The sequence below is a fragment of the Anaeromicropila populeti genome (genome assembly GCF_900112775.1).
Classification (GTDB): domain Bacteria; phylum Bacillota; class Clostridia; order Lachnospirales; family Lachnospiraceae; genus Anaeromicropila_A; species Anaeromicropila_A populeti.
Genome location: NZ_FOYZ01000011.1, coordinates 115,343 through 173,013 on the forward strand (window position 1 = coordinate 115,343; position 57,671 = coordinate 173,013).

General features: G+C 36.9%; 56 protein-coding genes (2 of these 56 running past the window's edge). 53 read left to right on the forward strand and 3 right to left on the reverse strand.

The genetic code is table 11. The annotated features are described in order from the left end of the window. The 41 genes from BM305_RS14190 to BM305_RS14390 all read left to right on the forward strand — a co-directional run. Positions 1-67, forward strand: the final stretch of a protein-coding gene (locus BM305_RS14190; protein ID WP_092562041.1) for an MBL fold metallo-hydrolase. 728 nt of this gene lie to the left of the window's left edge; 67 of the gene's 795 nt are visible here — the last part of the coding sequence; the start codon falls outside the window, past its left edge; it ends in the stop codon at positions 65-67. A 21-nt stretch (positions 68-88) separates the two neighbouring features. Then, entirely contained in the window at positions 89-361 is a 273-nt protein-coding gene (locus BM305_RS14195; RefSeq protein WP_092562044.1) for an ACT domain-containing protein, read from the forward strand. A 33-nt stretch (positions 362-394) separates the two neighbouring features. Beyond that, positions 395-1,750 carry a PFL family protein gene (locus BM305_RS14200; protein WP_092562047.1) on the forward strand — a complete coding sequence of 452 codons (1,356 nt, stop codon included), beginning with the start codon at positions 395-397 and terminating at the stop codon, positions 1,748-1,750. A gap of 143 nt (positions 1,751-1,893) precedes the next feature. Continuing rightward, complete coding sequence (locus BM305_RS14205) at positions 1,894-3,366, forward strand: aminoacyl-histidine dipeptidase (RefSeq protein ID WP_177214739.1); 1,473 nt, start codon at positions 1,894-1,896, stop codon at positions 3,364-3,366. Continuing rightward, entirely contained in the window at positions 3,356-4,375 is a 1,020-nt protein-coding gene (locus BM305_RS14210; RefSeq protein WP_092562053.1) for an LCP family protein, read from the forward strand. Before BM305_RS14205 ends, BM305_RS14210 begins: the two co-directional genes overlap by 11 nt. Positions 4,376-4,539: 164 nt before the next feature. Then, a complete protein-coding gene (locus BM305_RS14215) occupies positions 4,540-5,370 on the forward strand; it encodes a M23 family metallopeptidase (RefSeq protein WP_242940552.1) in 831 nt (276 codons plus the stop codon). A 50-nt stretch (positions 5,371-5,420) separates the two neighbouring features. Continuing rightward, complete coding sequence (locus BM305_RS14220; RefSeq protein WP_092562056.1) at positions 5,421-6,224, forward strand: GTP pyrophosphokinase; 804 nt, start codon at positions 5,421-5,423, stop codon at positions 6,222-6,224. A gap of 29 nt (positions 6,225-6,253) precedes the next feature. Then, positions 6,254-7,618 (forward strand): RsmF rRNA methyltransferase first C-terminal domain-containing protein, encoded by a 1,365-nt coding sequence (locus tag BM305_RS14225; RefSeq protein WP_092562059.1) that lies wholly within the window; start codon positions 6,254-6,256, stop codon positions 7,616-7,618. Then, complete coding sequence (locus tag BM305_RS14230; protein ID WP_092562062.1) at positions 7,618-8,334, forward strand: pseudouridine synthase; 717 nt, start codon at positions 7,618-7,620, stop codon at positions 8,332-8,334. Before BM305_RS14225 ends, BM305_RS14230 begins: the two co-directional genes overlap by 1 nt. 24 nt (positions 8,335-8,358) lie before the next feature. Then, positions 8,359-9,015: an HAD family hydrolase gene (locus BM305_RS14235; protein ID WP_092562065.1), complete on the forward strand. Its 657-nt coding sequence runs from the start codon at positions 8,359-8,361 to the stop codon at positions 9,013-9,015. Positions 9,016-9,025: 10 nt separating this feature from the next. Then, a complete protein-coding gene (locus BM305_RS14240) occupies positions 9,026-10,933 on the forward strand; it encodes a YgiQ family radical SAM protein (RefSeq protein WP_092562068.1) in 1,908 nt (635 codons plus the stop codon). A 14-nt stretch (positions 10,934-10,947) separates the two neighbouring features. Next, complete coding sequence (locus tag BM305_RS14245; RefSeq protein ID WP_092562071.1) at positions 10,948-11,532, forward strand: hypothetical protein; 585 nt, start codon at positions 10,948-10,950, stop codon at positions 11,530-11,532. A 26-nt stretch (positions 11,533-11,558) separates the two neighbouring features. Next, entirely contained in the window at positions 11,559-12,530 is a 972-nt protein-coding gene (locus tag BM305_RS14250; protein ID WP_092562074.1) for an RluA family pseudouridine synthase, read from the forward strand. A gap of 10 nt (positions 12,531-12,540) precedes the next feature. After that, positions 12,541-13,077, forward strand: coding sequence for a Holliday junction resolvase RecU (locus tag BM305_RS14255; protein ID WP_092562077.1), 537 nt, complete (start codon positions 12,541-12,543; stop codon positions 13,075-13,077). 77 nt (positions 13,078-13,154) lie between these two features. After that, complete coding sequence (hisZ, locus tag BM305_RS14260; RefSeq protein WP_092562080.1) at positions 13,155-14,441, forward strand: ATP phosphoribosyltransferase regulatory subunit; 1,287 nt, start codon at positions 13,155-13,157, stop codon at positions 14,439-14,441. A gap of 28 nt (positions 14,442-14,469) precedes the next feature. Further along, positions 14,470-15,120, forward strand: a complete 651-nt coding sequence (hisG, locus tag BM305_RS14265) for an ATP phosphoribosyltransferase (protein ID WP_092562083.1) — start codon at positions 14,470-14,472, stop codon at positions 15,118-15,120. 18 nt (positions 15,121-15,138) lie between these two features. Next, positions 15,139-16,434 (forward strand): histidinol dehydrogenase, encoded by a 1,296-nt coding sequence (hisD, locus tag BM305_RS14270; RefSeq protein ID WP_092562086.1) that lies wholly within the window; start codon positions 15,139-15,141, stop codon positions 16,432-16,434. 18 nt (positions 16,435-16,452) lie between these two features. Then, on the forward strand, positions 16,453-17,040 hold the full coding sequence (hisB, locus tag BM305_RS14275) for an imidazoleglycerol-phosphate dehydratase HisB (protein WP_092562089.1): 588 nt from the start codon (positions 16,453-16,455) through the stop codon (positions 17,038-17,040). A 9-nt stretch (positions 17,041-17,049) separates the two neighbouring features. After that, on the forward strand, positions 17,050-17,781 hold the full coding sequence (locus BM305_RS14280; RefSeq protein WP_092562092.1) for a 1-(5-phosphoribosyl)-5-[(5-phosphoribosylamino)methylideneamino] imidazole-4-carboxamide isomerase: 732 nt from the start codon (positions 17,050-17,052) through the stop codon (positions 17,779-17,781). Beyond that, positions 17,778-19,037, forward strand: coding sequence for a bifunctional phosphoribosyl-AMP cyclohydrolase/phosphoribosyl-ATP diphosphatase HisIE (gene hisIE, locus BM305_RS14285; RefSeq protein WP_092562095.1), 1,260 nt, complete (start codon positions 17,778-17,780; stop codon positions 19,035-19,037). Before BM305_RS14280 ends, hisIE begins: the two co-directional genes overlap by 4 nt. A gap of 294 nt (positions 19,038-19,331) precedes the next feature. Then, positions 19,332-19,508, forward strand: coding sequence for a 30S ribosomal protein S21 (gene rpsU, locus BM305_RS14290; protein ID WP_092562098.1), 177 nt, complete (start codon positions 19,332-19,334; stop codon positions 19,506-19,508). Between the two features lie 174 nt (positions 19,509-19,682). Beyond that, a complete protein-coding gene (locus tag BM305_RS14295) occupies positions 19,683-20,051 on the forward strand; it encodes a YabP/YqfC family sporulation protein (RefSeq protein WP_092562101.1) in 369 nt (122 codons plus the stop codon). Positions 20,052-20,063: 12 nt separating this feature from the next. After that, positions 20,064-21,314, forward strand: a complete 1,251-nt coding sequence (gene yqfD, locus BM305_RS14300; RefSeq protein WP_092562104.1) for a sporulation protein YqfD — start codon at positions 20,064-20,066, stop codon at positions 21,312-21,314. Beyond that, on the forward strand, positions 21,289-22,344 hold the full coding sequence (locus BM305_RS14305; RefSeq protein WP_092562107.1) for a PhoH family protein: 1,056 nt from the start codon (positions 21,289-21,291) through the stop codon (positions 22,342-22,344). The genes yqfD and BM305_RS14305 overlap by 26 nt, the downstream gene beginning before the upstream one ends. Positions 22,345-22,350: 6 nt before the next feature. Further along, positions 22,351-23,439, forward strand: a complete 1,089-nt coding sequence (locus BM305_RS14310; RefSeq protein ID WP_092562110.1) for an HDIG domain-containing metalloprotein — start codon at positions 22,351-22,353, stop codon at positions 23,437-23,439. A 40-nt stretch (positions 23,440-23,479) separates the two neighbouring features. Next, a complete protein-coding gene (ybeY, locus tag BM305_RS14315) occupies positions 23,480-23,986 on the forward strand; it encodes an rRNA maturation RNase YbeY (RefSeq protein WP_092562112.1) in 507 nt (168 codons plus the stop codon). Positions 23,987-23,989: 3 nt separating this feature from the next. Next, positions 23,990-25,105, forward strand: a complete 1,116-nt coding sequence (locus tag BM305_RS14320) for a DUF3048 domain-containing protein (RefSeq protein ID WP_092562115.1) — start codon at positions 23,990-23,992, stop codon at positions 25,103-25,105. Positions 25,106-25,157: 52 nt separating this feature from the next. Beyond that, positions 25,158-26,792, forward strand: a complete 1,635-nt coding sequence (locus tag BM305_RS14325; RefSeq protein WP_092562118.1) for a putative polysaccharide biosynthesis protein — start codon at positions 25,158-25,160, stop codon at positions 26,790-26,792. Positions 26,793-26,865: 73 nt separating this feature from the next. Continuing rightward, complete coding sequence (locus tag BM305_RS14330) at positions 26,866-27,540, forward strand: hypothetical protein (RefSeq protein ID WP_092562121.1); 675 nt, start codon at positions 26,866-26,868, stop codon at positions 27,538-27,540. Positions 27,541-27,746: 206 nt separating this feature from the next. After that, positions 27,747-29,852 (forward strand): glycosyl hydrolase, encoded by a 2,106-nt coding sequence (locus BM305_RS14335; RefSeq protein WP_092562124.1) that lies wholly within the window; start codon positions 27,747-27,749, stop codon positions 29,850-29,852. Positions 29,853-29,983: 131 nt separating this feature from the next. Further along, a complete protein-coding gene (locus tag BM305_RS14340) occupies positions 29,984-31,444 on the forward strand; it encodes a hypothetical protein (RefSeq protein WP_092562127.1) in 1,461 nt (486 codons plus the stop codon). A 181-nt stretch (positions 31,445-31,625) separates the two neighbouring features. Continuing rightward, positions 31,626-33,041, forward strand: coding sequence for an APC family permease (locus BM305_RS14345; protein WP_092562130.1), 1,416 nt, complete (start codon positions 31,626-31,628; stop codon positions 33,039-33,041). Positions 33,042-33,058: 17 nt separating this feature from the next. Next, positions 33,059-34,423, forward strand: a complete 1,365-nt coding sequence (locus BM305_RS14350) for a glutamine synthetase family protein (RefSeq protein WP_092562133.1) — start codon at positions 33,059-33,061, stop codon at positions 34,421-34,423. A 45-nt stretch (positions 34,424-34,468) separates the two neighbouring features. Continuing rightward, complete coding sequence (locus BM305_RS14355; protein WP_092562136.1) at positions 34,469-35,365, forward strand: class II glutamine amidotransferase domain-containing protein; 897 nt, start codon at positions 34,469-34,471, stop codon at positions 35,363-35,365. Next, positions 35,353-36,075: a GltB/FmdC/FwdC-like GXGXG domain-containing protein gene (locus tag BM305_RS14360; RefSeq protein ID WP_092562139.1), complete on the forward strand. Its 723-nt coding sequence runs from the start codon at positions 35,353-35,355 to the stop codon at positions 36,073-36,075. Before BM305_RS14355 ends, BM305_RS14360 begins: the two co-directional genes overlap by 13 nt. 14 nt (positions 36,076-36,089) lie before the next feature. Next, positions 36,090-37,358: an FMN-binding glutamate synthase family protein gene (locus BM305_RS14365; RefSeq protein WP_242940553.1), complete on the forward strand. Its 1,269-nt coding sequence runs from the start codon at positions 36,090-36,092 to the stop codon at positions 37,356-37,358. 21 nt (positions 37,359-37,379) lie between these two features. After that, the gene (locus tag BM305_RS14370) at positions 37,380-37,685 is read left to right on the forward strand and encodes a (2Fe-2S)-binding protein (RefSeq protein WP_092562145.1); all 306 of its coding nucleotides are present in this window, start codon (positions 37,380-37,382) and stop codon (positions 37,683-37,685) included. Between the two features lie 14 nt (positions 37,686-37,699). Beyond that, a complete protein-coding gene (locus BM305_RS14375) occupies positions 37,700-39,286 on the forward strand; it encodes an FAD-dependent oxidoreductase (protein ID WP_092562148.1) in 1,587 nt (528 codons plus the stop codon). A gap of 21 nt (positions 39,287-39,307) precedes the next feature. Then, a complete protein-coding gene (locus tag BM305_RS14380) occupies positions 39,308-39,649 on the forward strand; it encodes a (2Fe-2S)-binding protein (protein ID WP_092562151.1) in 342 nt (113 codons plus the stop codon). After that, positions 39,642-40,766, forward strand: a complete 1,125-nt coding sequence (locus BM305_RS14385) for an NAD(P)/FAD-dependent oxidoreductase (protein ID WP_092562154.1) — start codon at positions 39,642-39,644, stop codon at positions 40,764-40,766. Before BM305_RS14380 ends, BM305_RS14385 begins: the two co-directional genes overlap by 8 nt. A gap of 12 nt (positions 40,767-40,778) precedes the next feature. Beyond that, a complete protein-coding gene (locus tag BM305_RS14390) occupies positions 40,779-41,177 on the forward strand; it encodes a Rid family hydrolase (RefSeq protein ID WP_092562157.1) in 399 nt (132 codons plus the stop codon). On the opposite strand, the gene BM305_RS14395 is transcribed toward BM305_RS14390, so the two are convergent. Next, complete coding sequence (locus BM305_RS14395) at positions 41,174-42,181, reverse strand: alpha/beta hydrolase (RefSeq protein ID WP_092562160.1); 1,008 nt, start codon at positions 42,179-42,181, stop codon at positions 41,174-41,176. The genes BM305_RS14390 and BM305_RS14395 overlap by 4 nt on opposite strands. Positions 42,182-42,262: 81 nt before the next feature. On the opposite strand from BM305_RS14395, the gene BM305_RS14400 reads away from it, so the two are divergent. The 8 genes from BM305_RS14400 (at position 42,263) to BM305_RS14435 (ending at position 50,756) form a co-directional block, all read left to right on the forward strand. Continuing rightward, positions 42,263-43,555: a BaiN/RdsA family NAD(P)/FAD-dependent oxidoreductase gene (locus BM305_RS14400; RefSeq protein WP_242940554.1), complete on the forward strand. Its 1,293-nt coding sequence runs from the start codon at positions 42,263-42,265 to the stop codon at positions 43,553-43,555. A gap of 13 nt (positions 43,556-43,568) precedes the next feature. Continuing rightward, positions 43,569-45,212, forward strand: coding sequence for an NAD(P)/FAD-dependent oxidoreductase (locus BM305_RS14405; RefSeq protein ID WP_092562165.1), 1,644 nt, complete (start codon positions 43,569-43,571; stop codon positions 45,210-45,212). A gap of 26 nt (positions 45,213-45,238) precedes the next feature. Then, complete coding sequence (proB, locus tag BM305_RS14410) at positions 45,239-46,096, forward strand: glutamate 5-kinase (RefSeq protein WP_092562168.1); 858 nt, start codon at positions 45,239-45,241, stop codon at positions 46,094-46,096. Between the two features lie 16 nt (positions 46,097-46,112). Next, positions 46,113-46,334 (forward strand): DUF896 domain-containing protein, encoded by a 222-nt coding sequence (locus BM305_RS14415; protein ID WP_092562171.1) that lies wholly within the window; start codon positions 46,113-46,115, stop codon positions 46,332-46,334. 11 nt (positions 46,335-46,345) lie between these two features. Then, positions 46,346-46,894 (forward strand): 5-formyltetrahydrofolate cyclo-ligase, encoded by a 549-nt coding sequence (locus BM305_RS14420; protein WP_092562174.1) that lies wholly within the window; start codon positions 46,346-46,348, stop codon positions 46,892-46,894. Positions 46,895-46,906: 12 nt separating this feature from the next. Then, positions 46,907-48,151: a glutamate-5-semialdehyde dehydrogenase gene (locus BM305_RS14425; RefSeq protein WP_092562177.1), complete on the forward strand. Its 1,245-nt coding sequence runs from the start codon at positions 46,907-46,909 to the stop codon at positions 48,149-48,151. A gap of 57 nt (positions 48,152-48,208) precedes the next feature. After that, positions 48,209-49,081 (forward strand): M14 family zinc carboxypeptidase, encoded by an 873-nt coding sequence (locus BM305_RS14430; protein WP_092562180.1) that lies wholly within the window; start codon positions 48,209-48,211, stop codon positions 49,079-49,081. Positions 49,082-49,187: 106 nt separating this feature from the next. After that, entirely contained in the window at positions 49,188-50,756 is a 1,569-nt protein-coding gene (locus tag BM305_RS14435) for a glycoside hydrolase family 18 protein (protein ID WP_092562183.1), read from the forward strand. Positions 50,757-50,836: 80 nt separating this feature from the next. Here BM305_RS14435 and BM305_RS14440 read toward each other — a convergent pair whose 3' ends face one another. Together BM305_RS14440 and BM305_RS14445 are read right to left on the reverse strand one after the other, a co-directional pair. Then, positions 50,837-52,291 carry a radical SAM/SPASM domain-containing protein gene (locus BM305_RS14440; protein ID WP_092562186.1) on the reverse strand — a complete coding sequence of 485 codons (1,455 nt, stop codon included), beginning with the start codon at positions 52,289-52,291 and terminating at the stop codon, positions 50,837-50,839. A gap of 24 nt (positions 52,292-52,315) precedes the next feature. Next, a complete protein-coding gene (locus BM305_RS14445; RefSeq protein WP_092562188.1) occupies positions 52,316-52,855 on the reverse strand; it encodes a hypothetical protein in 540 nt (179 codons plus the stop codon). Positions 52,856-53,106: 251 nt separating this feature from the next. Between BM305_RS14445 and miaB the strand changes: the two genes are divergently transcribed. The 4 genes from miaB to BM305_RS14465 form a co-directional block, all read left to right on the forward strand. After that, positions 53,107-54,561 carry a tRNA (N6-isopentenyl adenosine(37)-C2)-methylthiotransferase MiaB gene (gene miaB / locus BM305_RS14450; RefSeq protein WP_092562229.1) on the forward strand — a complete coding sequence of 485 codons (1,455 nt, stop codon included), beginning with the start codon at positions 53,107-53,109 and terminating at the stop codon, positions 54,559-54,561. Then, positions 54,558-55,574, forward strand: coding sequence for a S66 family peptidase (locus BM305_RS14455; protein WP_092562191.1), 1,017 nt, complete (start codon positions 54,558-54,560; stop codon positions 55,572-55,574). Before miaB ends, BM305_RS14455 begins: the two co-directional genes overlap by 4 nt. Positions 55,575-55,733: 159 nt before the next feature. Beyond that, complete coding sequence (locus BM305_RS14460; protein ID WP_092562194.1) at positions 55,734-56,450, forward strand: LytR/AlgR family response regulator transcription factor; 717 nt, start codon at positions 55,734-55,736, stop codon at positions 56,448-56,450. A gap of 290 nt (positions 56,451-56,740) precedes the next feature. Next, on the forward strand, positions 56,741-57,671 hold the 5' portion of the coding sequence (locus BM305_RS14465) for a GHKL domain-containing protein (protein WP_207649496.1). The gene runs 101 nt beyond the window's last position; only the first 931 of its 1,032 coding nucleotides appear in the window; the start codon lies at positions 56,741-56,743; the stop codon falls past the right edge of the window.

The window sequence follows — 57,671 nt, forward strand, 5'->3', positions numbered from 1 at the left end:
ATTTAAAAATAATTTTCTATTAGAGGTGGCAAAAAGAGAAGAACCATCTGTTTTAGTAAGTTTATAATACATTTATGGAGGTACTCATATGAAAAAATCAATTATTACAGTAGTAGGAAAAGACAGCGTGGGAATTATCGCTAAAGTATGTACGTATTTAGCAAACAATAATGTGAACGTTTTAGATATTTCGCAAACAATTGTACAAGGGTATTTTAATATGATGATGATTGCAGATACTAATGAAGCAAAAAAAGATTTTATGATAATTGGAGAAGAGCTGGAGCAGATCGGGGAAGAAATCGGCTGTTCTATAAAGATGCAGCATGAAGATATATTTAATAAGATGCACCGGATTTAATAGCAAAGAACATGGAAAGAAAGGATTGATAAGATGATTAATATACATGAGGTAGTTGAAACGAATTCCATGATCGAGCAGATGAATTTGGATGTCAGAACAATCACACTTGGAATTAGCCTGTTGGATTGTGCAGATGACAATTTAGAACGACTATGTGATAAAATATACCGCAAAATTACCACGGTTGCCAAGGATCTAGTGTCTACGGGAAAAGAGATAGAAAGAGAATACGGCATTCCAATTGTAAATAAAAGAATTTCTATTACGCCAATTTCTTTGGTGGGCGCAGCGGCATGTAAAGAACCGGGTGATTATGTTAAAATAGCAAAAAGCCTGGATCAGGCAGCAAAGGAAGTAGGAGTTAATTTTCTTGGCGGGTTTTCAGCACTTGTTTCCAAAGGAATGACAAAAAGCGATGAATTATTAATTCGAAGTATTCCACAGGCACTAGCTCAGACAGAGAGGGTGTGTAGTTCTGTAAATGTTGGTTCTACAAAAACAGGAATTGATATGGATGCAGTGAAGATTCTAGGTGAAATTATTTTGGAGACTTCTCGCATTACCGATTCACAAGGCTGTGCTAAATTAGTAATATTCTGTAATGCTCCTGATGATAATCCATTTATGGCAGGTGCATTTCATGGAGTGACAGAAGCAGATGCCGTAATTAATGTAGGGGTAAGTGGTCCTGGCGTTGTAAAACGTGCATTAGAAGGCGTGCGTGGCGCAGATTTTGGCACACTCTGCGAAACTGTGAAAAAAACAGCATTTAAGATTACAAGGGTCGGTCAGCTGGTTGCCCAGGAAGCGTCTAAAAGACTTGGAATTCCATTTGGAATCATTGACCTGTCTCTGGCACCAACACCTGCCATAGGAGATAGTATTGCAGAAATATTTGAAGAGATGGGTCTGGAACGTGCCGGTGCCCCTGGAACAACAGCCGCGTTGGCGCTCCTAAATGATCAGGTGAAAAAAGGAGGCGTTATGGCATCTTCCTATGTGGGAGGTTTAAGCGGAGCTTTTATACCAGTCAGTGAGGATCAGGGAATGATTCAGGCAGTACTAGAAGGTGCCTTGTCTTTGGAAAAGCTGGAGGCAATGACCTGTGTCTGCTCAGTGGGACTGGATATGATTGCGATACCAGGTGATACAAAGGCAAGTACGATTTCTGGTATTCTTGCTGATGAAATGGCGATCGGAATGATTAATCAAAAAACAACGGCTGTCCGTATTATTCCTGTGATAGGTAAAAAAGTTGGAGAAATGGTTGAATTTGGCGGTTTGCTCGGATACGCTCCTGTAATGCCTGTAAATCAATTTTCCTGTGAAAACTTTATTAATAGAGGAGGACGCATTCCTGCGCCTATCCATAGCTTTAAAAATTAAATAATTCTCAACAAAGGGGCTGCTTAGGAATAACAGCCTTTTTCTATTTTGCATATAATTTCTGGTTTTCCAGAAAATCGTTGTATAGGTAAATAGAAATTATGTATTGTGATTATACTATTCTTTGAATGGAGGAGTTTATAATGGTTTTGGATCAAATAGATTATAAAAAAGTGTTTTATTTTTTTGAACAAATTAGTAATGTTCCAAGGGGTTCTCAGAATAATAAGGGGATCAGTGATTTTTTGGTCGGATTTGCAAAGGAACATAATCTGGAATATAAACAGGATAAAGAATACAATGTCGTCATTAAAAAACCAGCTTCTAAAGGACAGGAAAACTGTCCGGCAGTTATGTTACAGGCACATATGGATATGGTTTGTGAAAAAAATTATGATACAAAGCATGACTTTACAGAGGAGGGACTGGAGTTAGAGATAGAAGGCGATTATATTTATGCTAACGGAACTACATTAGGCGGCGATGATGGAATTGGAATGGCATATATTTTGACAATTTTGGACAGTCAGGATGTGGTGCATCCAAAATTAGAAGCAGTTTTTACCACAGATGAAGAAATCGGAATGGAAGGTGCTGTTGCACTTGATGTTAGTGATCTAGAAGCAAAGTATATGCTTAATATTGATTCAGATGAGGAGTGGAAAGTAATTGCTGGCTGCGCTGGAGGTATGCGTTCTAACTGTTGTATTCCTATAGAAAAAAAACCAGCGGAAGGAATTAAGGCTCGAATAGCCATAACAGGACTTGTTGGTGGTCATTCTGGTATAGAAATCAATAAAGAACGTGTAAATGGTAATATTTTATTGGGAAGACTTTTATTTCAGCTTCAAAAATTCGTTTCTTTTCAAGTGATATCTATTTGGGGAGGACTAAAGGATAATGCAATTCCAAGAGAGTCATTTGCAGAAATCATGGTTGAACAGGAACAAAAGGTGCAGATTGAGGATGCTGTGAAAATGCTGGCTGAAGTATATGGAAAAGAATATAAGAAAAATGAACCAGATTTAAAAATTACGATTCAGATGGAAGAGAGTTCTAGTGCCTGTGAGATTTTTTCAGAACATAGTTTTCATTTGGTTCTGCAAATGCTTTTATTTACACCAAATGGAGTTCAGGGAATGAGCAGCGATATTGAAGGGCTAGTAGAAAGCTCTTTGAACTTGGGCATTATTGTGACAAAAGAGGACATCGTTTGTTTTTCTTATTCGGTTCGCAGTTCTGTTTCCTTATACAAAAATTATATAGGAGATAAGTTGAAGTTTCTAACTGAAACATTAGGTGGTACGTATTCACAAAAAGGAGAATACCCAGGGTGGGAATATAAAAGTAATTCAAAATTACGAGAAATTTGTATTAAAACCTATCGGGAAATGTTTGCAAAGGAAGTGGGAGTAGAGGTTGTTCATGCAGGACTTGAGTGTGGTGTGATTTTAGAGAAAATGCCTGAGCTTGATATGATATCACTGGGCCCAAATATTTATGACATTCATACTCCAAATGAGAAATTATCCATTTCATCTACTGTCCGAATTTATGACTATGTTATAGCAATATTAAATGAAATCTGCAAGGTGCATATGAGTGATGAAAAATAAAAAAACTATTCTTAAAATTATTTTTGTGGTAAGTGCTGTTGCAGTATGCATTGGGGTTGCAGGTGCAATTTATGCCAATTACCTGCTCAATCGTGTCCAGTATGAGAAAAAAGAGGACACTCCATTGCAAGAAGAATTTTTTGAGCAGGACGATGGAGCAGAAGAACTGGATGAACTGAGTCCAGAGGATGTTGTGTGGGAACAGCAAGATGGCGCAAGACGTCAGGAGGGGGTTTATAACTTTTTACTGGTAGGTGAGGAAGCAATAGGCGCTGGAAAAAGCAGAGGGAGGACAGATTCTATTATGCTGGTCACCTTACATGTTAAGCAGAAGGCAATAAAAATTACTTCTCTGATGAGGGATATTTATGTCCAGATCCCTGGGTACAGTGATAATAAATTAAATGCTGCTTATCATAATGGCGGGATGCCTTTATTAGTAGAAACAATCCAATTAAATTTTCAAGTTGCTGTTGACGGCTATGCTAAAGTAGATTTTGAAAGCTTTGAACAGTTGATTGATCAGTTGGGGGGAGTGGAAATTACATTAACTGAAAAAGAGGCTGCTTATCTTAATAGGACCAATTATATTTCAAACCCAGCCTATCGAAATGTGATAGTAGGAACCCAGATATTAAATGGGAATCAGGCGCTTGGGTATTCACGAATCCGATATGTTTCCACAGAAACGGAAGCAAATGACTTTGGAAGAACTAGCCGTCAGAGAAATGTTCTTATGGCTATCTTTCAAAAATACAAAGAAAAGAGCGCAGTAGAACTGATTGCCTTGCTTCCAGATATCTTATCTCTTGTGACAACAGATAGGACAAAAGCAGATTTAATTGAATACATTTCGCTGATTGTTACGATGCATCCAGATGAATTACAAACGATGAGGGTTCCTATTGATAATGGCTATCAAAATGCAAACATTCGTGGTATGTCAGTATTGATTTTAGAGGATGCAGATAAAAATCGGGATGCATTGCATGATTTTATTTTTGGATAGACAGTAACGGAAAAGCAGTACAATAGAGTGTATTCTTTTATGTGGCAGGATAGTGCCTGTCACATAAAAACCCTTTTTTGTTCATCAGTAATTTTTTTGAAATATGAATATTTTTCATAATTGGGTCATATATATAATATGTTAATACCTAATGGAGTATGTTCATGAAGTTAAAAAGAATAATAGTAAAGACCACATTATTTTTTGGTCTGGTTATATGGACTGTATTAGTGACAGATTGTTTACAGTTTTATGAAAAAGCAGATGATATAGAGCGATTTCGCGTACTACATATGGAAAAAGATGCTTTGGCAGAATACGATACCGCTTATCAATATGGCAGTCCAATATTTATGCAAAAGCTTACAGAAAGAATGTTGTCGGGATCTTTTTGTCTGGCATCAGAAAATGAATCAGTACCCACTTCTTTCTTCTACCAGTATGGACCATGTAAAGCTGTTTATAAAAAATATTTAAATATGTATACAATAATTTTGTCTGATATTAAATATTTTCCTGTGCCAGAAGATATTACAGGGAAAGCGACTACGAATTTTGAGGATTCCTGGCTAGGAGAAAGAACGTATGGAGGAAAAAGACAGCACGAAGGCACCGATATTATGGCAAGCAATAACTTGAGAGGGTATTTCCCAGTAATCAGTATGACAGATGGAGTGGTAGAAAAGAAAGGGTGGCTGGAACAGGGAGGTTACCGGATTGGAATAAGAAGTCCTGCTGGCGCCTATTTTTATTATGCACATTTGTACCGGTATGAGGATGGCATTGATACAGGGGATACGGTAAAAGCCGGGCAGGTAATTGGCTATATGGGTGATAGCGGCTACAGTAAGGTAGAAGGTACAGTTGGTAAGTTTGATGTACACCTTCACTTGGGAATATATATTGATTACCAAGGGGAAGAAATGAGTGTAAATCCCTACTTTCTTTTAAAATATTTTGAGGGGAAAAAGAAAAAATTTTATAACAAATCTTGACCACATATGATATAATGGTTTTGTATGCGTTAAATTGAGGAGAGGTTATTATGGAAATACAATTATGGAGAGAAATATTAGATCCTTACGTATTAGCAGTTGATGAAATGGTTGTAAAGTTTAATCATATTATTAATGAATACCGTAATGCGGGCGGGTATTCTCCAATAGAACAAGTTAACGGAAGAGTAAAAACAATTTCAAGTATTTTAGAAAAAGCTCAGAAAAAAAATATTTCTTTAGAGGATATAGAGGATAAAATCGACGATATTGCTGGAATACGTATTATCTGTCAGTTTGTAGAGGATATTAATAAGGTTGTGGATTTGATTAAGAGCAGAAATGACATGGAAATAAAAAGTGAGAAAGACTATATTAATAACCGGAAAGAAAGCGGTTACCGCAGTTATCATATGATTGTGTTTTATACCATCCAGACCTTGCGGGGACCAAAGACGATTAAGGCAGAAATTCAGATTCGTACCTTAGCAATGAATTTCTGGGCTACAGTGGAGCATTCCCTGCAATACAAGTATAAAGAAAACATGCCGGCGCATATTAGAGAACGATTATTAACGGCTTCAGAAGCAATTATTGTATTAGATCAGGAAATGTCTTCGGTGCGCGGAGAAATTATGGATGCACAGAATTCTTTCCGTATTAAGGCTAATATTGTAGCAGATATACTGACGAATATTCAAAATCTTTATAAGGTTGCGAATAAACGTGAGGTTGTTAAAATACAGACAGAATTCTTTAAAATTTATAAAGAAGGAGACTTGGCCCAGTTAGAGCGGTTCAATAAGGAACTGGATATTATTTCAGAAGGATATCGGGCACAGAGTTTGAAATAGAAAGGAATGTTTGAAAAGGAGAGCAGATTTTGAAGTTACCACAGAGCTATTTAGACAGAATGAATACATTACTTGGGGAGGAATTTGAAGATTATTTAGACAGTTTTTCAAAGCCTTCCTATGCCGGACTTCGTGTCAATACATTAAAAATTACAAAAGAGGATTTTGAAAAGATTAGCCCCTTTGCTTTAGAACCAGTTCCATGGATTCAGAATGGATTTTATTATAACAAAAAAGAACAGCCAGGGAAGCATCCCTTTTATTATGGCGGACTTTATTATATTCAAGAACCTAGTGCTATGACGCCAGCCTCTCTGCTGCCAGTAGAACCTGGTGACAAGGTGCTGGATCTGTGTGCTGCACCAGGTGGTAAAAGTACCGAGTTGGCAGCTAAGCTGCAAGGGCAGGGTGTCCTTATTTCAAATGATATTTCCAGTTCCCGGGCAAAAGCATTGTTGAAAAATATTGAAGTGTTCGGCGTGACAAATGGTGCTGTGCTCAGTGAATCGCCTGAACGGCTGTGTAAAGTGTTTCCTGAATACTTTGATAAAATTTTAATTGATGCTCCTTGCTCAGGAGAGGGAATGTTTCGAAAAGATCCAGCTATCATAAAGAGTTGGGAAAAGCAAGGGCCGGAATTTTTTCACAAGATTCAGCTGTCTATTTTAGATGCAGCTGTAAAAATGCTGAAACCAGGAGGAACTATGCTATATTCCACCTGTACCTTTTCACCTTTAGAAAATGAAGGAAGTATTGAGTATCTTTTGAAAAACTATCCTGATTTTCAGGTAGAAGAAATCCCTTTTCGAGATGGATTTGACAAGGGACGACCTGAATGGATTTTGAGTGAAAGAAAAGAATTAGAGAAGACGGTTCGGCTATGGCCACATAAAATAAAAGGCGAGGGTCATTTTATTGCGATGGTGCGTAAAGATGGCGGACAAGATGTTTCTGTCAAAAGAGAAGTGATTCGCAAGGAAAAGTGTCCAAAGCAATTAGAGGATTTTTTTACACATGTAACGTGGAATATGAGGGACAGGCATTATGAGATATTTGGAGAAAAGGTGTATTTAGTTCCAGATGCTATTCCAGATTTAAAGGGAATGCGGATCTTAAGAAAAGGCCTTTATTTGGGAGAACTGAAAAAAGACCGCTTTGAGCCAGGTCAGTCACTGGCTATGGCGTTAAAAAAGGAAGAGTATGATCAATGTATTAATTTCAGCTGGACGGATATTAATTTAACCAAGTATCTAAAGGGTGAAACCATTGAAATTGAGGATGAGTCTTTGGCAGGCTGGCAGCTTTTATTAGTAGAGGGCTATCCAGTTGGCTGGGGTAAGGCTTCTAAGGGAAGACTGAAAAATAAATATCTGCCAGGCTGGAGGTTGTTTTAATGTCAAATATGAGACTGGATAAATTTCTGAGTGAAATGGGTTTTGGAACCAGGACTGAGGTAAAGCAGTTTATTAAGAAAAAATTTGTTAGTGTGAACGGCGAAATTGCAAGAAAACCAGAAATGAAAATAAATCCTCAGGAGGATCAGGTGTTATTTCAAGATGAAGTGGTAGCATACAAAAAGTTTGAATACATTATGCTGAACAAACCATCTGGGGTAGTGTCGGCAACGGAGGATAAGAGAGACAAAACGGTGATTGATCTGGTTGAGGATGCAGTACGGAAGGATTTATTTCCAGTGGGAAGATTGGATAAGGACACAGAAGGCTTACTACTATTAACAAATGATGGCATACTGGCGCATCAGCTGTTATCTCCGAAGAAGCATGTGAATAAAATATATTTTGCGAAAGTTCAGGGAGAAGTCACGGAAGAAGATGTTCAGCTTTTTGCCAAAGGATTTCAGGTAGAGGACGAATTTTTTGCAATGCCGTCAAAGCTTACGGTTTTAGAAAAGAACATGGTTTCCCAGGTGGAACTTACTATTGTTGAAGGGAAATTTCACCAGGTAAAGAGAATGTTTGCAGCAATTGGTAAAGAGGTTCTTTATTTAAAACGAATTCAAATGGGAAAATTATGCTTAGATGACACGCTTGCCTTAGGGGAATACCGTGAACTGACTCAAGAAGAACTTGATTTATTAAAGGATAAATAGGCATTTTATACAAGGGAGGGCAGCATGTTAAAACAGATAGATGCAGTTATTTTTGATATGGATGGGACATTGATTGATTCCATGTGGATGTGGAAGGATATTGACATTGAATATTTAGGGCGTTATGGAATTAAACTTCCAGGAGATTTGCAAAAAAAGATTGAAGGCATGAGCTTTTCGGAAACAGCAGTTTTTTTCAAAGAACATTTTAACATCCCTGATAGTGTGGACAAGATAAAGGATGACTGGAATCAGATGGCATGGGATAAGTATGAGAATGAAGTTCCTGTAAAAGAGGGAGTTTTTGATTTTCTCAGATATTTAAGAAAACAAAAGATTAAAACGGGTATTGCAACAAGTAATTCACTGGAGCTGACAGAACTGGTTTTAAAGAAAAGAGATTTGTTTTCGTATTTTGATGAAATACATACCTCTTGTGAGGTAGGAAAAGGTAAGCCAGCACCTGATATTTACCTGTTTGTAGCGAAAAAACTTGCTGTAAGACAACAGAACTGTCTTGTTTTTGAAGATGTGGTTCCAGGAATCATAGCAGGTAAAAGTGCTGGAATGAAGGTATGTGCCATATACGATGAATTTTCAAAGGCGGTAGAAGAAGAAAAGAAGAAGCTGTCTGACTATTACATTTCTTCTTTTCATGACTTAAAACAATACTATGAGTAAAGAGGAAATTATGAACTTAGATTTTTTACCAATATCCAGAGACGATATGAAAAAACGTGGATGGGAACAATTGGATTTTGTTTATATTATTGGGGATGCCTATGTGGATCACCCATCGTTTGGGCCTGCCATTATCAGCCGTGTATTAGAAGCACATGGCTATAAGGTAGGAATTATTTCTCAGCCAGACTGGAAGAAGGAGTCCTCCATTCAGATACTGGGAACACCACGACTTGGCTTTTTGGTATGTGGAGGAAACATGGACACCATGGTAAACCATTATAGTGTTTCGAAAAAAAGAAGAAGTCAGGATGCTTATTCTCCTGGAGGGGTCATTGGAAAAAGACCAGATCGGGCTACGATTGTATACTGTAACTTAATCCGTAAGGTATATAAAAAAACACCTGTCATAATTGGTGGAATTGAAGCCAGTCTGAGAAGGCTGGCACATTATGATTACTGGAGTGATAAAGTAAAACGTTCCATTTTACTGGATTCAGGGGCCGATTTGATTTCTTATGGTATGGGAGAACATTCCATAGTAGAGATAGCAGATGCATTACAGGCAGGAATCGATATTTTTGATATTACTTTTGTAAAAGGCACTGTGTACAAGGCGAAAAATCTGGAAACGGTATATGAACCAGTAATGCTGCCATCCTTTGACGAAATTACAGCCAGCAGAGAACAGTATGCAAAAAGCTTTTACCTGCAATATATAAATACGGATCCTTATACAGGAAAATGTTTGGCAGAACCCTATAAAGAGACGGAATATATTATTCAGAATCCACCATCGCCACCCTTGTCCCAGCAGGAAATGGATGATGTTTATGCACTGCCGTATACAAGGGACTATCATCCAGTATATGAGCCGTTGGGAGGAATTCCAGCAATTAGTGAGTTGAAATATAGCCTTACCAGTAATAGAGGATGCTTTGGAGGATGCAGTTTTTGTGCATTAACCTTTCATCAGGGAAGAATTCTGCAAACCAGAAGCCATGAGTCTATTGTTAAGGAAGCAGTACTATTAACAGAGGATAAAGATTTTAAAGGTTACATTAATGATGTGGGTGGTCCTACCGCTAATTTCAGACACCCTTCCTGTGAGAAGCAGCTGTCAAAGGGAGTTTGTACAAACAAACAATGCTTATTTCCTAAGCCATGTAAAAACCTTAAGATTGACCATAAAGATTACTTAACTCTTTTAAGGCGTCTTAGAAACATTCCTAATGTAAAAAAAGTTTTTATCCGTTCTGGAATCCGATTTGATTATTTAATGGCAGATAAAGATGCTGTATTTATGCGGGAGTTATGTGAGCATCATGTGAGCGGACAGCTTCGGGTTGCACCAGAGCATATTAGTGATTCCGTTCTTCAGTTGATGGGAAAGCCTGAAAATGCTGTTTATGAGAGCTTTCGTGAAGCATATAAACGGGTGAATGAGAAGGTGGATAAAAAACAGTTTATAGTACCTTATTTAATGTCCTCCCATCCAGGTTCTACATTAAAGGAAGCAATCGCATTGGCTGAATATATACGGGATTTGGGATATATGCCAGAGCAGGTTCAGGATTTTTATCCTACACCGTCTACCATTTCCACTTGCATGTATTATACAGGACTTGATCCCAGGACGATGCAGAAGGTGTATGTACCAAAGAATCCACACGAAAAGCGGTTACAGCGTGCGTTAATTCAGTACCGAGATCCAAAAAACTACGAATTAGTTGTGGAGGCATTGAGATTAGCTCATCGTACTGACTTAATTGGGTTCGACAAAAAATGTCTGATTCGTCCGAGAAAACTGGAGACTCAGCCTAAAGCGGAAGTAAGGAATTTTTCTGATAAGAATAAGAAAAAGAAGAAAACAATCCGCAGTACGCATGGGAAACCAAAGAAAAAGCAGAATAAGTAAGGAAGTGTTAATAGATGAGCGAAAAAGTATGGAAGAAAAAAGAGAAAGGTGAGCATGGCTTTATTTCCTATCGAAAGAGAAGGTACCTGATAGCAATGGGAAGTTATGTTTTGACAGGATTAGGTATTTTTGTAATAGGACTGCTGACAAATCACATGTCTCCCAAAAATATGGGGAGTGTACTGGCAATGCTTATGTCACTGCCATTTGCAAAAGCAGCAGTAGGCTTTCTAATTCTTGCGCCTTATAAAGATGTTTCAGAGGAGAATTATAAGAAAATAGATGGTCTTTGTAAGCCAGGGGTTATGTTGTACTCGGATTTAGTATTTACTTCTACCGAAAAGGTTATGAATCTGTCCTTTTTGGCAGAAACAGATGGTACTGTGATTGGATTAGTGGGAAAACCAAATCAGAATGTCCAGTATATAGAAGAATACTTAGGAAAAGGCATCCGAAACTGGGGCTATAGCTATTCGTTCCGTTTATACCAGGATGAAGGAGAATTTATTAAGGAAATGGGAAAGTTAGAGCCAAAAGATATACCAGTAGAGGAAAAAAAACAGGTGAAAGACTACTTAATGTCATTAATTGTATGTTAGCAATAAATAGAATTTGAGGAAATAGTATGAGAGAAATTATTGTGGATAAAAATCAGGCAGGACAAAGACTGGATAAGCTTCTTCAAAAATACTTAAATGCAGCGCCCAAGAGTTTTTTGTATAAAATGCTCCGTAAAAAAAATATCACATTGAATGGGAAGAAGGCGGAAGGGTCAGAAAAATTAGTACAGAACGATTCAATCAAGTTCTTTATGGCCGAGGAGACTATTGAAAAATTTCGTCAGGCATCATGTGAAAGAAATATTATTTCTTGTTCCTCAGATTTTGAAATACTATATGAGGATGAGCATGTTCTTTTCATTAATAAAATGGCAGGAGTACTGTCACAAAAGGCACAGGTAGATGATATTTCCCTGACCGAACAGGTAATTGCCTATTTGCTTGGCACAGGGCAGCTGACACAAAAGGATTTGGAATTGTTTCATCCAGGACTTTGTAATCGTTTGGATCGAAACACAAGTGGCATTATTATTGCAGGAAAATCACTGGCTGGCTTGCAGGAAATGGGAGCTATGCTTAAAAAGCGGGATATGGATAAATATTATTTATGCATTGTAAAAGGTAAGGTGACGGAAAGCACTAGTATTGAAGGCTACCTGGTTAAAAATCATAGTCATAACAAGGTTACGGTATCGGTAACACCTGCTGACGGTGCCGATTATATTAAAACCCAGTACACGCCTGTTAAATGTAGTGAATCGTTTACATTACTAAAGGTAAAGCTGATTACAGGACGTTCTCATCAGATTCGTGCACATTTGAAAAGCATTGGACATCCCATTATCGGTGATGGTAAGTATGGTGACGTTCCGACAAATAATATATTAAGAAAGCAATTCAAGTTGAAACATCAGTTATTACATTCTTATGAGGTTCACTTTCCAGAGATACAAGGAACGTTGGAGGGATTGTCTAATCAAACCATTACAGCAGAGGTTCCAGACTATTTTCAGGAATTAATAGAACAATTATTGTAGGAGGGATACTATGCCATCTTGGAATTCCAGAGGCTTAAGAGGTTCCACATTAGAAGAACTGATAAATTTGACCAACACAAAGTACAGAGAAAACAAACTTGCACTGATTCAAAAAGTACCTACACCCATTAAGCCAATTAAAATTGATCAGGAAAACAGACATATTACATTAGCCTATTTTGAACAAAAGAGTACGGTGGATTATATTGGCGTGGTTCAAGGGATACCCATTTGTTTTGACGCAAAGGAGTGCGGGGTTGAAAGCTTTCCCATCCAAAACATACATGAACACCAAATACAATTTATGACTGAGTTTGAAGCACAGAAGGGAATTGCGTTTATTTTAATCTATTTCTCAGGAAAAGATGTATTTTATTATTTACGCTTTAACAAGTTGTTGGAATTTTGGAACCGGGCACAGAACGGAGGAAGGAAAAGTTTTTTGTATCAGGAATTAGATCCCCATTATCAGATATCAGTCAATAATGGGGTTTTCGTGCATTATTTAGAGATGATAAATATGGACTTGCAGGAAAGAGAAGAATAGTATATAATGAGTTAAGATTTTTAATTGGTAGCGAATTATCACGTTACTACTTTATCATACTAAACTGGAGGAAAATAATGAGTTATTTAGTTTCAGAATCAGGATTTAATCATGGTCTTTTACATACTCCTGAAGGAGTCCGTGACATCTACAATGGCGAATGTGAGCAAAAGCTCCGCTTACAAGAAAGTATACACGATATTATAAAATTATACGGTTTTCGTGATATTCAAACACCAACGTTTGAATTTTTTGATATATTTAATAAAGAGAGAGGGACTACTGCATCCAGGGAAATGTACAAATTTTTTGACCGTGAGGGAAATACATTAGTCCTTCGCCCGGATATTACACCATCAATAGCCAGATGTGTGGCAAAATATTATAAAGAGGAAGAACTTCCAATTCGGTTATGCTATCAGGGTAATACTTTTATAAACAATACTAGTTATCAAGGAAAACTAAAGGAAACAACACAGCTTGGTACAGAATTGTTTAATGATGGTTCCTCTGACGCAGATGCAGAAATGATTGCATTGTTGGTAAATTGCCTGAAAAAAGCAGGATTAAAAGAATTTCAGGTGGAAATCGGCCATGCGGATTTCTTTTTAGGACTGTTAGAAGAAGCAGATTTTGATCAGGAAGAGGCAGAGCAGCTAAAGGTTCTTATTGAGAAAAAGAATTTATTTGGTGTGGAAGAATTGGTTTCAAGCAAGAAACTAGATGAAAATTTAAAAGAGCTAATTTTGAAACTACCAGATTTGTTTGGAAATCTGGATAATCTTCTTTACGCAAAAAAAATGATTAAAAATCAGCGTTCCGTACACGCTATTGAGCATTTGGAAAAGCTATATGCTATATTAGAGTTATATGGTTTTAGCGAATACATTACCTTTGATTTAGGAATGCTCAGCAAATACAATTATTATACAGGCATTATTTTCAGAGCATTATCTTATGGTTCTGGTGAAGCTATTGCAACAGGAGGAAGATACGATAACCTAGTAGAACAATTTGGAAAAAAGGCAAAGGCCATTGGTTTCGTAATTCTAATTGATCAGTTAATGACAGCTCTTTCCAGGCAGAAGGTATTAAATAAAGCATCGGCATCCAGTACGTTAATTTTGTATCACAGCCAGTATCGAAAAATGGCAATTGATTTAGCAAATCATTTCCGAGGCAGCGGAATGAAGCTGCTTCTCATGCGTATGTCCAATGAGAAGGAAATGGTGGATTATGTTGACTACTGTAAGAGGCAAAGCATAGGCGGAATATTGCTGATGAAGGATGCAGATACCATTGAAGTAATCGATATTTCCAGTGGCGGAAAAAAAATCACCCAGATTAGTGAGATGCTAAGTTAAGTTTAACTTATGAGGAAGGATAGAGAGTATGAATAGATATTTGACATTTGCCCTGGCAAAAGGAAGAATTGCAAAGAAAACTTTAAGCTACTTAGAAAAAATAGGAATCACCTGCGAGGAAATGAAAGATCCAGATTCCCGTAAATTGATTTTCAAAAATGAAGACTTAAAATTGAAATTCTTTTTAGCAAAAGCAACAGATGTTCCCACCTACGTTGAGTATGGTGCTGCCGATATTGGAGTAGTAGGAAAAGACACTATTTTAGAAGAAGGAAGAAAAATGTATGAGGTACTGGATTTAGGAATGGCAAAATGCAGAATGTGTGTGGCAGGACCGCTGGAAGCTGAAAAGCTTCTGCATAGTGGTGAGCTAATCCGTGTTGCTACTAAATACCCTCATATTGCTAAAGATTATTTTTATAATAAGAAGCATCAGACAGTGGAGATTATAAAACTAAATGGTTCCATTGAACTTGCACCAATTGTTGGATTATCAGAAGTAATTGTGGATATCGTGGAAACAGGTTCTACTCTTAAAGAAAATGGGCTTGTGGTTTTGGAAGAAATCTGCCCTTTGTCTGCCAGAATGGTTGTAAATGAAGTAAGTATGAAAATGGAACATGAACGGATTTCCAGTATTGTCAGAAATCTGAAGATGGTATTGGACGAAGCAAAATAGAATAGGAAGGAGCTTTTTATGAGAATTGTTGAATTAACAAAAGATACAAAGGATAATATTTTGGAAAATCTGCTGAAAAGAAGCCCAAATAATTATGGTGAATATGAGGCTGTTGTCAGTGACATTTTAGCTAATGTCAAGGCAAATAAGGATGCTGCTGTTTTTGAATATACCTTAAAATTCGATAAAGCAGCAATCAATGCGGATAATATTTTAGTTACACAAGATGAAATAGAAGAGGCCTATTCAGTAGTAGAACCTGCTTTAATAGATGTGATCCGCAAGGCACTGGTTAATATAGAGGATTATCATAGAAAGCAAAAACAATACAGCTGGTTTGACAGTACACCTCAGGGAACGATTCTAGGACAGAAGGTTACGCCGTTGGAATGGGTAGGGGTTTATGTTCCAGGTGGAAAAGCAGTATATCCTTCCTCTGTATTGATGAATGTAGTACCAGCTGTGGTTGCAGGAGTGGATCATATTATTATGACAACTCCTCCCAACAAGGAAGGAAAAGTAAATCCAGTTACTTTAGTTGCAGCAAAGGAAGCAGGAGTAAAGGAAATATATAAAGTTGGAGGTGCCCAGGCAATTGCAGCACTTGCATATGGAACAGAAAGTATTCCTAAGGTAGATAAAATTGTGGGACCTGGAAACATATTTGTAGCACTCGCTAAAAAGTCGGTTTATGGTCATGTCAGCATTGATTCCATTGCTGGTCCAAGTGAAATTCTTGTTCTTGCAGATGAAACAGCTAATCCAAGATATGTTGCAGCGGATTTGTTATCTCAGGCAGAGCATGATGAATTGGCATCCTCTATTTTAGTTACCACCAGCAGAGAGCTTGCAGAGAAGGTTTCAGTTGAAGTAGAAAATTTTGTACAGGTGCTTTCCAGAAAAGAAATTATTGAGAAATCATTAAATAATTACGGCTATATTTTAGTTGCAAAGGATATGGAAGAAGCTATTGCTGTTGCCAATGAAATTGCTTCAGAGCATTTAGAGATTATGACCAAGGATCCTTATGCTGTAATGACGAAAATCAGGAATGCAGGTGCCATCTTTTTAGGTGAATACAGCAGTGAACCATTAGGCGATTATTTTGCTGGCCCCAATCATATTTTGCCAACCAATGGAACTGCAAAATTCTTTAGCCCGTTGAGTGTAGATGATTTTATTAAAAAATCAAGTATTATTTCCTATTCAAGAGAAGCACTAGAACCAATTCATAAGGATATTGAACAATTTGCCAAGTCAGAACAGCTGACTGCCCATGCAAATTCAATTGCAGTTAGATTTGAAACTTTATAGTCATGAGAGGGATGCATTATGGAAAGAATATCTAAGATTTTTAGAAAGACAAACGAGACGGACATAACAATGGAATTTACTGTAGATGGTTCAGGCAGAGCTTCCATAGAAACTGGAATAGGATTCTTTGACCATATGTTAAACAGCTTTACAAGACATGGTTTTTTTGACATGAAATTAAAAGCAGAAGGTGATTTATATGTAGATTCCCATCACACGGTAGAGGATGTTGGGATTGTTCTGGGTAATGCCATTAAAGAAGCGGTTGGAGATAAAGCTGGAATGAAACGATATGGTTCATGCATGCTGCCAATGGATGAAGCACTAGTTTTATGTTCCTTGGATTTGTCTGGAAGACCATACTTATCCTACCAGGTTGATTTAACAGTAGAACGGTTGGGAACCATGGATACGGAATTGGTTAAAGAATTTTTTTACGCCGTTTCCTATAGTTCTGGTATGAATCTGCACATAAAAATGCTGGATGGTGTTAATAATCATCATATTGTAGAAGCGGTATTTAAGGCATTCGCAAAAGCATTAGATGAAGCAACAAGGATGGATGAGCGTATCACAGGTGTGTTGTCAACAAAGGGAGCTTTATAGGAGGGTAATATGAAGATTATTCCATCAATTAATATAAAAAATGGTCATTGCGTCAGGTTAGTACCAAGCCAGTATCAATGTTCTGATATTATATCACATTCTCCAAAGAAAGTTGCGAAAATGTGGCAGGAAAAAGGAGCTTCTTTTTTACATGTTGTTGATGTAGACGGTGCATTATCCGGCCATGTTGTAAATGACGAGACGATAAAATCTCTGATTGAAAACCTTTCTATCCCGTTTGAAGTAGGTGGTGGTATCCGCTCCATGAAAGCAATTGAAAGTATCCTGAATCTTGGGGTAAAAAGAGCCGTAATTGGTACAAAGGCTGTTGGAAATCCTACCTTCATACGAGAAGCTATTTCTAATTTTGGAGCTGAAAAAATTGTGGTTTCCATAGATGCCATTAATGGAATGGTAGCAATGGAGGGCTGGGAAAAGGTAAGTAATTACAATGCCGTTGCCATGGCAAAGGAAATGATTGAATTAGGCGTTCGTAATATTGAATACACGGATATTCTTAGGGCAGACTTAAAATTAGGACCTAACGTAGAACATATTCAGGAAATGATAAAAAGTACTGGTTTGGATATTATCGTGGCAGGTGGAATTCACACCTTGAAAGACCTTGAGCAGGTAGTAAACAGCAGGGCTTACGGTGTGATACTGGAAAGTCCGCTTTATGATAACCGGATCGATTTGACTACGGCAATAGAATTGTTCGAAAAAGGAGATAAAAAATGAGTTATACGAAAATGATTCCCTATATAAATGCAGAAAATGAATTAGAGAGTTCGGTTTTAAATCTGGCCCAATGTTATAGCTTAAATGGTGCAGATGAATTATTTATTTACAATTACTCCAAGGATGATGCTACCAGAGAAGAATTTCTAAAAGTCTTAAAGAAAATAAATAAGGTGATTGACATCCCTTTTATAGCTGGATTATACGTAAATCGCTTTGAGGATGTAAAAAAGGCTTTTTACACAGGTGCGTCTCAGGTTGTTGTAAAAAAAGAAATAATTACCAGTTCGGCCGCTATGATAGAAGCTGCGGATCGTTTTGGAAAAGAAAAAATCTGGCTGGAGTTAACGGAACAGGAGTTTGAGCAGTCAAAAGCTGAAATAGCGGCACCATCCTTTTATTGCGGAGGAATTCTATTGAAACATGTAACAGTATCCACACAGCTACATAGTCTGCTGGAGAATTTTCCATGTCCTGTTATTATCAGAGATAGTTTAATACGAAATGATTTGTCTACCCTATGTACTTATCAGAATGTAGTGGGTATATCTACTAATTATTTTGAGCAAAAGGATATTATGAAGGCAAAGCGTGCTTTGAAAAAGGAAGGTGTCGATGTTAATACGTTTGAAAGTGCTGTCTCTTTTGAGGAGTTTAAATTAAATGCAGATGGAATGATTCCAGTTGTTACCCAGGACTATCGGACAAATGAAGTTTTAATGGTTGCATATATGAATAAAGAGGCTTATGAAAAGACAATTGAAACAGGCAAAATGACCTATTGGAGCCGCAGCCGCAATGAACTTTGGTGTAAAGGAGATACATCTGGTCATTTTCAATATGTAAAGGAATTGAAAATTGATTGTGATCGTGATACTATATTAGCAAAGGTACATCAAATAGGTGTTGCCTGCCATACAGGAAACCGAAGCTGCTTTTTTACGGATCTTGTGAAAAAGGAATATGAGGACAATAATCCGTTAACAGTATTACTGGAGGATTATAATATTATTTTAGAACGAAAGAATCATCCAAAGGAAGGCTCCTATACAAATTATTTGTTTGATAAGGGAATTGATAAGATTTTGAAAAAATGTGGTGAAGAGGCAACGGAAATTGTAATTGCTGCAAAAAATCCAGAAGCAGAGGAATTGAAATATGAAATTGCAGATTTCCTTTATCACATGATGGTTCTGATGGTAGAATGTAACCTGGATTGGAATGATATTTTAAAAGAATTAGCAAACAGGAGGTAGTGTTATGTGGTTTTTAACAGCATTTTTAGTGTATCTTGTGAAAGCTGTCTTTTTAGGCACAGTTGCTTTTTTTGGTGTGAAAGCTGGTATTGCATTTCGGAAATCAAAGAATATGAATCAATAAAGTGAGAGTACGTTTGGCTTTTCAAACAAAGAATTTGGCAATTTTCAAAAAAATTACTAAAAACTATTGACGTGTGAAAAAAGTATGGTATAATCTTAATAGTGCTATTCAAATAACCCAAACAGTTGTAAAGCACAATACACAACTGGAGGGAGGTTAGGTGTGAGACTATGTCAAATGTTATCGTAAAAGAAAACGAGACTTTAGATAGTGCTCTACGCAGATTCAAAAGAAACTGTGCTAAAGCAGGTATCCAACAGGAAATTCGTAAAAGAGAACATTATGAGAAGCCAAGCGTAAGACGCAAGAAAAAATCAGAGGCTGCTCGTAAACGTAAATTTCAATAATTATTAATAATATAATTGTGCAGGAATAACCCCTTAGATTTTGATGTTTATCATCAAATTTATGGGGTGTTTTTCATGTGATAGGAAATATCTGTCTTGAACAGAGCATTTAATGGAAAGATTTTCACTTAATGATCATACAATAGTAACAGTATCATATGGTGAGGTCCATTTATGAGACAAAAAGTTAAATCTAGTCATAAGGAATTTAAAAAGAAGAATGCAAAAACATTATATAAACAGTTTTCAAACAAATCAAAGCGGGAGCAGGAGGTTGAGAGAGAATCCTATTTAGAGGTATTATCTCAAAGCTTAAAAATTCCATCGGATGTGCTTGCTTGCGCACCGATTTTAACGGTAACAGGAAACAATCAGCTTTGTTTAGAAAATTATAAGGGGATTATCGAATATACTGGTGAAATTATTCGAATACAGGCTAAAAACTGTCGAATACATATTGAAGGCTGTCATCTTAATATTGATTATTTTACAGATGACGAGATGCGGATTTCTGGTAAAATTATACGAATTGAATATTGTTAAGGAGGATATCAGATGCTCATACGTTTTCTAAAATGGTTTAAGGGATACCTTCTGGTAATGATATATGGATATTCGCCAGAAAGATTTATTAATTTATGCAGAAACCACAATGTATTAATCTGGAATTTAAAGAAAGTAGAAAAAGGCTATCAGTTTCACATTTCTTTAATGGGATACCGGAGTATAAGGCCAATTGCAAGGAAAACAAAAACAAGACCGATGATTATAGAACGTCATGGACTGCCTTTTATTGTTAAAAAATACTTAAAACACAAAGGGTTCTTGATTGGTGCCTGTTTTTTTGTTATTATATTATATACACTATCCTTGTTTATTTGGGATATTAGTTTAGAGGGTAATTACACCTATACGGAAGATGTTATTTTTCAGTATTTAGAAGAAATGGATGTATATCCAGGGAAACAAATAAGTAAAATAAATTGTAAAGAAATAGAAGAATCCATACGAAAGAAATATACGGATATTGGATGGGTTTCGGCAGAAATAAAAGGTACCAGGCTTCGACTGAAAATTGTGGAAACCAACATGCCGGTACCTTATGAAAAGGCTTCTAAACCCTGTCATTTGATTGCTAGTCATGATGGAATTGTTACATCTATTATAACGAGACAAGGAACACCTCTTGTAAAGAAGGGGGATGAAGTGAAAAAAGGAGATATTTTAGTATCTGGTATTGTAGAAATAGTTGGTGATAATGGGATACTAATAAAAAAGGAACCTGTTATTGCAGATGCTGATATTTACATTCAGACAAATTATCAATATAAAAAGAGTATACCGATACACTATCAAAAAAAGGATTATACAGAAAAGAAAAGAGTGATTTATGGTTTTTCTTTATTTCATAAAAAACTTTACTTATATAATCCGTTTAAAAAATTACAAATTGATAAAAAATATGATATAATAACTACGGAAAATAATCTTAATCTTACACATTCTTTTGTACTGCCATTTTCTTTTTTTAAAAAAGAGTATAAAGAGTATCAGGAAGTTCCAAGTGTGTATGAAAAGGAAATACTTATAGAGAAGGCAAATATGTATTATTCCCAGTATCAGGAGAAGCTGGTTGAAAGTGGGGTCAGTGTGATTGAAAACCACGTTAAAATACATATGGATCAGAAGAATTGTATTTCAGCAGGTGAAGTAATTGTTGTAGAGCCTGTTACGGAAACAAAAAGAATACGGGAGACCGAGTGGAGGATTTTAGAAACAGATGAGCATAGTGGAAACGATGATTGATATACCGATGAACCATGAAAAAAATGTTTTTGGGCAATTTGATGCTTATATTAAGTTAATTGAAAGAAATTTAAATGTAACAATTGTTTCTAGGAATGGTGAACTGAAAGTAATTGGAAATCAAGAAAATGTATCAAAGGCAAAAAGTGTTTTTTTACAGCTGATTGAATTGTCTAAACGCGGGAATACAATTACAGAACAAAATGTAACATATGCACTAGCATTATCAGCAGAAAATAAAGAATCTCAGATTGTTGAAATTGACTCAGATTTGATTTGCAATACGATTCAAGGGCGCCCAATTAAACCAAAGACAATGGGTCAAAAGCAATATGTTGACCAGATGAGAAAGAAGATGATTGTATTTGGCGTTGGACCAGCCGGAACAGGTAAGACTTACCTGGCTATGGCAATGGGGATTAACGCATTTAAGAATGACGAAGTCAGTAAAATAATATTAACTCGGCCAGCCATAGAAGCGGGGGAAAAGCTTGGTTTTTTGCCAGGTGATTTACAAAGTAAGGTGGATCCATATCTGCGTCCTCTTTATGATGCACTTTATCAGATTATGGGCCCTGACAGTTATTTGAAAAATGCGGAGAAGGGATTAATTGAAGTTGCACCTCTTGCTTATATGAGGGGAAGAACGTTAGACAATGCCTTTATTATATTAGATGAAGCGCAGAATACTACTCCGGCACAGATGAAAATGTTTTTAACTCGAATTGGTTTTGGCTCAAAGGTTGTAATAACAGGTGATTTAACACAGAAGGATCTTCCGGCTGGAACCAGTTCGGGTCTGGAGCAGGCTTTGAAGGTTCTGGAGAGAGTTGAGGAAATCGGTGTTTCTCACTTGACCAATCAAGATGTGGTGCGCCATCCATTGGTGCAGAAAATTGTTAAGGCGTATGATACGTATGAAGAAAAGCAAGCTGCATGGAATGACAGGCGAAAAAAGATTGAGGATAAAACGGACAAAACAACCTATCCACATATTAAGAAAAAAAGTAAATCGAATAAAAGAGGATAATGTTATATGATACAATTTGGAAAGAAGATAGGTTTTCCGTCATTTGAAGTGTTTGCAGTGCTTTCAGCAATGGTATCCATCCTCATTTTTTGGGGAATGAATTTTATATTCAAAAGTAGTGACGAAATGGTATGGAAGGTAATATTCTGGAACATTTTAATGCTGTTCTTATTTCTTTTTTCTATAGGCTTACAACAGTATGAACGGTTTTTTCAAGGAACATTTTTTACAGTTAATTTAATTTGTTATAGTACTACTTTGCTGCTGATAGTTATGTCAAAAGATTTTTTGATATTTTATTTCTGGATGATTGGTTCTATCATTATTGCATGTTATATTCATCCTTATTTAGCAGCAGCATTTCATTTGCAGCATACAATCACTTATTGTATCATAAATCAATACAATCTGGATCAATTTGTGTTCTATTTTTTATTAGGATTTGTAATGATAGTAGTTGCAGGGTATATGATAAATCTAAAGTATTTTGCTGGTGGTGTAGCGGCTGTCTGGATTGTAAATATTACCCTGTTGTTAATTGCAAGGCGGTTTATAGTGAAATATACGGAAGAAGATATTTTTTCTCTAATCAGTGGGTTCTTTATAATGCTGATTGCATTTTTGATTAAGAAAGATAGTGTGAATGGGCAAGAAGAAGTATCAAACAGGTTAATTTCTGCGTTGGTTCAGCCTGATCATCCGCTGCTTGTGCAATTCAAGAAAAAATCACCTTCTTTGTATGCACATTGCGTGATGGTAGGAGAACTGTCAGAAAAGGCAGCACAGCAGATTGGAGCGGATGGTGCGTTAGCAAAATACGGAGGCTTCTACCATGAAATTGGACGTCTTAAAGGGAACAATTATGCTGTAACAACAAAAGAGTCTGCAATCGTTATGTTGTCAGACAGTATCCTTGCATCTGTTCAGTATTTAAAAGAAAACAACCGATGGGAACCATCTATGGCGCATAAATTAGTTTCAGAAATAATGGAGATGCGCTTTAAAAATGGCACATTGGACAAGTCTATGCTGACACTATTCGACTATAAGGTTTTAAAGGAGTTTTATTCAAAAAATATTTTAGAAGACGTGTGAATTTGTAAAAATTGGTTATGTTTATAAGGAGACCTATAAGATGAATATCAATATTGAGAATGAATATACAGAAGAAATAACATTTCCCTATGAAGAGCTGGTGGAAAAAGTGGTAAATCAGGCTTTGCAGTATGAAGCTTGTCCCTATGAGGTGGAGTTGAATGTTTTATTAACAGATAATGAAGGCATCCACCAGATTAATCTTGAGACAAGAGAGATTGATAAAGAAACAGATGTTTTGTCATTTCCTATGGTGGATTATGAGCAGGCTTCTGACTTTTCATCATTGGAAGAACATGAACTGGAATACTTTAATCCTGAAACAGGAGAATTATTGTTGGGGGATATTGTGGTTTCTATTGATAAGGTATATGAACAGGCCGATTTATATGGACATTCTGAAAAACGAGAATTTTGTTTTTTAATTGCACATAGTATGCTTCATCTATTTGGGTATGATCATATGGGAGACTCAGAACGAATGAAAATGGAGAAAAAGCAGGAAGAAATACTAAAGTTACTTAATATTTTACGGAATGGGGATTAAAAAATGAAAAGTAAAAGAGTGCTTATTACAGTTGGCATTTGTTTTCTATTTTTGCTTATGGGATGTGGTAAGAAAAATGATATACAAAAAAATGCGATTATTCCGCTTGAAACAGCAGCATCTGCGACCATACAAACACCAGTTCCAACAGTGGAACCGGAACAGCCAGATATTGAACAGCCTGTTTTAGATCCAGACATGGAGGGAAAAGCCCAAAGTACTTTAACTGGTCTGTGGGTGGATAAGGAGTTGGTTGCCAAACGGCCATATGCAATTATGATAAACAATATTAAAGCGGCTAATCCACAAAGTGGAATTTCTCAGGCTTCTATTCTTTATGAAGCAGTAGTGGAAGGAGGAATTACCAGACTTATGGGGATTTTTGAAGATTTTGATTCCAAACGAATTGGATCTGTGCGGAGTGCAAGGCATTATTTTTGTAGCTTTGCAGATGAGTATGATGCGATTTTTGTTCATTATGGGCAGACCAAGTATGCCATCTCAAAAATGGAAGAACTGGGAACGGATAATCTGAGTGGACTAGAGGGAGTGGGAACTACTGTGTTTTACAGAGATAATTCTATTCAGGCGCCTCACAATGCCTTTGCAAGTTATGAAGGAATTCTAAAGGGAACAAAAGAAAAAAAATACCGGACAGAGCGTTCTGAGAACACTAATCCATTCACCTTTAATGAAAGTGATATACAGATTGATGGAAAAGATGCAAAAAAGGTATCGTTAGGGTATTCTAATTACACTACTCCTTATTTTACTTATGATGAGCAAGAAAAGGTTTATAAGAGATTTCAATTTGGTGGACCTCATATTGACAAAAGTACAGGAGAACAATTGACATTTAAAAATATTATTATACAATTAGTAAAGGAATGGGATATTGATAAAAACGGTTATCAGACAATGGATATTGAACAAGCATCTGGAAGCGGTTACTATCTCACAAATGGAAAAGTGACAGAGATAACATGGACTAAAAATGAAGATAAAAAAGAAAGAGTCTACTATGATAAGGATGGAAATGAATTGAAGTTAAATGTGGGTAAAACATTTATATCAGTATTTCCCCGTGATCGAAGTAATAAAATTTCTTTTTCACAATAATGGTCACCTTTCGCAGGAATAAGGCTTACAAAACGAAAGATAGGAGTTTATTATGGGTTCATCAAAAAAAGCAAACAATTATTTAGTGCAAGGTACAATCTTGGCCGTTGCTTCTATTCTTGTAAGGTTTATTGGAATAATGTATCGGATACCAATGACGAATATTCTGGGATCAGAGGGGAATGGAATTTATACAGTAGCCTTCAATATTTATAATATTGTACTTATTTTGTCTTCATACAGTCTGCCCTTAGCTGTATCTAAGATGGTAGCTACCCGGAGTGTAAAGAAAGAATACCGGAATGCACACAAGATTTTTCGTTCGGCATTACTGTTTTCTGTAGTAGTTGGCGGACTGGCATGCTCAATCTTATATTTTAGTGCAGATTATCTGGAGGCTGTTTATAAAACTCCTGGTGTTGCCCGGCCATTAAGGGTGCTGGCGCCTACTGTATTTGTTGTTGCGGTATTAGGGGTGTTCAGAGGGCTGTTTCAAGGGAAAAAAACTATGATACCAACAGCCTTTTCTCAAATACTAGAGCAGGTAGTCAACGCATTTGTCAGCGTATATGCGTCGTACGCTTTTATGAAAAGCCACAGTGCATCAGAAGAAATATCAGCCTATGGTGCTGCTGGAGGTACGCTGGGAACATTAATGGGAGCTTTGACAGCATTAGTTTTTGTTCTTTTAGTCTATATTTTATATCGTCCAACTTTAAAAAGACAGAGAAAAAGAGACAAGACAAGCCATTCGGAAAGTACGCTGGAGATATATAAAATTATGATATTTACAATTATTCCCGTTGTACTTAGCCAAACTGTTTATCAAATCAGTGGAACACTGGATGATGTTATCTTTGGAAATGTCATGAGTGCAAAAGGAATTTCCAAATTATTGACTACAGACTTGCGGGGAGTGTATGGTTCCCAGTACAGGGTGCTGATATCGCTGCCAATTGCTATATCTTCCGCTGTTGCGTCCTCCCTGGTTCCAAGCGTGGTATCTGCAATGGAATTACGGGATTATAAAGATGTAAAAGATAAAGTGCGTTCCAGCATAAAATTCAACATGATAGTTGCCTTCCCATCAGCAGCTGGTTTGGCAGTACTGGCACATCCGATTATGCAATTATTATTTCCAAGTCTTCAGAATTATAGTCAGCTTGCAGGAAATTTACTTGTCACAGGATCAACAGCAGTTATTTTTTATGCATTATCTACTACTACAAGTGCTATACTGCAAGGGATTAATAAGATGAGGCTGCCAGTCATACATTCAGCTGTTTCACTGGTAATTCATGTTTTCCTTGTGTTTGCATTACTTCAGTTTACCAATGTAAGAGTATATGCACTAATCGTTGGAAATATTACATTTCCACTAGTTGTCTGCATTTTAAATGGAATTTCCGTTTCCAAGGAATTAAAATATAAACAGGAGATTAAGAAAACGTTTCTTGTGCCCCTCCTGTCTTCCAGCATAATGGGAATCATTGCATTTGGAAGCTATTTGTTTTTTGAACATATTACAGGCAGTAATCTGCTTGGTGTGCTGGTTTCCATCACACTGTCCATAGTATCCTACTTTATCTGCATTTTATTGTTTAAATGTTTTGATAAGGAAGAGCTTCTTGATATGCCATTGGGCCGTACGATTGCGAGAATTGCAGAAAAAATGAAATTGTTATAGAATATATTGTGTATAAAATAAGAAAACTTTGGAAATACTTAAACTGATTTCGTCTAGTACAGGAGGTTCTTTTATGAAAAAGGTTTATATATGTATCTTAAGTTTTCTTGTTTTATGTGCAGCTTTTTCGATCTGTTACTTCTTAAGTTACAGATATGCATTAATAAAATTTAATGAAAATGCAAATGAACGGAATGAGGAATTCATGCAAAATATGGATAGGGAACAGCTCTTAGCAGATTCAAATGTGATATCATCAGAACAACCAGAAGAAGACAGCTTAGAGGTAAATTCAGATAAAAATGAAGTAATTGGGGCGGACGCCCGCTTTGTTGTTCAAAGCTTTGATTTAATTACTTCTTCCTATAGTGAGACAGAGGAGAACATCCCAGCATATTTTATTGGATTAAAGAGGGAAGAGGTTATTTCTTATCTAAACGATTACATGTCAAATGTATCTTTAGATGAATACCAGAAAGGGCTGATCTCCTATGAGCTGATTTCTTTTTCTGATGAAAAGGTGATTGTGAAAAAGACATATAATAGTGCAAACATTGACTTTAAATATTTTTTGCAGGTTTATGCAGACACAATTGTAGTTTACTATTGCGATAAAAAGACTATATTTGAATATACCGATATTTGTGTATCTTCTCTGCCTGAATCAGAGCAGTTAAAGTTGAATTATGGAATTGAAGTTAAGGATGATGAGGAATTATATGGAATGCTTGAGAATTATACGAGTTAAGTTATTTTGTAATATAATTTAACTAATAGTTAAGGAAATGAATAAATTTGAGTGTACAAAATAAACAATTTTATGTTAAAAATTTTGCTAATTAAGACAGTTTTAAAAATGATAAAGATATGTTAGCATAGTATTAACAAAGTGTAGTGATTATATAGTTTTCTGATGATTGGAGGAGAGTAATTGTTTTAGCTAATTTTAAGTAAATGATTAATGGCAATTGGGGTATGAGAGAAGGAGACAGGGTGAAACAAATGAAAAAGCATTTACGAAAAAAGGCAGGGATAGTTGTCCTATTATTAACGGGAATTATTATTATTTCAATTGTATGGATGGGATTTCTTAAATCAGAACCTATGAAGGAGAACCAAGATACACAGGTCGCAGATGTCACAGAGTTAACCAATGTAACTGAGAATGAAAAGATACAGCAATTATGGGATTTTTCTAAGTGCTGTGGGAACTGGTATTACGGAGGTAGTGACTGGGAATACCAATATAGCGGAGGTGAGGCTGCTAGTGTATCCGTAGAACAAGAAATGCTGAAGGTCTCAGTGGACTACAGTGGTGAGAAAGAAAACTCGTGGAGCCAGTTGGCGGTCTGTGAATGGGATTCAGAAGGAATGAACCTAATAGGAGCCAATACGTTACGGCTTGATTTTCTTTTTGATACAGCAAGTATGTCAGGGGGAGGATTTTTAATAAAAGTATACTCTAACCATGCTGAAATAGATGCAAATGCAGCAGTTGATATGGAACATACTGAGACTGTTTCAGGAACACTTAAAAAAGCTAAAGTAGAGGTTACCTTTGATGAAATTACCAATGCAGCAGTGAAAGACTTAAATATTTGTATTGTGGGAAATTTGACCGATTATAAAGGAGATTTATGGTTGGATAATATTACCTTGCTACAGGAAAAAGGGAAGGCTGCAAATGATATTTATGTAAGTTCTACTTTGTCTGTTACAGGCAGTACTGTTCAGGCAGATATTGTGGCAGGTCAGTTGATTACATTTGACGAAACAGGCGAAGATGTGATAATACCCCTTTCTACAAAGGTGGAAATGACTGATAAAGCAGCTACAGATGAGGCAAGGCAGATTTATTCGTACTTACAGGCTGTAGGGAACTCACCAGCAGTAATTTTCGGTCAGCAGGGAAACACCCACCATAAGGCGGGGGCTTCTATGCTGTCATATTCGGATACTTACGATATAACCGGTTCTTATGCTGGCGTAATAGGGATGGATGCTTTATCCTTAGTAGGAAATGAATATAGCGCATCAAGGTATAATCGGGAACTAGCGGCAGCTTTAGATGCAGAACCGTTACCTCAAACAGCAGCTGGAAATGTACAGGCAGCAGCGGCACTGACAAATTATAACATAGAGGCTGGTGCTATTATTACCTTATCTGCTCACATGCCTAATTTTTCTCTTGTAAAGGAAAGCGGAAATTATGATGGAGAACATTCTTATTCCAGATATGATTTTTCTGGTTATACTCCCAATACGGTAACAGGGGATGTAATGAATCAAATATTGCCTGGTGGAAAGTATCATGATGAATTTACGGCTTATTTGGATATGATTGCTGATTATGCGAAACAGGTAAAGGGTACCATCCTATTCCGACCTTTTCACGAGAATACGGGAAGCTGGTTCTGGTGGGGAGCGGATTTTTGCAGCACTGAGGTGTATCAAAATGTATTTCGCTATACCGTAGAGTATTTTCGCGATATAAAGGAGGTACATAACTTCATTTATGTATATGGACCAAGCTGTGAAGCTGCAAGTACAGAAGAGTATGCAGAAAGATATCCAGGAGATGAGTATGTGGATATGGTGGGCTTTGACATGTACAATATAAATCCTTCTAATGATGATACTTGGTTTCGTGATTTTGAAAAGGAGGTTACTATTGTACAGGAATTTGCCAGACAGCATAATAAATTATTTGCTATAACGGAAACGGGAGCTGCAACCAGTTCTCCAGATGCTGGAGATAACCAGACGGCACTGCATCGAAGTGGCAACGAACAGCTGGACTGGTATCAGAACATGATGTCAGTAGCAGCAGCCTCAGACGCTTCTTATTTTTTGGTATGGGCAAATTTTAGTGAAAGGGATGGTTTTTATACACCGTATGTTAAGGCGGTTAATGAGGATGGAAGCTTATACGGTCATGAAATGTTGGATTACTTTATTGACTTTTTTAACTACCCTAACAGTATGTTTGCAGTAAATCAAAAAGCAGCTCTGGTAAAACTGAAAGATATTTCGGTATCAGCAGTTTCAAGCAAATCTTGATACAAGAAGAAACTACTATAATGGCAGTAAATGCTTTATAGTAGTTTTTTCTTGCCAATAAACTGTCTATTATGTTAAGATAGCACCATGATTGTGAGAAATAGACATGAAATTGAAAGGGGGAAATAGGCATGGATAGAACCAAAGTAACACATTTATCAATGGCAATGGAATTATTAAATATAACTGGTAAAGAACTAGCTGCGGAAATTGGTACAGATACGACAACCATCAGCAAATGGAGAAAAGGACAGCGAAAGCTAAATTATCATTCGGAATATCCTGAAAGAATTGCGAAATATATGATATCGGAAAGATTTGAAACTCAATATAATAAGCTTTTAGAGAGGTTAAGTGACAATTTATACAAGTTTGATAAAGACGATTTGGAAGAGGTAACGAAAACGTTAGGAATTTGGCTGACAGATGAAGTGAAAGAGGAAGAATTGGAAAAGGATACGGTTAAGTTGTTCTATGGACTTGAGGGGTGGAGAACTGCGCTGGATGAGTTTCTAAAATGTTTGGAACAGCTGGAAAAGGGTGAAAAAATATATATCGGTGACTTTGGGGATATCAACTGGAATGATATTTCTAAGGAATATGAGGAGTATATTGTAAATAAGTATTTACATATGTTGGAGAAAGGACATTCCTTGGTTATTATTGACAAGATAAACCATGAGTACAAGCCATACATCACTTTGTTAAGATGGATGTCATTATATTTATCACAAAAGGTTGAGGTTAGATATATTGAGGCAGAGCAAGAAGAAGTATTTCAGCAAAGTATTTATGCTGTAGAAAATCAGGTGGCAATGATTGGGACAACAATCCAAGACCAAGAAAAAAAACATCTTGTTTATCTGCAAAAGGATAACAATAGTGTAGATTTTTATTATCAACTGATTCGGAAATATGAGGAAAAATCAAAGAAATTAATTTATACCTCAGAGGTTTCTAATCCTATGGAAATGGTAGAGATTATGAATAAAAACATGCAGTATGGAAAATGCACTTATATGATGAATCAGCTGCCATCATTTCGGAATATGTCACAGGAGCTGTTAGGTGAAATTTTAGAAGAGAACCATGTTGAAAAAGATTTGAAAGATTTATGCCAGAAAGTGAATAGAAAAAGAAAAGAATTTAGGAAAAAGTTTTTTTATCGTCAAATTTATGATTTGGATTCTATTCAAGAAGCGTTAAGAAAAGAATATATAATTGAATATGATTTGAGTCGTATCATTGGAAAGGAAATAAGAATCAGTCAGGAACAGTTTAGAAGACAGTTAGAAGAAATTTCCCAAACCATTTATAGTGAACAATACATTATGGTTTTAGCTTCTTTTAGAAAAATGAATTTAAATTTAAAAGGTGCGTCCATTATTGTACAAGATGACAGCGTAGTAATTGCGTGGAATTCTCAATTCTATGATGCTAGAATTCATAGTACAGAGTTAACCTTTGTAGGTGGATATTTCAATTATTTAAACATGCTGTGGAAAGAGATTCCTCTTATATCAAAAAGTGGAGACTGGACGAAAAAGCAGTTTGACTGGATTTTAGACAAAACAGATGAGTTATCAGGCTAACACACAAAAGCCAATAAAGTGCCAATAAATAAAATAAAAAATAATATTGACATTTTATTGATAAGCTGATATGATTAACGCAACTTAAAACATACAAAAAAACAAAGACGTTATATTGGTGATGATTACCAGTGTGGCGTCTTTTTTTGTACATTGTCAGATGCCTGAAAGGAGAATGCTTATGAATGAAAAAGGAAAGTTAGGTTTGGGAAGTGCAATAGCAGTTTGTGTAGGTTTGATTGTTGCAACGAGTTGTCTGTTGTCACTGGGACAAGGAATAGGTTTATCAGGAAAAGCATTTATAATACCATTATTAATTGTTGTCATATTAAATGCATTCATTGCCATGTCATTTGCAGAATTACATTCCCTGATGCCGAAAGTGGACGGCGGAGTAGGTCAATACACATTAGTTGGACTGGGTCCAGTAGCTTCGATTGTTTCTAATGTATCTGCCTATGTAATAACCATGATATTTGCATCGTCAGTGGAGGCTGCCATGTGTGGAATGGTTTTACATGATTTTTTACCAGATATACCAGTTGCGGTACTATCTGTGCTGATTCTTGCTATATTAACAATTGTTAATTACTTTGGTGTAGATATGTTTTCGAAGATTCAGAATATTGTAGTGGTTCTGCTTATCAGTTCCTTATTCCTTCTGGGAATCATTAGTTTTTTTAAGCTAGGAACAGGAACCGTGATATCAGCAGCAGAACAGACTGCACCTAGTGTTACAGGAATAAATGTCCTGGGGTTGGCAGCAGTAGCATTCTGGCTATTCATCGGTGTTGAATTCGTTATTCCAATAGCAAAGGAATTGAAAAATCCCAAAAGAGACGTATTGCTTTCTATGATTCTTGGACTGGTACTTTTATTTGTGATACAAGCAATGCTAGGATGCGGAATGGCAAATTATGTTAAACTACAAGATTTGGCTTCTAATCCAATGCCTCACATGGTATTTGCAGAAGCCCTACTTGGAAAAGCTGGAAAAGTATGGATGGGTTTTGTAACAATTTTAGCTGGTATTAGTACTCTGAATACAGTTTTGGCAAACACAGCAAGAATTTTAATGGGTATGGCAGAGGAAGCGGTTATGCCAGGGATTTTTAGAAAAGTAAATAAAAAAGAAGTTCCAGTTGTTGGACTTGGTTTAATGGCGGCCGCAGACTTTCTAATGATAGTTACTGGTTTCGTAAATTCAAGCGGATTGACTAATTTAATATTGGCTGCTTCTTGTTTCTGGCTGACTTCTTACATTTTAACCCACATTACTGTTTTGGTATTACGAAAGAGATATCCTGCTGTAAAGCGGAATAAAAAACTGACATTGTTGGGAATACCACAAATTCTTGGCATACTTGGAAATGTATACATGATTTGGAATATTAGCAGCGATATGGAAAGCCGCCTAAAAATATACCAGATATTCGGAGTTTTATTTGTAATTTTAATTGGCTATGCATTTATATGGGTCAAAGTTGTAATGAGAGCAGAACCCTTTAAACCAGTGGAGCTTGAACAAGTTAACAAAAATGCCCTAAAGTTAAACAATGCAAGAAGCGATAGGCAGATAGAAGAAGCTGTTATATAGCGAAGGAGGAAATTACTATGGAAAAGGACAGGTTTACAGGTTTAGAAAAGTTAACTTTGGATGAAATAAAGAAAAAAATGAGGGATCATTCCATTGACATGATTCGTTTAGAGTACACAGACATTTTAGGCATTAATCGTGGCAAACTGATGCCGGCAAGTATGGTTGATGATATTTTTGAAGAAGGAATTGCTTTTGCAGCACCAAGTCTATTAATGGCATTCAATAATGAAATTATACCTTCTAAATATTTTTCTGAAACCAGCGATGATATGAAAGTAATGGGGGATGCATCTACTTTTACTATATTGCCTCATTGTGAACATACGGCACTGGTTCTAGGAGACTTATATTATAAAGACAAACCATTGCGAGTTGCTCCTAGGGAATTTTTAAAGAGAATGATTGAAGAATATCACAAATTAGGGTTTGATCCCATTGCAGCAAGTGAGCTGGAGTTTTATGTATATAACAAATTACCAGATGGGAGTGTAGAGCCATATTCCAATCATCCATGTTCTTGTTATACCGCCAATAAAAGAATTGATCCGAAACGGTTTCTTTATAAATTAACCCAAAGCTTTGAGAAAATAGGATTCAATGTCTTGTATATGAATCATGAATATTATCCAGGGCAATTTGAGTATAACTGGAAGCATTCTAAAATATTAAGAGCTGCGGATGAGGGTGCTTTATTTAAGGCATTAAGTAAGGATATTGCTGAAATGGATGACTTAATGGTTACCTTTATGGCAAAACCAAGGAATGCAGCAGGAGGAAGTGGATGTCATTTTCATATTTCTCTTAATGATTTGAAGAGTGGTGAAAATGTCTGCTTTGATAAAGAAAAGGAGAATGGAATTTCAGATGTAATGAGATATTTTATTGGTGGGTTAATCAAACATGCGAAGGGAATTTCACCATTTTTAGCACCAACTGTGAATTGCTATAAAAGATATCAGCCAGATTCCTTTGCACCAATTTACATTGGCTGGGGATATGATAACAGAACCACGTATATTCGGATTCCAGATGAAAGAGGAAAGGGTACCCGTCTGGAGGTTCGTGCTGGCAGTGCGGCTGCCAACACTTATCTGGCACTAGGCTCGATTCTTGCAGCTGGCTTGGATGGTATTAAAAATCAAATTGAACCACCAGAGGTTGTAACAACTGATTTGTATCATGATGAAAGCAAACAAGATCAAGTACTTCCCAATGCTTTATATAAAGCTATTGACTTTTTGGAAGAAGATCAATGGCTGCAAGAATGTATAGGAGCAGAATTGATTGAAGTATTCTCTAATTTGAAGAGAAGTGAAATAACAGAATATAAGAAATATGTAACTGACTGGGAATGGAATACTTATTCTTATCATAATTAGGTATAGTCAAAAATGATTCGGTCGGTGATACAAGGAGGAGTGCATATGTGCGGAATAGCAGGTATTATAAGTAAAAATAAATCAAATATATCGGGTAAACTTCTGGAAATGTTAAACCTGATTCAGCATAGGGGACCAGATGCCAGTGGAATTGCAGTGTTTTCAAAAGAAGATTCTGTAATGCTCAGGGTATCAATGAAACAGGGGAGCTGCATAGATAAATTAAGAGAAATCATTATGGGGTATGGAAAAATAGCAGAAGAAAAACTGATTTTACCAGGAAATAGTATTCCTATGGCGGAATTCAGTTTAGAATTAGCGCCAGAGAAGGTAGAAGACCTTCATGCTGCTATTAATCTGGCTGATGGATTGGCTGTTCATTCTATTGGAAATAACATAAAGGTTTATAAAGAGGGAGGACGCATTGAAAACTTAGTCAGGAAGCATAGCATTGAAGATACATTTTGTAAACATGGAATAGGACATGTAAGGATGGCAACAGAAAGTGCAGAAGATATTAATGCAGCACATCCATTTGTTTCTCCTTTCTATTCAGGGCTGGCGATAGTTCATAATGGACAGTTTACTAATTATTTTAAAATGCGGCGTTTTCTTGAGTCAAAGGGTGCTAAATTTAAAACAATGAATGATTCAGAAGCGGCAAGTCACTTAATTGCATATGCAATGAGAGAAAATGGAGGAGATTTAGAGAGTGCTCTGCAATATGCAAAGGAGCAGATGGATGGTATCTTCTGCATAATAGCAGCAACAGAAAATCAAATGGGATTTGTAAAAGATAACCTGGGAATTAAGCCTCTCTTAGTAGTAGAAAATGATGACTTTATTCTTTTGGGCTCAGAACAAATTGAGTTTACAGCAATTGCAGAGGATGTTTTTGCAAAAGAAATGGAACCAGGGGAGGTGTGCGTATGGAATATTTAGATTTAGAAAATGTTAAGAGTGAAAAAGTGAACCCTCTTATAAAAGAAAAGTTGAAGCAGCATAAGACGATTACTTTGCAGCATGTCAACTCCATGCATAATATTTGTGCCGGATTATCGGGGGAATGTGAAGTGATTATTGAAGATAGTACCGGACTATATACAGGAAGTTATATGGAAGGACCAAGGATTGTTGTGAAAGGAAATGTTGGCTGGTATGCAGGCGATGACATGATGGCAGGTCAGCTTATTATAGAAAAGAATACAGGCTGCAATGTAGGTGCATACATTTGTGGCGGAGATATTGTGATTTATGGAAATACGGGAAGCCGTGTTGGATATGGTATGAAAGGCGGTAATATTGTAGTAGCAGGTTCAGCTGGAAGATGGGCCGCACAGATGGCAATGGGTGGAAATTTAATTGTGTTGGGCGAGATGGGTTCGGAAATTGGTGAATCCATGTATGCAGGAAAAATTTTTACCAGAGATAAGAATGCAGCTGAGAAAATGGGAAGAAATGTTTTCTATGATGAAATTACAGATGAAGAAGCTAGTCAGTTAACGGCATTATTTGAAACATATGGACTGGAGGCCTGTGCTTCACAATTCCATGTTATACGTCCAGCATTAAGTGGAAGACATAAGTATGTACTATTTCAACCAGAATTAAAACCAGAACTAGCAAAAAAATATCTGAATAGGAAGGGGTGACTGGCATGATGGAAATGGATTCAAATTGGAGTAAAGAAACACTTTCAGAAATTGACTATAAGGCAAGAAATGGGAAGTATAGAATTCGAGGCTGTGCTTCACCAAGAAAACTACCTACATTTGATGATTTAATGATATTGCCTGGACAAATGACAAGGATGCCAATTGATACTTACCGCGAAAAGTGTGAAACGAGAACCGTTTTAGGTGGAAGATATGCCACAAGACCACTTATCATTGAAACGCCTGTAATGATAGCTGGTATGTCTTATGGGGCGTTAAGTAAAGAGGCAAAAATTGCTTTGGCAAAAGCAACACAGAAGGTCGGGACTGTGATTAGTAACGGAGAAGGTGGAATTCTTCCAGAAGAACTAGAAAATTCTTACAGACAGTCTGTGCAGATATTGGCAAGTAGAATGGGGTTTTCCAGAAGAAACCTAGAAGTGGCAGATATGTTGGAAGTTCTTTATGGAATCGGTGCAAAACCAGGACTATCTGGACATCTGATGGGAGAAAAAATCAGTCCAGAAATCGCACAAATCAGACAAATTCCAATCGGCATTGATTTACATTCTCACCCGAGAGCTGGAGACTCTTTTGGAGCAGACGACATGGTTGTAAAAATGCAGCAGTTACGGGAACTGACCAATTGGGAAACTCCTATTTTCTGTAAAATAGCAGCAGCAAGGGTAAAGGAAGATGTTAAAATAGCAGTTAAGCTGGGGTTTGATGGGATTATTCTGGACGGATGTCAGGGAGGTACAGGAGCCGCCCCAGTTATGGCAGCAGACCATTTGGGAATCCCGTCCATGCCTGCATTAGTACAGGCCGTAAAAGCTATGGAAGAAATGGGAGTAAAAGAGGAAATGAGTCTGATTATTTCAGGAGGTATTAAGGACGGGGCTGATTTGGCGAAGGCATTGGCAATCGGAGCAGATGCTGTAGCAATTGGTACTGGGGCAATGGTGGCAATGGGCTGTCGTGTTTGTATGAATTGCCAGTCTGGAAAATGTTCCTTTGGTATTGGAACACAAGATCCTGATTTAAGGAAAAAATTAAATATAGAAGAAGCAGCAGATAAGGTGGCAAATTATATAAAGGCCATAACGGAGGAAGCTGTTTTATTGGCAAAAGCAGCAGGAAAAACCAAATTAAAAAATTTAGAGAGAGAAGATTTACGCTCAGTCACACTGGAAGCCTGTGCAATGACAGGAATACCACTAATGGGAAGTGATTTGGTAATTGGTGAAGGCTTTGGGTTTACTGCAAATAGTGGGATTTAATAAAGAAGTGGAGTGATAATAATGCGCATTGAAGAACATCCAATTTTAGGAGTACCAGAAAAGGGGAAAAAAGTTCTATTTTATTTTGATGGAAAGCCAATGGAAGGATATGAGGGAGAACCAATTGCAGCAGCGCTGCGGGCGGCTGGAGTTTTGGTTCACAGACATACGATGAAACAGGATAAGCCAAGAGGTATTTTTTGTGCAATTGGCCGATGTACGGATTGTGTCATGGTTGTAGATGGAAAACCCAATATAAGAACCTGTGTAACCCCATTAACAGAAGGGATGAAAGTACAAACGCAGTATGGAGTATCTCCAAAATAAAAGAGGTGAAATGCATGAAAAGAATAGAATTAATTGTAATAGGAGCAGGACCAGCTGGATTGAGTGCAGCAATTGAAGCTGCAAAAACAGGGATGGAAGTTGTAGTTTTTGATGAAAATGCAAAACCTGGCGGACAATTGTTTAAGCAAATCCATAAGTTTTTTGGTTCAAAAGAACATAGAGCAAAGGTGAGAGGCTATAAGATTGGGCAGGAACTTTTGGAAGAAGCTAACAAAGCAGGTGTAAATGTTATTCTAAATGCAACGGTAATTGGGATTTTTGAGAATAAGGAAATTACAGTAATGGCAGAGGACAGAATAGTACATTATAAAGCAGATTACCTCATTGTTGCTACAGGAGCATCTGAAAATATGGTACCATTTGAAGGTTGGACATTGCCAGGTGTGATTGGTGCAGGAGCGGCACAAACCCTTATCAATCTACATGGAGTAAAACCAGGCAATAAAATACTTATGTTAGGTTCAGGGAATGTGGGACTTGTAGTAAGCTATCAGCTGTTACAGGCAGGCTGTGAAGTAGTGGCACTGGTAGATGCTGCAAAACGAGTTGGCGGATACGGAGTACATGCAGCCAAGGTTGCACGATGTGGCGTACCGTTTTATCTTTCCCATACCATTGTAAAAGCAGAGGGCGAAGAATGTGTTAATAAAGTTACAATAGCAGAAGTAGATGAGTCCTGGCATACCATTTCAGGTACAGAAAAACAGTTTGAAGTGGATACAATTTGCATGGCTGTTGGTTTATCTCCTATGTCACAGCTTTTAAAGGCTGCTGGCTGTATGATGATTGAGGATAATAAGCGGGGTGGTGTTGTTCCAAAAACAGATTCTTATGGGCAAACTTCCATAAAAGGAATATATGCATCTGGTGATGTTTCGGGAATTGAAGAAGCAAGTTCTGCTATGATAGAAGGGAGAATTTCTGGAATAGCAGCGGCAAAAGACGCGGGCTATTTGTCAGAGACATTATTTCAGGAAAAAGTTAATTCCTATCACAAAGCCATAGACTGTCTGCGTCAGGGGATGTTTGCACCAGAAAACCGTGGACGCACAGATTTAACAAGCACGGAAGAAGGAGTTTTGATATCCCAGTCTCTATTAACAAAAGGGTATGTAGATGAAACGGAAATTTATAGATATCCAGGTGTTAGAACAGGGATAAAGGGGGTACATCCAGTTATTGAATGTACACAGAATATTCCGTGTAATCCCTGTCAGGATGCCTGCCAAAGACATTGTATCAAAATAGGCAATTCGATTACATCGTTACCTGTTGTAGATGAAACAGAAATATGTAGTGGCTGTGGAATGTGTGTGGCATTTTGTTCAGGTCAGGCTATCTTTTTAGTAAACGAAGAATATGACGAAAATTATGCAACGGTAACACTTCCTTATGAATTTCTTCCTCTTCCTAAAAAGGGTGATCAGGGAAAAGCATTTGACAGAAGTGGAACAGAAGTCTGTGATGCAGAAGTAGTAGAGGTACGAAGTGCAAAAGTAATGGATCACACCAATTTAGTAACGATTAAAGTATCAAAAGATATGGCAATGAAAGCGCGTTTTTATAAAGCTATAGTTTAAATTCACAAGGGAGGAAAAAGTATGGCGAAAATAATAGACAGATCCATTTCTATTGGAGAATTCATTCCACAGCCCGATGACGATTTAATTATCTGCCGGTGTGAAGAAGTCACAAAGGGAGAAATCCGAAGAGCGGTACATGACGGAATGTATACAATGACAGAAATTAGACGATATTTGCGAACGGGAATGGGCTTATGCCAGGGACAGACTTGTTCAAAACTAGTTAAAGGAATTGTTGCAAAAGAATTGGGAGTTCCAGCAGACCAGCTAGAGGGAGGAACCTCTAGAGCTCCTGTCAGGCCAGTTGAAATGAAAATTTTGGCCAATGAATCAGAAAAGGAGGTGAGTAAGCATGAATAGTTCAGCAGAAGTTCTGATTATTGGCGGTGGTGTAATCGGGTGTGCTACAGCATATTATCTGGCTAAAAAAGGGATAGAAGTAATTGTGTTGGAAAAAAACCAGATTGGTGAAGGCGGTTCCTCCCGAAATGGTGGTGGAGTCAGGCAGTCAGGACGTGATCCACGAGAACTGCCATTAGCAATGTATGCGGTGGAACACTTATGGCCGATACTTTCAGAAGAACTGGGAATGGATGTGGAATATTATAAAAAGGGAAATCTCAGGCTGGCTAAAACACCTGCACATATAAAGATACTAGAAGGATTAACAAGCAGAGCACAGGCAGTTGGCTTAAAGGTTCAAATGATTGATGGAGAAGAGGTACGTAAAATTAATCCGCATTTGTCTGATGAAGTAATTGGTGCAAGCTGGTGTCCCACGGATGGGCATGCTAATCCCATGCTGACAACACTTGCTTATTATAAAAATGCTCGAAAAGCTGGAGCTCGTTTTATTACAGGAGAAAAAGTGCTGGAATTAAAAAAGGTGAAAGGAAGAATCAGAAAAGTCATCACAGATCATTCTGAATATGAGGCGGAGACGGTTATTTTGGCAGCAGGTTTTGAAAGCCGGAAAATCGCAAATACAATTGGTATTGACATTCCTATGCAACGTGTACTTTTAGAGGCTCTCGTTACAGAAGCACAGCCTAAAATGTTTGAGCAGATGTTAGGAACTGCCGAAGCTGATTTTTATGGACATCAGTCTACCCATGGTTCTTTTGTTTTTGGAGGTTCATCAGGAATGGATGCTTACACATCAGATTATGATCGTCCAGTTACCACATCGTTTACAGCATCTTGTATCTGTCGTGGGATTATGAAATATTTTCCAGAACTTGCAGAGGCTAAAATTGTTCGTACCTGGTCGGGATGGATTGATGAATGTGCTGACAAAGTGCCTGTTATTGATAAAGTAGAGGAAGTGCCAGGGTTAATTGTAGCCTGTGGCTTTACTGGACATGGATTTGGAATCTGTCCCGCAGTTGGTACTGTATTGTCAGAATTAGCTATGGGAGAACAACCGTCTATTGATATCAGTGGATTAAAATATGGACGATTTAAAGCTAAAATATAGGAGGAAATAGAAATGGAATTAGCACGAACAAATTATTCTTCAGGAGCACCATTAGAAGAAAAAGCAGGTTATAGCCGTATGGTAAAAACGGGACCATTTATTTTTGTAGGTGGAACTACCTCCGTGCAAGGAGATGGAAGTGTATACGGAGAAAATGATCCTTATGCCCAAACGAAATATGTTTTAGAAAAGCAGATAAAGTTAATTGAGCAGGCAGGTGCTTCGTTGGAAAATATTATAAAAGTAAAAATATATACAACGAATATGAGTTTTACAGGGGAAATCATAAAGGCATATTCCGAATTATTACATGATATCCGTCCACTTTGCACAGTAATTGGAATTAGTGCCCTAAACCGGCCAGCTCAATTGGTTGAGATTGAACTAGATGCTGTTCTCTTTGCATGCTAAGCATCCGCTTCTATAAATTCAAAAATTGCATTAAGGTAGGCACATAAAAAGTCACTGGTGGATTTGTATAATTCATGTTTGGTATCTTGGGTATTAATAATAGTAACATTTTTAGCCCGTTTCGCAAATTGATAGTATCCTTCAGGATGTACGAAGCTGTCGGCTGCTGCCTTAAAAAGTAAAACAGGAATTTGAATTTTATCAGCATTTTTCTTCAGTTCTTCTGTAGCCTTGTATGCTTCACTTAACCAGTTAAAAGAACTTCCATTTGTTTTTAAAAAATCATTTGCAAGTATTTTGTCAAAATAATACTGGTATCTGACTTCCGAGGTTACAGGAGCATTATGATATTCGTATTCGCCGTTAAATGGTTTATGTGTATATACATAAGAAGCACCCTTTCCTGTCCAGGTATGGAAATCAGCTAAAAAGCGGGCAATCCATTTGGGAAATTTTCCTGAATTGATTTCCATCATAGGAGAGGAAAGAATTGCTTTTTGGAAATAATCGGGATGCTTCTCCAAGAAAAGAGCACCAATTGCACCTCCCATAGAATGAGCATATAGAATAAGTTTTTTGTCAGCCATGTCCTTTTTTACAACAGAATCAAGAAAGCATTTAAAATCTGCCACAAACTGATCAAAGGATGTGATATGAACAAGGGAAATATCCTTAACTAGCCGTTCAGAACGACCATGTCCTCTATGATCCAGGCCGTATACCTGGTAGCCGGCACTTGTAAAATAATAAATCATTTCTTTATATTTCAAAACAGACTCTATAAAACCATGGGAAATTACAATGGTACCAGCTGGATTAGGAACAGAGTACGATTCATAATAAAGCTTTGCACTATCATCTGCAACAAAATAGCCGCTTTTTTTACATTTTTCTAATTCGGGTTCTACCACATGTAACATGGTATTCATATAATTTTCTTCTGGAATGCAGGTAATAGCGCCCTTCTTATTTAAGTCCAGCTGTTTCAGTTCAGGTGTTCTCATTTCATCAGTTCCTTTCCGTTTCTTCTACTTTAAATTGTACATATTTTTATGAAGTATGCAAGAAGTTTATTTTAATACCACTTGCAATATAAGACAGTTATTAGTAAAATAGTTTCAAAACAAGTGATAGAAACAGAATGGAAGAAGTTCATGGATGCAGAGATTATAATAATAGGCGGTGGGGCATCGGGTTTGATGGCTGCCATTGCCGCTGGAAGAAAAGGAAAAAAAGTAATACTGATAGAACAAAAGGATCGGATTGGCAAAAAAATTTTAGCAACTGGAAATGGAAAGTGCAATTTTTCCAATACTTATCAAGATAGCCGGTGCTACCGAAGTGACAATAGTTCCTTTCCAATAAAAGTACTGGAAAGGTTTGGGGTAGACGAAACGGTATCATGGTTTGAAAATTTAGGGATTCTGGTAAAAGAAAGGAATGGATATTTATATCCTAATTCCTTACAGGCTTCTTCTATATTAGATGTTTTACGACTGGAGACTGCACGTTTAGGAATAAAGGTGTATTGTGAGGAAAGAGTGACTAAGATAAAGGAATACAATCAGGGATTCCGCGTTTTTTTGAGAAGGAGAGAGATTACAGGTAAGAAAATAATTCTGGCTGCGGGAGGCAAAGCTTCACCCCAGCATGGCTCTGATGGAAGCGGATATTTACTGGCAGAAAGCTTAGGACACCATATTATTCCAACCGTTCCAGCGCTGACAGGACTAAAGGTAAAAGAAGGCTTTTGTGGAAAAATGGCAGGTGTCCGGACAGAAGCAGCTGTCAGCTTGTTTATTGAGGACAAATTAGTCAGTAAGGATATAGGAGAGCTTCAATTAACGGGTTATGGAATTTCTGGAATCCCAGTTTTTCAGGTAAGCCGTTATGCTGGGAAAGGACTGCTTGAAAAAAAGAAGGTCACTGCCCAGATTGATTTTTTCCCAGACAGAAAAGAAGAAGATATATGGAGAAAGCTGCAACAAAATATAAAAGCTCATCCAGATGATTTTGCTGAGGACATGCTGACCGGGATAATGAATAAGAAAATTTATTTAGTACTTATGAAGGAAGCAGGAATAAAAGCCAATGCTGTGGTAAAATCGGTTCCAACAGATAAATGGAGAAAGCTGTCTGCTTACATGAAAGGGCTGTCCCTTCATATTATAGATTCCAATGGCTTTGAAACGGCACAGGTGACAGCAGGCGGTGTAGATACCAGAGAAATCAATGAACGGACGATGGAATCAAAATTAAAGAAGAATTTATATATGATCGGCGAACTGCTGGATGTAGATGGAATTTGCGGCGGCTACAATTTACAATGGGCATGGTCCACCGGCTTTATTGCGGGAAATCATGCAGGTACTGATTAGAAAGAGGTAACAGATGCTTAAGATTACACAATTAAAAATAGATGTGAAAAAGCTTCCATGGACAAAAGCAGGTGAGAATGGTTTTTGCGATCAGTCAAAGGAAATGAATCTGCTGAAACGAGAAATTGTTAAGATGTTAAGGGTACCAGATGAGGCATTAAAGAAAATCCAAATTTTGAAAAAATCAATTGATGCCAGAAAAAAGGATGACATTAAATATATTTATGCCGTTTCTGTTGAAGTATCACAAGAAGAGGCTGTATTGAAAAAATTAAAAAACCCTAATGTAGTTCCTTATGCTGTAGAGCCATACTCCTTTACTCCTTGTGGAGCAAAAAAACTTGCTCATCCACCTATTATAGTTGGCTCAGGTCCTGCTGGCTTGTTTTGTGGGTTACAGCTTGCCCAGGCGGGATTTCAGCCTATTGTCCTGGAGAGAGGCTATGACGTAGACAAAAGAGTAAAGGCTGTGGAAGATTACTGGAAGACAGGAAAGCTTGACTCAAATTGTAACGTACAGTATGGTGAAGGTGGTGCAGGTACTTTTTCTGACGGAAAGTTAAATACAGCAATAAAAGATCCATCAGGTAAGATTCGTAAGGTTTTACAGACGTTTGTTGAATATGGAGCACCTGAGGAAATTGCTTATTGGAATAAACCCCATATTGGAACAGACCAGCTTAGACAGGTGGTTAAGAATATGAGAAATCAGATTCATAGCCTGGGTGGAAAAGTTTGTTTTAACAGTAAGATGACAGATATTATAATTGAAAATGGCAAAGTGGCAGGTGTTGTAGTAAATGAGAAGGAGAAAATCCCATGTGAAGTTCTTGTTCTTGCTCTTGGGCATAGTGCAAGAGACACATTTCAGACACTGCTTCACAACAAGCTGGAAATTACCCCAAAAGCATTTGCTATTGGCCTGCGGGCAGAACATCCACAAGACATGATCAGCAGGGCGCAGTATGGAGAAAGCTATAAAATTCTTCCACCAGCAGATTATAAGCTGACCCATCAGGCAGCTAATGGAAGAGGAGTGTATTCTTTTTGTATGTGTCCAGGCGGATTTGTTGTAAATTCTTCTTCAGAGGAACAGGCCTTAGTAGTAAATGGAATGAGTAATTACCAAAGGGATGAAACAAATGCCAACAGTGCATTGATTGTTACAGTTACACCAGAGGATTTTACTGATATAAAAACACCTAATTCCGTTCTGGCGGGTGTAGAATTTCAGAGAAAGTGGGAAAAGCTAGCATACGAGCTATGTGGTGGGAAAGTGCCAGTACAGCTGCTAAAGGATTTTCGTGAGAATAGAAAAAGTGATAAAATTGGTGGTATTACACCTAATATAAAAGGAGAATATTCCTTTGGGAATCTGCGTGATTGTCTGCCAGAATATATTTCACAGGCTATTCTGGAAGGCATCGAGGCATTTGACAAAAAAATAAAAGGGTATTATGATGAAGATGTGGTGCTTAGCGGAGTTGAGACCCGTACGTCATCTCCTATCCGCATTGTGCGGAATGACCATTTAGAGAGTAATATAACAGGAATTTATCCGTGCGGAGAAGGAGCAGGCTATGCCGGGGGGATTACATCAGCTGCTATTGATGGAATAAAGGTATATGAAGCAATTGCAAATCAGTATTGTATTTAAATAAAGGGGTCAATGGAGGAAATAATATGGATAGAGCTTACTTAAAGGATAAGAAGAGAGTAGTAGTGAAAATTGGTTCATCTACTATTACTCATGCAAGTACGGGGAATTTAAATCTGCTAAAAATGGAAAAGCTGGTTCGTGTTTTGATTGATTTGCGAAATCAGGGGAAAGAAGTGGTGTTAGTATCTTCAGGTGCAATTGCAGTAGGAAGGACAGCCATGGGATTAAAGGAAAAGCCACGACAGACAGCTTTAAAGCAGGCATGTGCAGCAGTTGGGCAGGCAAAGCTAATGATGGTGTATCAAAAATTATTTGCAGAATATAACCAGGTTCCAGCACAGATTTTGATGACAAAATATACAATGATCAACGATGTTAGCAGGGATAATGCACAAAATACATTTCGTGAATTGTTAAATATGGGAGTAATTCCTATTGTGAATGAAAATGATACAGTATCTACAGATGAATTAGAATTTGGTGACTTTGGTGATAATGATACTCTGTCAGCAATTGTTGCAGCTTTAATTAATGCGGATATGCTGATATTGATGTCGGATATTGACGGACTTTATTCAGATGATCCCCATAATAATCCAGACGCTGTTTATATCGATTATGTGGAAACAATAACAGAGGAACTGGAAGAAATGGGAAAGGGTGCTGTTACCTCAGTAGGAACTGGCGGCATGGCAACCAAAATTGCAGCAGCAAAAATAGCAACCGATTCTGGTGCAGATATGGTAATTGCAAATGGAGAAGATATTAATATAATTAGTTCTATTATGGAAGGGCAAAAAATTGGTACTCTATTTAAGGCACATAAGGATGATAATTTTAAGTTAATGGACTATTTACAGACGAAGCAGTATAAAAAATAAGGAATGAGGAGTAATTATGAACGAGCAGGATATTCATAGAATCAATGAATTGTATCATAAATCACAGAACGAAGGTTTGACACCAGAGGAGAAAATAGAACAGGCACAGCTTAGAAATGCTTATATTCAGGCAATCAGACAGAATATGAGAGGAACCTTGAACAATGTTTCGGTTATGAATCCTGACGGAACAGTAACAGATCTTGCAGATGTGAGTAAGAAAAATCAGAAGTCGTGAGGAATAGATTTATGACGAAAGAAGAAGCAAGAAGGCTGGTCAGAAAAGAGAAGAAGCAGGTTTCTCAGGAAGAAATACAGCAGGGCAGCAAAAGGATTATAGAAAAACTGATGAGTCATAAAGGCTTTTCAGAACTTGAAGCGGTTTATTGCTATGTTTCTTATAATCAGGAAGTGGAGACAAAGGATTTTTTATACACTTGTCTGAAACTAGGGAAGCGTGTATATGTTCCTAAAATAATCAACGGCAATATGGAATTTTGTCATTTAAGAGCAATGGAAGATTTGAAAACAGGATATCAAGGTATTTTCGAGCCAGCAGATACCATTATTTCAAAAGAAACCGAAGTATTTATGGTTTTACCAGGCCTTGCATTTGACACAAGCTATAACCGGGTTGGCTATGGGGGAGGATTTTATGATCGCTTTTTGCAGACCCACGTTTTCAAAGAACTTGTAAAAGTTGCAGTAGCATTTGACTTTCAGATTTTTGAAAAAGTAGAAGCGGATGCTTACGATGAAAAAGTTGATCAAATTATAACACCAACTAAAATGATATAGGAGGATGATTAAATGAATTATTTAATAGAAATTGGTGAAAAGGCTCGTACTGCTGCCACTGCATTAAATAAAATGGGGCAGTCCGATAAAAACAAAGCACTAATGAAAATTGCAGAGATTTTAAAGGAAAATGCAGCAGAGATTTTAAAAGAAAATGAGATTGATATTAAGGCGGCAGAAGAAAACAATGTAAAGGCTTCATTAATTGACCGTTTACGACTGACCAAGGAAAGAATAACAGATATGGCTGATGGCCTGATTCAGATTGCTGGATTAAAGGATCCTGTTGGAGAAGTGGTTTCTATGGAAACCAGACCAAATGGATTACAGATTGGACAAAAAAGAGTTCCACTTGGGGTTATTGGCATTATATATGAATCCCGGCCAAATGTAACGGTGGATGCATTTGGGTTGTGCTTTAAAACAGGAAATGCCGTAATTTTGCGTGGAGGAAGTGACGCAATTTATTCCAATAAAATGATTGTAAAATATATACGAGAAGCATTAGCAGCAGTTTCTGTTCCAGAGGATGCGGTTCAGCTTTTAGAAGATACAAGTCGTGAAACAGCACGGGAATTCATGCGGTTAAATCAATATGTTGATGTTCTTATTCCAAGAGGTGGAGCGGGATTGATTCAGACAGTTGTACAGAACAGCACCATACCAGTAATTGAAACTGGAACAGGAAATTGTCATGTTTTTGTAGATGAAAGTGCAGACTTCCAGATGGCACTGAATATTATTGATAATGCAAAAACACAGCGTATGGGTGTTTGCAATGCCTGTGAATCTCTTGTGATACATTCAAAAATTGCTGAAGACTTCATTCCTTTACTTGCGAAAAGGCTTTTTGCAAAAAATGTAGAAATTCGTTCGGATGAAGTGGGAAAATCCATTTGCAGCGACTTTGTAAGTGCTTCTGAAGAAGACTGGGGAACTGAGTACTTAGATGCTATTTTATCTTTAAAGGTAGTTGATTCAATACAAGAAGCCATTGCACATATTAACAGATATAATACAAAACATTCTGAAACTATTGTAACAAAGGATTATGACAATTCACTGAAGTTTCTCAATGAAATTGATGCGGCAGCTGTTTATGTAAATGCATCTACCAGGTTTACAGATGGATTTGAATTTGGTTTTGGAGCCGAAATCGGAATCAGCACCCAGAAGCTTCATGCAAGAGGTCCAATGGGACTGCTGGCGTTAACTACAACAAAATATATTATTTTTGGAAATGGTCAGATTCGGTAATATTTTATATGAAAAGCATCATACAATTTAGAAATAGAAGGGTATGGTGCTTTTTTTATGGATAATGTAAATTGGGAGCAAATCTTTTTTTATAATGATATCATGGCATACGCCCAATATCTGTCCGTTCATTATTCGGATTATATAAAAATTGATATTGTGGGTAGAAGTCTAGATGGCAGACCGATTATTCTTTTACTGGTAGGACTTGGTGAAGATTCTGTTTTTCTAACAGGAGGTGTGCATGGGAGAGAGTCCTTGAATCCAATGGTACTGCTTAGCATGATGGAATACTATTGTGAGGAAAAGAAAAAAGAACTGGAAAAAATCCGTTTTGTAGTAGTGCCTGTGCTTAATCCGGATGGATACAGCATTGCCCTTCAGGGCTTTGACATCATTGAAAATAGGAAACTCCGTTCTATTATAGAGGCAAAAGGAATTCCGTATTATTTATGGAAATATAATGGAAGGGGAATCGACATTAATCGAAATTTTCCATGCTCATTATGGAGAAAAAAAGATGCGTTGGATATTGCTGCCAGTGAGCCAGAAACTAAGCTTCTAATATCTCTTTTTCAAGAAATTCGGTCCATTGGTTATCTTGATTATCATTCCCGAGGAAAACAAATTTATTATTATCGAAACAGCATGCCAGCAGAATATAATGTACAACAGCTGGAGCTTGCAATGATAATAAAAGATATGACGGGGTACGTCCTAGTTCCTAAAAAGGATGAAATTGATGTGGGAGACTCTGGTGGAAATACAGTACACTATTATGCTGAATTTATATGTAATCCAGCATTTACTATTGAAACTGTGGATGACTGCGCATTTTTCCCATTAAGTGCCCTGTATCAGAGAGAGATTTTTAAGGAGATAAAGATGACTCCATTTGTTTTTCTTCATAGTGCCAGTCACTATCAATGATTCCGCTTATAGTAAGCATATACCAGATTATCCCTCTTTACATGGTGTGATTTTATTGTTAACATAGTATTACAATACTACATTATGATTTATAAGGAGAGGGATAATGACAAAAAAACAGATGCTTTTTGGAAAAAAGAGATTGGTCGCTATTTTCTTTGTTTTGTGTATGCTTTTTACTAATATATTGTCTGCTGATGTTTTTGCAGGAAGAGTGAAGGCTCCTACCGCTCCAACCAATTTGAAAGCGGTATCTGTCAGCAGTACATCTGTTTCATTGACTTGGGGGATTTCCTATTCAAAAACAACGATTAGTACTTATCAGATTTATCAAGATGGTAAAGTAATTGGATCTACCAGTACTAATAGTTATACAGTTTCTAACTTAAAGGCATCTACAACATACCAGTATTATGTTAGGGCAAAGGATAAATTAGGTACACTTTCCAGGGCAAGTAACACGATATCAGTAACCACATCAGGGGCAGCACCAACGGCGACACCAACTGCAATGCCGACGCCGACACCAACTGCAACACCAACGCCGACAGCGACGCCAACACCGACACCAACTGCAACACCAACAGCGACGCCAGCACCAACGCCAACAGCGTCAGCAAAAACCACTAAGATGGTGGGATATTATGCAGCTTGGAGTGCATATTCAAAGTATACACCAGATAAGATTGATGTAAGTAAGCTGACACATATTAACTATGCATTTGCAAATATCTCCAGTGATTTAAAAATCACCTTAGGTTATCCAGATATTGATTTAACCAATATTAGTAAACTCAATGCATTGAAAGAAAGTAATCCTCAGCTAAAAACTTTAATTTCAGTGGGAGGCTGGTCTTGGTCTGGAAGATTTTCAGATGTTGCATTAACGGACGCGTCAAGAACAACATTCGCAGATAGCTGTGTGGCGTTTATTGTTCAGCATGGATTTGACGGAGTTGATATTGACTGGGAATATCCAGTAGGAGGCGGATTATCTACTAATGTAAACAGACCAGAGGACAAAACGAATTTCACATTATTAATGATGAAAATACGTGAAAAGCTGGATGCCAGAGAATTGGTTGATGGAAAAGAATATCTGTTAACGTTGGCAGGTTCCAGTACAACTGGATATTTAAATAATGTGGAAGCCAGTAAGCTAAATCAGATTGTAGATTATGCCAATGTAATGACTTACGACATTCATGGTTTATGGGACAGGTATACAGATTTCAATTCACCACTTTATAACAATGGTGATGTAACACAACAATACAAATGGAGTGTGGATGCTAGTATAAATGCCTGGATAAACGCAGGGTTTTCAGCTAATAAAATCGTAATGGGAGTTCCTTTTTACGGATACGTATATGATGCAGCAGGAACTAATAATAATGGTTTATATCAAACTTATTCGGGTGGACGTTCCATGAGTTATGCCAATATTGTTTCTAACTATTTAAGCAACTCACAATTTATCCGTTACTTTCATGCAGAGTCTAAAGTGCCATGGTTATTTAACGGTTCTACCTTCGTCAGCTACGAAGATGAAGAATCCATGGGTTGGAAAGCACAATATGTGAATACTAAAAACCTGGGAGGAGCGATGGTTTGGGAACTAAGTCAAGATCCAAACGGAGTCTTGTTAACTGCATTATATAATGGAATAGAATAATATTGAAATAGAGTAGAAAAAGGCTTTCTTTAGTATGCACAGCAAAAAACGCTGCACATAAAAGGAAAGCCTTTTTATTCTTATTGTAAAGTGGCTGCAATCTGAGAGGTTTGCATCTCTTTTTGAACGATTTTCAGGTCAGACAAAACATCTTCATCGGAATAGTTCGATAATTGTGCTGCTTTTTCTAAACATGTAATACCTTCCATACTTTTCCCTTGCTTATGCAATGAAATTCCCAAACCTTTCCAGGCATAAACATCATTGGGCTGGATAGAAAGTGCCATACGATTGGACTGTTCACTTAATTCATAATTGGAACACATATATTCCACATATCCCTTTAATTTTAGTCCGTCTAGATGATTAGGAGTCAGCTGTAACAATCTGTCCAGAGTGTAAGCTGTTTCCTGATATGCTTTTAAGGCAAAATAATTATCTGCTTTCTCCCAGAGCAAATCAACATTATCTAGAGCAGAAAGCGTAGTTCGCAGACTTTTTAAATGTAAATGATAGGAGCAATAATCATTCTCAGCATATATACTTTTGTGAATCGTCAGGCGGGTATTGGGACAGCCGCCCAGACATTTATTACCATATATGCATTTGCCACATTCATTACTAAGGTCTTTTTTAGTTAGATTTCTACGCCACAAAAATTTCGTTTCATCCTCCCAGATAGTGCGGAGCGGCCGTTCTCTGATATTTCCTTCTACAAATTCTTTTGCACGAATAGAGGTACAACCAAGGATGTCACCATTATGAAGAATGCCAAAACTCCGAATTCCCGCATTGCAGCCATCCCATAGAGGAAGTTCTGGATTACGGAAAGAAATTTGCCTTGCTTTTAATTCTTTCCGATTATAGTAGCCAATGCAATCCGCAGGGAAAATCTTAATTCTATTCTCTATGGCAGTCTGATAACAGAACTCAATAATATCGTCAACCTGAGCTGGTTCAATCAGCCATTCAGGGCGTTCTGAAAAATTGCCCATAGGAAGACCTATCTGTAACTGCCAGGAATCCAGTCCCATTCGAATTAGTTCTTCCTTTAAGACAGGCAGATTTGCTATATTCTGTTTAGAGATAGTTGTAACGGCTCCCGCAGTAATACCTGCCTGCTTTAATAATTGAAAGGATTTTTCCGCATGTTCATAAGAAGCTTCTCTTCGAATGCTATTATGTATTTCACGAGTTCCATCTATACTAATGGCAACGGTTTTAATTCCAGCTGCTTTTAAATTGTGAACCATTTCTTCGTTCATAAGCCAGCCATTTGTTATGATATTTACAGTTATGCCATGGCTGGACAGACGTTCAACCAGTTGAACCACATCCTTTCTTGTAAGAGGTTCTCCGCCAGAAAGGGTTATCCACTTTAACCCTATGTCAGCACATTGATCAATAAAGGAAAATGCTTCTTCTGTAGTAAGTTCGTCTGGTAATGGTTCTGCACAGGAAGAACCGCAGTGCTTACATCTCATATTACAGCCCATGGTAATTTCCCATACACAAGTTAAAGGTTGAAATTTCATTTTATAATCTCCAGTTTCAATGGTTTATTGTTCTGTAGGATATCCATATTTTAATACAGGATAACCATATTTTACGATAGGTGCTGGATAACCATATGCTAGTATAGTATTGGAGTCTTTATTATCACAGACAGGGTAACCATATTTTAAGTTGCAGGTATCCATTGTTCCTTGGTAAACGTATTCGCAGTTGGCATTCATATTATAGGATGCAGAGTTATCGCTGTATTGTACAAATTCTTTCGCTTCTTCTAAAGAATTATTTACAGCCTCCGCAGGAGTTACCGTGACAAGAACTTTAACTGTGTTTGCACAATTCAATGGATTGGATAAATTCAATAACTCAAAAATAATTTCCAGATTTTCACCAGCTTCTTTTGCTAAGAAAACAAAAATTTGATCAATAGGAGCAATACCTGGCTTTGTAGCAATATCATATTTGTCTGCCAGTACAACACCCTTTGGCAGGGAACTTAAACACCATCCATAGTTTGAAGAGCTAACCATAGACTGTAAGGTTACAACAAAATGTTTCCCTACATTAGCTTGAATTTGTTCACTCATTTTTTTACCTCCATTTTGGTTTTATATTACAAATTTAGTATAAGATAAAATGAGAATAGATTCAATATTTAAGTTGAAAATTTACTAATAAATGTAATTAGTGGATAGATGATTAAAAATATTATAGGAATATGATATTAAACTGGTATGAAATAAATCCATATTGCCATATGTACATAAACATAGTATGATTATTAGGTTGAACTATAACAATATTATGTTAATGGAACAGGAGAATGATTGTGCAGGAAATGAATTTAGAACATATTGATATTAGTGGTAAGCCACCAATAGAAGAAATAGAAAAGCAATACTATTATATGGCGATATTAAAAAAATGGGTGGAGAAAAAAAGTAAAGAACTAGGACGTCCACTTACTTGCTGTACCGTAACCTTCGGTTGTCAAATGAATGCTCGTGACTCTGAAAAAATTGTAGGAATTTTTGAAAAAATCGGTTATCAGATGGTAGAGGATGAACATGCCGATTTTGTTATTTTTAATACATGCACAGTGCGGGAAAATGCTAATTTAAAAGTGTATGGCAGACTTGGATACCTGAAAAAGCTGAAGGAACAAAATCCGCATATGATGATTGCCCTTTGTGGATGTATGATGCAGGAAGATGCAGTGGTGGAAAAAATCAGACAGAGTTATCGCTTTGTTGATATTATTTTTGGAACACATAATATATTTAAGTTGGCAGAACTAATTCATACCCGCTTAGAATCGAAAAGTATGATTATTGATATCTGGAAAGATGCTGTGGAAATTGTAGAAGATCTTCCAAGTGAAAGGAAATATTCGTTTAAGGCTGGCGTCAATATTATGTTTGGCTGTAATAATTTCTGTACTTATTGTATTGTGCCATATGTAAGGGGAAGGGAACGAAGCCGGAATCCAAAAGATATTATAAGGGAAATAGAAGCACTGACAGCCGACGGTGTTGTAGAGATTATGCTTCTTGGACAAAATGTAAATTCATATGGTAAAAACCTGGAGGTACCAATGACCTTTGCCCAGCTGCTTGAGGAGATTGAAAAAGTTGACGGGCTGGAGCGGATTCGTTTTATGACTCCTCACCCAAAGGATTTATCAGATGAATTAATTGAAGTGATGAGTAAATCGAAGAAAATATGTAATCATTTACATCTGCCCGTTCAGTCTGGAAGCAGCCGTATCTTAAAAATGATGAATAGGCATTATACAAAGGAACAGTACCTGGAGCTGGTAGATAAAATAAAGGAGAAGGTTCCTAATATTTCTCTTACAACTGACATTATTGTTGGCTTTCCAGGTGAAACCGAAGAGGATTTTCTGGAGACTATGGATGTGGTAAAAAAAGTCCGTTATGATAGCGCATATACCTTTATTTACTCAAAGAGAACAGGTACACCAGCTGCACAGATGGAGGAACAGGTTGGAGAAGATGTGATTAAAAATCGCTTTGACCGCCTGTTGAAAGAAATTCAGTCTATTTCAGCGGAATTAGTAGGACGAGATGCTGGAACAATACAAAAAGTACTTGTGGAAGAGGTGAATAGTCAAAATCATGCACTGATGACAGGAAGATTATCCAATAACATTTTAGTACATTTTGAAGGAAATAAAGATTTAATTGGTAGAATTGCAGAGGTAAAATTAACGGAGTGTAAAGGGTTTTACTATATGGGAAAATTAGTAGAAGGAAGTGATAGTACGATATGATTTATCCAGAATTTTTAAGTCAAGGAGATACAATCGGTGTAACAGCACCATCTGATGGGAATAAAGAAGGTATGGATTACACAAGAGTTGATTATGCAACAGAGCATCTTATCAGAGAAGGCTTTTGTGTCCAAGAAACCAGTAATGTCCGAACTAGTCAGGCAGGGAGAAGCAGCAGCGGGAAAATAAGAGCAGAGCAATTACACAGTCTTTGGAAAAAAGAAGCCGTAAAGGCTATTATATCTGCCAAGGGTGGAGATTTTTTGATGGAAATGCTGCCATATTTGGATTATGAAAAATTGAGTAAAACTCCAAAGTGGTTTCAGGGGTATTCAGATAATACTGGATTGTGCTTTACCATTACAACAATATGTGATATTGCCACGATTTACGGTAATAATTTCAATGACTTTGCAATGGAGCCATGGCATGAAGCAGTATCGAATAATGTGAATTTATTACGGGGGAATATTGGAGTCCAGAAAAGTTTTTTACAATATGAAGATGGCTGGTACGATAAGGTAACAGGAAAAGAAGGCTATGTTTTAGAGAAAGATGTGACCTGGAAGAGTCTGCATCAGGAATCACCAATTCATATTAAGGGAAGGCTTCTGGGAGGCTGCCTGGATGTGCTTTTAAATCTAGTGGGAACCAAATATGACAGGGTGAAGGAATTTATGAATAGATACAAAGAAGATGGGATTCTCTGGTATTTAGAAAGCTATGATTTAAGTGGTGAGTATCTCCAAAGGGGATTATGGCAGCTAAAAGAGGCGGGATGGTTTGATACAGCAAGAGGATTTGTCTTTGGAAGACCATGTATGTATCGTTCGGATTATGGAACCACATACGAGGAGGCAGTGATGGCTGGTTTAGGGGAGTTGTCTCTTCCTGTTATTTTAGATGCAGATATTGGACATAAGGCTCCACAATTTACTATCATTAACGGTGCGATAGGAAGCTTTCAATATGCAGATGGAAAAGGCAGCTTAATACTTGATTTACATTGTTAAATAATATAGTAAAGTGATATTACATTTTGTGTAATTTATAATATCACTTTACATATTTTATAATATTTTAAGAAAAAACACGATTTTTTTAGTAAATATATTGCATTATAAAGAAAACGTTGTTATAATGGAAAATAATTACATGAAGGAGTCGGTTTTATGATTAGGTTAGCTATTTGTGAAGACGAAAAGATAATTCGCGATTCTTTAAAGGAAACCATCAAAGAATATGCGCAAAAAAATCATTTAGATTTCTATATTCATACCTATGCCAACGGGAAGCAGCTGGTGGAAAGTACTGGGGGCTATGACCTTATTTTAATGGACATAGATTTGAATGAAGAAAACGGAATTGAAGTTGGACGGAAAATCAGAAGTTACGATAAAAATGTGAAAATAATTTATGTCACAGGATATTCAGAATATATGAATTCTGCTTTTTCTGTACATGCCTTTGGTTATATTTTAAAGCCTGCTACTGCAAATAAAATACATGAAATTTTAGATGAGGCAATTCGGTATATGGGGGATAAGAAAGAGGTTAGGTGTGTTAAGTTTTTACTGAAAAATGGGTTTAAGGTTTTTCAGACAGATGAGATATTATATTTTGAATATTATAATCGCTGCGTGAAAGTATACTGTAAAAATCAAATAATGTATGAAATTCCAGGTGAAAAAATATCAAATGTTGCAGCTAAAATGAATCCCCATCATTTTGAAGTACCCCACAGGAGCTTTGTTGTGAACTTATTTTATGTGGACTATGTGAAAGGATATACCATTTATCTGAAAACAGGAGAAGCCATTCCTTTGTCTCAAAATTATTCCAGACAGTTCAGACAAAAAATGAATGAATTCTTAAAAATGCAATTATAGAAGGGCATGAGATACTTATGTTATTTGAGATGGAGACATTATTTAATATTCTTTTTTATGGAATAGAAACCTACCTTTTTTTTCATTTCATTCATCTAATGAATTGCAAAAAATATGCAAACTGGTATTTTTCATATTTTATTCCTTATATATTCATTGTAGGCGTATTATCGGCGGTCAGCCTGTTTAGAATGCCTTTGCTTAACTTTGCTTTCTTTCTCTTACTTGAGAATGGGTTTTGTCTGATCTTCTTTACAAATAGAAGAAAGTGGTATCTTCTTTATGGGATAATGTTTTGTGTCATTAGTGAATTTACACAATATCTGGCTGATTTGTCTGTCATGTTGATAAGTGAAGCAGGTATCATTAATATGAAAGTTAATATGTCAAAGATTCATCTGCTATCTGCAATACTTGGCTCCCTGCTGAAAATTTTGGCATACTACTTGTTTCTGCGGCGTTCTGTCTACAAAAAGTTGAAAACTGCTACAGCTTTGCAGATAGGCGGCTACATTATGATATCTTCTGTCAGTTTGATTATTATACATACAATGATTGTTTTGGTTAATAAGGAAAGAAATACAATGGATTACATAATGATTATTACCACATTAATAGGAGTTGTAATACTGAATGTGTATTTTATAGTTTATATCCAATACATATATACTGCTAATTCCCTAAAAAACAAACTGGAGTTGTCAGAACAGAGAATCACGATTTCTTATGAGTATTATAAAGAGGTGGAAGATAAATATATAAGTTTGCAGAAGATTATACACGATATGAAGAATCATATTCAGATTTTAGAGAATATATATGCAGAAGGAGCAACGGCCTCAACCAGAAAGTATAGGGAGGATATTTGTGGCTTTCTGGAGTTGTTTGGTCCAAAGTGTTATACAAGTAATATCATTTTAAATATCATTATTAATCATAAAGTGCTGCTGGCCTTAAAAGACAACATTAAATTATTATGTGAAATTGATGCAGTAGACTTACAATTTATATCTGAATTTGATATGACAACAATTTTTTGTAATTTACTTGATAATGCCATTGCCGAATGTAAACTGCTTCGGACCGACCGGGAAATTTATTTTAAAATAAGACAATTTAATAGTTTCATTATTATAAATATAGTGAATAAAATGAGTAAATCAATTCATACCTGGGAGGAACAGATTGCCTTTCGAAGGAGATTGGAAATGGGAACCGGTT

Bases quoted from the DNA above. Each gene is read 5' to 3' on its own strand.
- BM305_RS14320 (WP_092562115.1), top strand. From the start codon at position 23,990: ATGAAAAGTAAAAGAGTGCTTATTACAGTTGGCATTTGTTTTCTATTT.
- rpsU (WP_092562098.1), top strand. From the start codon at position 19,332: ATGTCAAATGTTATCGTAAAAGAAAACGAGACTTTAGATAGTGCTCTA.
- BM305_RS14280 (WP_092562092.1), top strand. From the start codon at position 17,050: ATGAAGATTATTCCATCAATTAATATAAAAAATGGTCATTGCGTCAGG.
- BM305_RS14235 (WP_092562065.1), top strand. From the start codon at position 8,359: ATGTTAAAACAGATAGATGCAGTTATTTTTGATATGGATGGGACATTG.
- hisG (WP_092562083.1), top strand. From the start codon at position 14,470: ATGAATAGATATTTGACATTTGCCCTGGCAAAAGGAAGAATTGCAAAG.
- BM305_RS14215 (WP_242940552.1), top strand. From the start codon at position 4,540: ATGAAGTTAAAAAGAATAATAGTAAAGACCACATTATTTTTTGGTCTG.
- BM305_RS14200 (WP_092562047.1), top strand. From the start codon at position 395: ATGATTAATATACATGAGGTAGTTGAAACGAATTCCATGATCGAGCAG.
- BM305_RS14405 (WP_092562165.1), top strand. From the start codon at position 43,569: ATGCTTAAGATTACACAATTAAAAATAGATGTGAAAAAGCTTCCATGG.
- BM305_RS14365 (WP_242940553.1), top strand. From the start codon at position 36,090: ATGGATTCAAATTGGAGTAAAGAAACACTTTCAGAAATTGACTATAAG.
- proB (WP_092562168.1), top strand. From the start codon at position 45,239: ATGGATAGAGCTTACTTAAAGGATAAGAAGAGAGTAGTAGTGAAAATT.
- BM305_RS14240 (WP_092562068.1), top strand. From the start codon at position 9,026: ATGAACTTAGATTTTTTACCAATATCCAGAGACGATATGAAAAAACGT.
- BM305_RS14250 (WP_092562074.1), top strand. From the start codon at position 11,559: ATGAGAGAAATTATTGTGGATAAAAATCAGGCAGGACAAAGACTGGAT.
- BM305_RS14445 (WP_092562188.1), bottom strand. From the start codon at position 52,855: ATGAGTGAACAAATTCAAGCTAATGTAGGGAAACATTTTGTTGTAACC.
- BM305_RS14210 (WP_092562053.1), top strand. From the start codon at position 3,356: ATGAAAAATAAAAAAACTATTCTTAAAATTATTTTTGTGGTAAGTGCT.
- BM305_RS14455 (WP_092562191.1), top strand. From the start codon at position 54,558: ATGATTTATCCAGAATTTTTAAGTCAAGGAGATACAATCGGTGTAACA.
- BM305_RS14335 (WP_092562124.1), top strand. From the start codon at position 27,747: ATGATTAATGGCAATTGGGGTATGAGAGAAGGAGACAGGGTGAAACAA.
- BM305_RS14375 (WP_092562148.1), top strand. From the start codon at position 37,700: ATGAAAAGAATAGAATTAATTGTAATAGGAGCAGGACCAGCTGGATTG.
- BM305_RS14430 (WP_092562180.1), top strand. From the start codon at position 48,209: ATGGATAATGTAAATTGGGAGCAAATCTTTTTTTATAATGATATCATG.
- BM305_RS14295 (WP_092562101.1), top strand. From the start codon at position 19,683: ATGAGACAAAAAGTTAAATCTAGTCATAAGGAATTTAAAAAGAAGAAT.
- BM305_RS14305 (WP_092562107.1), top strand. From the start codon at position 21,289: ATGAGCATAGTGGAAACGATGATTGATATACCGATGAACCATGAAAAA.
- hisB (WP_092562089.1), top strand. From the start codon at position 16,453: ATGGAAAGAATATCTAAGATTTTTAGAAAGACAAACGAGACGGACATA.
- BM305_RS14325 (WP_092562118.1), top strand. From the start codon at position 25,158: ATGGGTTCATCAAAAAAAGCAAACAATTATTTAGTGCAAGGTACAATC.
- BM305_RS14350 (WP_092562133.1), top strand. From the start codon at position 33,059: ATGGAAAAGGACAGGTTTACAGGTTTAGAAAAGTTAACTTTGGATGAA.
- hisIE (WP_092562095.1), top strand. From the start codon at position 17,778: ATGAGTTATACGAAAATGATTCCCTATATAAATGCAGAAAATGAATTA.
- BM305_RS14440 (WP_092562186.1), bottom strand. From the start codon at position 52,291: ATGAAATTTCAACCTTTAACTTGTGTATGGGAAATTACCATGGGCTGT.
- hisZ (WP_092562080.1), top strand. From the start codon at position 13,155: ATGAGTTATTTAGTTTCAGAATCAGGATTTAATCATGGTCTTTTACAT.
- BM305_RS14195 (WP_092562044.1), top strand. From the start codon at position 89: ATGAAAAAATCAATTATTACAGTAGTAGGAAAAGACAGCGTGGGAATT.
- BM305_RS14395 (WP_092562160.1), bottom strand. From the start codon at position 42,181: ATGAGAACACCTGAACTGAAACAGCTGGACTTAAATAAGAAGGGCGCT.
- BM305_RS14345 (WP_092562130.1), top strand. From the start codon at position 31,626: ATGAATGAAAAAGGAAAGTTAGGTTTGGGAAGTGCAATAGCAGTTTGT.
- BM305_RS14425 (WP_092562177.1), top strand. From the start codon at position 46,907: ATGAATTATTTAATAGAAATTGGTGAAAAGGCTCGTACTGCTGCCACT.
- yqfD (WP_092562104.1), top strand. From the start codon at position 20,064: ATGCTCATACGTTTTCTAAAATGGTTTAAGGGATACCTTCTGGTAATG.
- BM305_RS14415 (WP_092562171.1), top strand. From the start codon at position 46,113: ATGAACGAGCAGGATATTCATAGAATCAATGAATTGTATCATAAATCA.
- BM305_RS14355 (WP_092562136.1), top strand. From the start codon at position 34,469: ATGTGCGGAATAGCAGGTATTATAAGTAAAAATAAATCAAATATATCG.
- BM305_RS14380 (WP_092562151.1), top strand. From the start codon at position 39,308: ATGGCGAAAATAATAGACAGATCCATTTCTATTGGAGAATTCATTCCA.
- BM305_RS14460 (WP_092562194.1), top strand. From the start codon at position 55,734: ATGATTAGGTTAGCTATTTGTGAAGACGAAAAGATAATTCGCGATTCT.
- BM305_RS14205 (WP_177214739.1), top strand. From the start codon at position 1,894: ATGGTTTTGGATCAAATAGATTATAAAAAAGTGTTTTATTTTTTTGAA.
- BM305_RS14340 (WP_092562127.1), top strand. From the start codon at position 29,984: ATGGATAGAACCAAAGTAACACATTTATCAATGGCAATGGAATTATTA.
- BM305_RS14330 (WP_092562121.1), top strand. From the start codon at position 26,866: ATGAAAAAGGTTTATATATGTATCTTAAGTTTTCTTGTTTTATGTGCA.
- BM305_RS14245 (WP_092562071.1), top strand. From the start codon at position 10,948: ATGAGCGAAAAAGTATGGAAGAAAAAAGAGAAAGGTGAGCATGGCTTT.
- BM305_RS14370 (WP_092562145.1), top strand. From the start codon at position 37,380: ATGCGCATTGAAGAACATCCAATTTTAGGAGTACCAGAAAAGGGGAAA.
- miaB (WP_092562229.1), top strand. From the start codon at position 53,107: ATGAATTTAGAACATATTGATATTAGTGGTAAGCCACCAATAGAAGAA.
- ybeY (WP_092562112.1), top strand. From the start codon at position 23,480: ATGAATATCAATATTGAGAATGAATATACAGAAGAAATAACATTTCCC.
- BM305_RS14230 (WP_092562062.1), top strand. From the start codon at position 7,618: ATGTCAAATATGAGACTGGATAAATTTCTGAGTGAAATGGGTTTTGGA.
- BM305_RS14420 (WP_092562174.1), top strand. From the start codon at position 46,346: ATGACGAAAGAAGAAGCAAGAAGGCTGGTCAGAAAAGAGAAGAAGCAG.
- BM305_RS14435 (WP_092562183.1), top strand. From the start codon at position 49,188: ATGACAAAAAAACAGATGCTTTTTGGAAAAAAGAGATTGGTCGCTATT.
- hisD (WP_092562086.1), top strand. From the start codon at position 15,139: ATGAGAATTGTTGAATTAACAAAAGATACAAAGGATAATATTTTGGAA.
- BM305_RS14310 (WP_092562110.1), top strand. From the start codon at position 22,351: ATGATACAATTTGGAAAGAAGATAGGTTTTCCGTCATTTGAAGTGTTT.
- BM305_RS14360 (WP_092562139.1), top strand. From the start codon at position 35,353: ATGGAATATTTAGATTTAGAAAATGTTAAGAGTGAAAAAGTGAACCCT.
- BM305_RS14385 (WP_092562154.1), top strand. From the start codon at position 39,642: ATGAATAGTTCAGCAGAAGTTCTGATTATTGGCGGTGGTGTAATCGGG.
- BM305_RS14220 (WP_092562056.1), top strand. From the start codon at position 5,421: ATGGAAATACAATTATGGAGAGAAATATTAGATCCTTACGTATTAGCA.
- BM305_RS14255 (WP_092562077.1), top strand. From the start codon at position 12,541: ATGCCATCTTGGAATTCCAGAGGCTTAAGAGGTTCCACATTAGAAGAA.
- BM305_RS14390 (WP_092562157.1), top strand. From the start codon at position 40,779: ATGGAATTAGCACGAACAAATTATTCTTCAGGAGCACCATTAGAAGAA.